We start from the raw sequence: 55,957 nt of genomic DNA, 5'->3' as shown, positions 1-55,957 counted from the left end.
TCATCACCCGAGGACGCACAGCACCGAAGTGTCGCGCGACCGAAGCCTCGATGGCAGAGGAGAAAGCCTCCAGTGACGGCGTGGAAGCCTGGTACACGGCGGGAAGCCCGCCACCCAGGTTCACCGTCGTGGTCTCGATGCCCTCGGCGCGCAGCTTGGCGGCGATCAGCGCCGCGTCCGCGATGCCGGAGTCCCAGCCCTCCACGGACAGCTGTTGCGAGCCCGCGTGGAACGCGACGCCGAGAGGAACCAGTCCCAGCTCGTGCGCCAGCCGCAAGAGATCCGTCGCCATCTCCGGATCACAGCCGAACTTGTTGCCGAACGGGTACGTGGAACCCTTGCCGTGGACAAGAATCCGCACCAGCACGGACGAACCGGGCGCGTGCTCGGCGACGAACCGCACGTCCTGCTCGCTGTCCGACACGAACATCCGCACGCCGCGCGAGAAGGCGTACGCGATGTCCGCAGCCTTCTTGATGGGGTTGCTGTAGGAGATCGCCGACGGCGCCGCGCCGCGGGCCAGGCACAGGTCGATCTCCGCGGGCGATGCCACGTCGAAGTGCGCACCCTCGTCGACCAGCGCGGCGACCACGTCGGACTCGGGGTTCGACTTGACGGCGTAGTAGATGTCGACGGACGGCATGGCGGCGTGAATCGCCTGGTAGCGCGCGCGAATCGTCTTGAGGTCGATCACCAGACACGGTGTCGACGGGTTCTCCTGGTCCAGGAAACGCCGAATACGAGCCTCTGCCTCGTTGCGCCGGTCGACGGCGAAGCTCTCGGTCATTTCCCCAGGGGTCCCCCTTCATCCGCCGCGCGTTCCGCACGCGGGCACGGCCGTCCACTCTACGGCCTCGAGACCGCAAGTGCGCAATCCCGTGGGCCGAGTGTGATTTAACCGGCAGATCGCAGCTCGATCATCGTGATGTCCGGGGGCGCGCCCACGCGCACCGGCGGACCCCAGAAACCCGCGCCACGACTGACGTACAGCCACGTGTCGTCCACCTTCGACAGCCCCGCGACGCTGGGTTGCTGCAGCGGCACGACGAAGTTGAACGGCACCATCTGTCCGCCGTGTGTATGACCGGACAACTGGAGGTCGACGCCGTGTGAAGACGCGTCGGCCACCTGCACGGGCTGGTGCGCCAGCAGGACAACGGGGTTGCTCTTGTTCCTGCCCGCGAACGCGCGGTCGAAGTCCGGCCCGTCGCCGTACGACTCGCCGGTGACGTCGTTCACGCCGACGAGCTCGATGCCGCCGGCGACGGTCAGGCCCTCGTTGCGCAACGGGTTCACGCCGAGCTTGTCCAGTTCCGCGATCCACTGCTCGTGGCCGGAGAAGTACTCGTGGTTGCCCGTCACGAAGAAGCTGCCGTTCTTGGACACCAGGTCCCGCAACGGGGACGCGGCCTCGCCCAGCTCCGCGACGGTGCCGTCCACCAGGTCGCCGACGATCGCGACGAGGTCGGCCTCCTGCTCGTTGATCATCCGCACGATCCGCTCGGTGTGCGAACGCCCCAGCAGCGGACCGAGGTGGATGTCGCTCACGACCGCGATCCGGAAGCCCGACAACGACGTCTGCAGCCTGTCGAGCGTCACGGGCACGTTCAGCAGCTTCGGGGCGCCCAGCGCCTGCGTCATGCCGTAGCCGACCACGCCGCCCGCCGCGATGCCCGAGCCGATCGCCACCGACCGCGCGATGAACAGCCGCCGCGACGGGTCGGGCACGACCTCGACCGGCTCGACGGGGCCGGGACCGGCGCCGACGGGCACCGGGGCCGCCGCCGCCCGCCGGAGCAGGATCCGGCGCGGGATCTCCGCGATGCCGAGCGCGATCGCCAGGTAGAAGAGCACGGCGAGCCACACGAACCCCGGCCAGGCGATGAACTTCGCCTGCTCCGGCGAGACGCTGCGCGAGACGACCAGGGCGCCCATCAGCACCAGGAACGCGGCGATGATCGCGAGCCCGCCGACGCGCCTGCCGAGCGTGCGCGGGCGCGTGGTGTCCACGACCAACCGCCGCCACAGGTACAGATGGCCCAACGCGACCGGGACACCGAGGAGCAAAAAGAAAATCACGACACCAGTATGCGTTTCGAAAAGGGCGTGCAACCTGTCAGGTCCCTCGCGGCGTGACTAACCCGGCACCGCAGAAGGGGGATACCTGATGAGTGATCGGGACGCCGCGTTCCAGGAGTACTTCGCGGCCCGTTCCGACGTCATGCGCGGCACGGCGTACCTGCTGTGCGGCGACTGGCATCGCGCGGAGGACCTCGTGCAGCAGGCCTTCACCAAGCTGTACCTGGCGTGGCGGAGGATCCAGCGGCACGAGTCTCTCGACGCCTACACCAGGCAGGTCCTGGTGCGGACGTTCCTGTCCGAGCGGCGGCGCGGGTGGTTCCGGTTCGAGTCGGCGAGCGACGACCTCGCCGAGCCGGTCGCCGCGCCAGGGGTCCACCCGGAGGAGCGGATGGTGCTGCTGGAGGCGCTGGCGAAGGTGCCTCCGAAGCAACGCGCGTGCCTCGTCCTGCGGTACTGGGAGGACATGTCCGTCGAGCAGACGGCCGCCGTCCTCAGGTGTTCGGAAGGAACAGTCAAGAGCCAGGCCGCGCGGGGGCTGCAGACGCTGCGCGGCCTGCTCTCACAGCAGGAGAGGGTTCGATGAACGAACACGACCTCAAGAACGCTTTTCAGGACGTGGTGGTGGCGAGCAGCCCGCCACCCCCGATGGATCCGGGCGTCGCGCTCGACAAGGCGCACCGGGCCCGGTCCAAGCGGCGGTCGTCGCTGGTCGGGGCCGCCGTCGCGGTGCTGGTGGTGGGGCTCGGCGTCGGGTCGGCCTTCGCGATGAACCCCGCCCTCGGGCGGAAGATCATGGCGGGCGCGGGTGACGTGCTGCCGTCGTCGGTGTGGGGCCCGAAGTGGCCGGTCGGCCAGACGGACCGCACCGCGACGAACGGGCCGCAGGCGGACCGGGCGACCAAGCTGCTCGGGGAGCTCGAGGGCGCGGTTCCCGCCGGCTACGACGCACCTCAGCTCCCGTACCAGGACTCCCGCTACTCGGGCCAGATGCAGCGGACCCAGGGGCAGGTGGCGTCCGACCGGGGGGAGAGCCCGGAGGTCTGGCAGTACACGGCCCAGACGCCGGTGCGCAAGAACGGCCAGGTGGGCTGGCTGCTCGCCCAGGTGTCCACGCCCGACCCGAAGTCGCCGCAAGACCCGTGCGCGCTGGCTCAGTCCTTCTGGGGCATGGGCGGGCAGTGCGAGGTTTACGACGTCGGCGGACTCCAGGTCGGTGTCGTGCAGAGCAACCCCAGCGGTCGCAACCAGTTCGACAAGTGGGCGAGCTACCGCGCCAAGGACGGTTCGACCGTGACGATCGCGCAGGACGACGCGTACGAGGGCGGTGGCTACCCGGCGCTCGACGGGCCGGTCTTCACCGAGCAGCAGTTGGCCGAGCTGGCGACGGACCCGCGGTTCCGCGTGGGCGGCTGAGCCCGGTCCCGACGACGAGGGCGGTCACGGTCGTGACCGCCCTCTCTCGGCGCTCTTCCCGGGTGTTTTGCCAGGTAGAGTGCCGCCCGCAATGCGGACTCTGCTCATCGACAACTACGACTCGTTCACGTTCAACCTCTTCCAGCACCTCGCGGAGGTGAACGGAGTCGAGCCCGTGGTCGTCCACAACGACGACCCGCGCTTCCGGCTGGCCGCGCTGCGGTCGTTCGACAACGTGGTGATCTCGCCGGGACCCGGCCGGCCCGGCAACCCCGCCGACTTCGGCGTCTGCCGCGCGGTGATCGACCACGCCGAGATCCCGTTGCTGGGGGTGTGCCTCGGCCACCAGGGGTTGTGCCTGTCGTACGGCGCCGTCGTCGGCCCCGCGCCCGTGCCGCGCCACGGGATCGTCTCCCCGGTCACCCACACGGGCGTCGACCTGTTCGCCGGGCTGCCGTCGCCGTTCGACGTCGTGCGCTACCACTCGCTGGCGGTCACCGACCTGCCGTCCTCCCTGCAAGCCGTCGCGTGGAGCGACGACTCCGTGCTGATGGGGGTGCGCGCTCTCGACCGGCCCGCGTGGGGTGTGCAGTTCCACCCCGAGTCGATCTGCACCGAGTTCGGTCGCGAGATGCTCGCGAACTTCGCCGCGCTGACCCCGACGCGGACCGCCGCCGTGCCCGAACCCGTGCTGGTTCGCCCCGAGCCTCAGAAGCGCCCTGTGCACGTGCGGGAGCTCGACCTGGCAGTCGATGCCGAGAAGGCGTTCGCGGCGCTGTACGGGGCTTCTGAGGCCGCGTTCTGGTTGGACAGCGGCTCCGGCGGGCGGTACTCGTTCCTGGGGGACGCTTCCGGGCCTCTCGCGCGCGTCGCGCAGTACTCCGTGCCCGATCAGACGCTCACGCTCGACGGCGTCAGCTCGCCGTGCGCGTCCTTCTTCTCGTGGCTGGACGAGGACATCCGGGCGTGGGGCGTGGAACAGCCCGACGTGCCGTTCGACTTCGCGCTCGGGTGGGTCGGGTATCTCGGCTACGAGCTCAAGGCCGAGTGCGGCGGCGACTTCGCCCACCGCGCGGACCAGCCCGATGCCTCGTTCGTGTTCGCCGACCGCGCGGTGATCGTCGACCACGTGGACGAACGCGTCTATTTGATGTCGTTGAGCAACGACTCGTGGTTCGACGACGTTTCCGCCGTTCTGGCCGGCCTGCGGCCATTGCCGGAACCCTCCCGGCCCGTCGCCACCGGTGTGACGTTGCGACATCCGCGCGCGCACTACCTGAAGCTGATCGGCGCGTGCCAGGAAGCGATCACGGCGGGGGAGACGTACGAGACGTGCTTGACGAACATGATGTCGTGGCGGGCCTCGATCGACCCGTGGGACACTTATCGGCTGCTTCGCGCCGCAAATCCCGTTCCGTTCGGTGCGTTGCTGCGTTTCGGTGACCTGTCCGTGCTCAGCACGTCACCCGAACGATTTATACGGGTGGGCCGAGAGGGACTCGTGGAGTCGTCGCCGATCAAGGGAACACGTCCCCGCGGCGCCGATGAGGCGGCCGACGAGATGTTGCGCACAACGTTGGCGCGTTCGGTCAAGGACCGGGCGGAGAACCTGATGATCGTGGACCTGGTCCGCAACGATCTCGGCACCTGCGCACAAGTCGGTTCAGTCGAGGTGACGCGGTTGTTCGACGTCGAGACGTATGCGACTGTGCACCAATTGGTGAGCACCGTGAGGGCACGACTTCGACCGGACAGTTCTGCCGTGCGATGTGTTCGGGCCGCGTTTCCCGGCGGATCGATGACCGGTGCGCCGAAGATCCGGACCATGCAGATCCTCGACGGGTTGGAAGCCGGTCCACGCGGGGTGTACTCGGGAGCGCTCGGTTACTTCTCGCTCAACGGAGCAGCCGACTTCAGCATCGTCATCCGAACGCTGGTCGCGAACGGTGACCAGGTCAGTTTCGGGGTCGGCGGAGCAGTCATCTCGCTCTCGGACGCCGACGAGGAATTCGAGGAGACAGCGGTCAAGGCCACTGCGGTGTCACGCCTGTTCGGAGCGGACTTTCCCGGACGTTGATCCCGCGTTCCGGGGAAGGTGTGAACGAACCGGGAAGTAGGAGAACGGAGTGGTTAACACGTCGGCCGGCGGCCCGGCCGACGTGTGGAAACCTCGCGTGTCCGCGCAGGTCAGGAGGCGTGAGCTTCCTGGAACTGCACAACCAGGTTCTGCGGAATGCGACCGCGGTCCGAGATCTGGTGCCCCTGAGCGCGAGCCCAGTCACGAATGCGCTGTGCCTCAGCCTTGTCGCTGGCCTTCACCGTGGACTTGCCGGTGCCCTTGCGCTGCTTGCGGCCACCCGCACGACGGGCCTTGGCGACGAAGTCCGCCAGCGACTCGCGAAGCCGCTCCGCATTTCCCTTCGACAGGTCGATGGCGTACTCGACACCGTCAAGTGCGAAGGTCACGGTCTCGTCGGCTTCTCCGCCGTCGAGGTCGTCGATGAGTTGGACGACGGTCTGCTGTGCCACTGTTCCTCCGTTGGGTACTCACATAGCACGCGGATCCTCGACGTAACCACGTGCTCCGACAACACCATAGTCCACACGAGGAAAAACGGCGAACCTTTCGCGGCTAAAATGTGACCCCAACCGCCCGGTCGGGTCATTTACCCGGTAAACCGCACGGGTGTTATGGGTCCAAAATGAGCCACCAGTCGTCTCACATCGGACCGTTGCTGGGCTTGCTGGACGCTTCGGCATTCCCGCTGACGGAGCAGTGTTGCGCATAACGCACCCCCATCTGTGCAGGTATCCTCGGCATACCCGCCAGGGGTAGGGAAGGTCAGGAGCCGATGCACGGGTACACCGCGGACAAGGACGCATACCTCAAGCGACTGCGCCGCATCGAGGGACAGATCCGCGGCCTCCAGCGCATGGTCGAGAACGACGAATACTGCATCGACGTCCTCACCCAGATCAGCGCCGCCACGAAGGCGCTCCAGGCGGTCTCGCTGGGCTTGCTCGACGAGCATCTCAAGCATTGTGTCGCCCAGGCCGCCGCCGAAGGAGGGTCCGTCGCCGAGGAGAAGCTCGCGGAGGCGTCCGCGGCGATCGGCAGGCTCGTCAAGTCGTAGGGGTCCCGCGAGAAACTCGCTGGAGAGATCCGCTACAGTTCAACCCGCTACGCCCCCGTAGCCCAATCGGCAGAGGCAGCGGACTCAAAATCCGTCCAGTGTGCGTTCGAGTCGCACCGGGGGCACGACACGACACGTTCTCGGGCGAGGTGTGTCTGCGGAAAGCGCAGACCTCCTCGCCCGTGGTGTTTTCTGGGGGCCGAGCCCCCAGACCCCCGCCGGGGCGCTGCGCCCCCGGACCCCCGCTTGGGCTTCGCTTCGCTCGGCCCATCCCCCTGATCCCTGCTGGGGTCGTACCTCTCCATTGGGATCTTGCTGATTCCACATTGGAATCGGGAATGTCTGTTGCTGGGCGGTGGGGGCGTGTAGGGGGTCGTTGTATTGGTGGGGGCTTCGCGCGGATCTTGGGGCTTCGGGTTGAGGGCTTTATTTGGCGTGCGGGGCTTTGGGCTGCATATGGGTGTTGTTGGTGTCCTCGTGGGTGCGGCTCGCTGGCGACTTCGTGAGCCGGACTGTGGTGAGTCGGCGAGGTTCTGCGGCGTCGGCGTTCCGGCTCGGGTTCGGCGCGGCTGTGGGCAGGTGGGGCTTCGTGTTGCCTGTCTTGCTGTTGGCTCGCACGGGTGGACGTGGCAAGATAAATTAGTAATTAACGCTGATTTGATCTTGTCGAGGTCGAGCCGTGCAGGTCATCGGGGTTGTGCCGCTGCGAGTCGAGGTGGATCACCGCCTCGGCGGGCGGTGGACGTCGCTGCGTGCCGCTGATCGCGAGTGGCTGTGGCGGCGTCCCGACCCTGCTCGTGACGCGGTGCAGCCGGGCGATCCGTTCGTGGACGCGGGCGGTCTGGAGGAGTGCGTTCCGACCGTCCGTGGGTTTCCCGATCACGGTGATGCCTGGAGCCGGCCGTGGCACGAGGGTGGCGTCGACTGCCCTGACTTCGCGCTGCGGCGTGTGATCGACACGCGGAATTGCGCTGTCGTCGTGGACTACGAACTGGCGGCTGATCCTGGTTATCGGTTCGTGTGGGCCGCACATGCCCTTCTGGACGTCAGTCCTGCCGCGCGGCTCGTCGCGCCGGAGGGGACGCCGGTGCTGATCACCGATCCGGAACCGGTGCTGCGGTCGTGGCCCGCCGGTCTGGATCTGCTCGGGCCCGACGACGGGACGGCGGTCGGCGCGGTGGTCGAGTGCGGGCGGATGCTCGTGGTGGACGGCGACCAGCAGCTCGACGTGCTGGTGGAGTGCGCCGGCCAACCCGTCTCCATCGCGGTGTGGCGCAACCTCCGCGGCTGGCCGGAGGACGAGCCGTACCGCAGCGTCGGCGTGGAACCCATGCTGGGCCGCACTTTCGACCGCGACGACCGCTCCCGTCCCGTTGCGGTCGTGCCCCCGTCAGGAACCGTTCGGTGGCGCCTCGTGCTCACCGCTCGTGCGAGAGGAACGGCATGACCGACGTGCTGATGCTGGGCGAGCATGCGGACATCGCGCGAGTTCTCCGCTGTCGCAACAGGTCTGCGAGATCGACTCAGTCCATTGAGGACGTGAGAAGCGTGTCCGGAGCGGGGGCGATCCGGCCGTTGCTCGACCACGTCGACTTGCTGATCGCCTCCGACGACAGGCAGGGCCTGCACGCCGACCTCGCCCTGCCGGACCTGGACTTGGGGAGCACCGTCCGATGACGCTGACGCAGTGGAACTTCGAGCAGCTGGAACTCGGCGAAGGCGCCCGCTGGATCGACGGCTGTCTGATCGTCGTCGACCTCCTCGCCGGCCGGGTGCTGCGGACGCGGGGTGACGTTCCCGCGCCGTTCGAGAAGATCGCCGAACTGCCGGTGCCGGTGGGCGCGGTGGCACCGGTGCGCGGGGGCGACCGGCTGATGGCGGCGTTAGGTACCGGCGCCGGATTTCTGGGTGAGGAGCAGTGCGAGACCTTCGCGGGCGAGGGCATGCGCGTGAACGACGCCGTGGCCGACCCCGCGGGCCGGTTCTGGGTCACGACCATGGCCTACGACACCGAGCCGGGTACCGGCGCCCTGCACCGGCTCGGCTCGCCCGCACCTGTCCTCACAGGACTGACGATCCCGAACGGCCCCGCCTTCACCCACGACGGCAGGCTGATGTACCTGGCCGACAGCGCGCGAGGACTGGTCCACCGCATCGAGGTGGACCGCCGCGGCGAGCTCGGCGCCCGCCGGGTCTTCGTGCACACGCCGCACCAGACCCCGGACGGCATGACCACCGACATCGCAGGCAACGTGTGGATCGCCTTCTGGGGAGCGTCGGTCGTCCGCCGCTACCGCCCGGACGGCAGGCTGGACCGAGAGATCGCACTCCCGGCCCGGCAGCCGACCAGCGTCTGCCTCGGCGGCCCCGACCTGACCCGTCTCTTCATCACCACGGCGAGGTACGGCCTGCGCCGGCCGAGCCTGCACGACGGCGCGCTGTTCGCCCTCGACGTCGGCATCCCCGGTCGCCCTGCTGACGCGTACCTGCCTGCTGTGAGCTGATCTGCCCACAGCAGAGAAAGCGGCGAACCCCGCGCGGCGACCGGCATCGTCGGTGCCATGACGAACAACGAGAAGCTCTTCAGCCCTGGGCTGCGAGAACGGTTCTTCGGTCAGCGGGTGCTGATTCTCGACGGCGGCCTCGACGACGACAACGGCACGGTGCTCGCGACCCAGATGCTGTCGCTGGCGAGCGAGGACCCGCGGCAGGACATCGCGCTCTGGATCCACTCGCCGGGCGGCTCGGTGCCGGCGATGCTCGCCATCCGCGACGTGATGCGGCTGGTGCCGTGCGACGTGGCGACGCTGGCGCTCGGGCTGGCCTGCAGCGCCGGGCAGTTCCTGCTGTCGGCCGGGACGAGGGGCAAGCGGTTCGCGTTGCCGCACGCGCGGATCCTGATGCACCAGGGGAGTGCGGGCATCGGTGGCTCGGCGGTCGAGGTCGAGGTGCAGGCCGACGACCTGCGCTACACCAGGGACACCGTGCTCGGCCTCATCTCCGAGGACACCGGTCAGCCGTTCGACCGCGTCTTCACGGACTCGTTGCACGACAGGTGGTTCACCACCGCGCAGGCGCTCGAGTACGGCTTCATCGACCACGTCGTCAGCGACCTCGGGCAGGTCGTGCCCGTGCGCACGCACCAACTCGGACTGCACTCGGGAGCTGTCGCATGAGCACCTACACGATTCCCAACGTCATCACGCGGGACGCGCGCGGCGAGCGGGTCATGGACGTCTACTCGCACCTCCTCTCCGAACGGATCGTCTACCTCGGCACCGGCATCGACTCCGGGGTCGCCAACGCGTTGATCGCCCAGCTGCTGCACCTCGAGGCGGACAACCCCGAGCTGGAGATCAACCTCTACATCAACTGCGAGGGCGGCGACCCCGCGGCGATGCTCGCGCTCTACGACACCATGCGCTACATCGAGGCGCCGGTGGCCACCACCTGCGTCGGGCAGGCCGTGGCGGCCGGAGCCGTGTTGCTGGCCGCAGGCGCCGAGGGACGCCGGGCCGTGCTGCCCCACGCCAGGGTCGTGCTGCACCAGCCCGCGGCGCAGGGCCGCGGCACGATCCCCGACCTGATCCTCGCGGCGGACGAGGTGGTCAGGGTGCGCACGCAGCTGGAGGACATCCTGTCGAGGCACACCGGCCGGGGCGCGGAGCAGCTGCGCCACGACACCGACCGGGACCGCGTGTTCGACGCGGCCGGCGCCGTCGAGTACGGGCTCGTCGACCGGGTGCTCGAACGACGGCGGTAGAGCACGGACGTCAGAGCCAAGGGCGTCCGAGCACGGAGTCAGATCGAGGCGCGTACCGCCGCGACCCCTGTCGAACGACCTCGTCAGGCCGCCATGAGCACCGGACCCGAGGGCCGGCCCGTGGGACGAGAGGTGTGGAAGTGGCCGTTCCCGCGTAAATGCATCGCGTAGCCGTGGCGGACCAGCCCCGCGATCCCGACCAGCAGGTCGGCCAGGTCGATGCCCAGGGCCCCGGCCACCGCGGCGATCATCTCGCTCGACGGCTCCTTGCGGCCGCGCTCGATCTCGGACAGGTACTGCACCGAGATGCCCGCGCGGTCGGCCACGTCGACGAGGCGCTCGCCCAGCTCCTCCCTCGTCTCGCGCAGCTTGCGGCCCAAAGCCTCACGCCACAACGGTTCGGGAGCGCGTTTGAAGTCCAGGATCTCCGCCATGGGGACCATCGTGACAGCACCCGGAGACGGCGAAAGGGGCGTTCTGCTGTCAGCAGAACGCCCCTTTCACACCAGCACGATCACACCAGCTGTTCGGTCTTCTCGGCCTTCTTGCGGCGCAACCGCAGCACGAACGCCGTCGCCAGGACCACGACGAGGACGGTGTACGCCACCGCCGCGAACGGGCTGGTGACCAGCGCGCTCAGCGAGCCCTCGCTGATCTGCAGCGTGCGCCGGACCTGCTCCTCCGCCATCGGCCCGAGGATCAGGCCGACCACCAGCGGTGCCACCGGGTACCCGTGCCGCCGCATGAAGAAGCCGACGACACCGATCACCAGCAGCACGACCAGGTCGTCCACGACGAAGTTCACCGCGTAGGTGCCCAGCGCCGCGAACAGCAGGATGCCCGCGTAGAGGTACGGCCGCGGGATCTGCAGCACCTTCACCCAGATCTTCACCAGCGGCAGGTTCAGCACGAGCAGCATCACGTTGCCGATGTACAGCGACGCGATGAGCGCCCACACCATCGCCGAGTTGTTGGTGAACAGCAACGGTCCCGGCTGGATGCCGTAGCTCTGGAACGCAGCCACGATCACCGCGGCCGTCGCCGTCGTCGGCAGGCCGAGCGTCAGCAGCGGCACCAGCACACCCGCCGCGGCCGCGTTGTTGGCCGCCTCCGGTCCCGCCACGCCCTCGATCGCGCCCTTGCCGAACTCCTCCGGCCGCTTGGAGAGCTTCTTCTCCGCCGCGTACGACAGGAACGTCGACACGTCCGCGCCACCGGCGGGCACGGTGCCGATCGGGAAGCCGATGAACGTGCCCCGCAGCCACGGCTTCCACGACCGCTTCCAGAACTCGCCCGTCATCCACTTGCCGCCCACGGGGATGACCTCGATCGGCCCGTGCCGCAGCCGCGACGCCACGTACAGCGCCTCGCCGACGGCGAACACGCCGACCGCCACCACGACCACGTCCACGCCGTCGGCCAGCGTCGGCACGCCCAGGGTGAAGCGCTGCTGACCCGACAGCGTGTCGGTGCCGATCAGCCCGATGAACAGGCCGAGCCCCAACGAGGCCAGGCCGCGCACCGGGGACGACCCGAGCAGGGCCGCCACGGTCGTGAACGCCACGACCATCAGCGCCACGTAGTCGGCAGGGCCGAGCTGCACCGCGACGTCCGCGATGGTCGGCGCGAGCACCGTGAGCAGGATCGTCGCGATCGTGCCCGCCACGAAGGACCCGATGGCGGCCGTCGCGAGGGCGGCTGCCCCGCGCCCGGCCTTGGCCATCTTGTTGCCTTCGAGGGCGGTCACGATCGACGCCGACTCACCCGGCGTGTTGAGCAGGATCGAGGTCGTCGAACCGCCGTACATCCCGCCGTAGTAGATGCCCGCGAAGATGATCAGCGCGGCCGTCGGGTCGAGCGTGTAGGTCAGCGGCAGCAGCAACGCCACCGTCATCGCCGGGCCGATGCCCGGCAGCACGCCGACCGCGGTGCCGAGCGTGACGCCCAGCAGCGCGTACAGCAGGTACTCGGGCTGCGCGGCGGTCGCGAAGCCCTCCAGGAGCGCGGTGATGCTATCCATCGAGGAGCGGCACCCCTTCGAAGATCCCGGCGGGCAGCGAGAGGCCCAGTCCGGACGCGAAAACCACCTGCACGACGAGCGCGAGCACGATCGCGACCGGCAGCGCACGCCACCAGGTCGCGCCGAGCGTCCACGCCGCGCCGAAGAACAACAACGCCGCCGCGACCGGCCAGCCGACGATGTCGATCAGCACGAGGTGTGCGACGAGAACCACCACGAGCTTGCCCACGGTCAGCCAGTCGGTGCGAACCGACTCGTCGACGTCCTCGGCGTCCTCGGCCAGGCCCAGCTTGCCCCTGGCCGTGGCGATGATCGCCGCGATGCCCGTGACCACGAGCAGGACTCCCACGGCGTAAGGAAACGCGCGTGGTCCTACGGCGTTGTCGTCGCGCGCGGCGATCGTGGTCGCGTCGACCAGGGTGAAGACCCCGATCGCCGCGACCAGACCGCCGAACGCGTACTCCTCGACTTTTTCAGCAATCACTTGACGAGCCCGATGTCCTGCAGTGCGGGCTTGACGCGGCCGATCTCCTTGAACATGAAGGTCGAGAACTCGGTGCCGGTGAGGAACGTGTCCGTCCAGCCCTTCTTCTTGAGCTCTTCCTTCCACTGGTCGCTCGCGTGCATGTCGGTGACCAGCTTGGTGAGACGGGACTTGGCCTCGGCCGAGATCGAGGCCGGCGCCACGACGCCGCGCCAGTTGATCAGCTCGACGCCGAGGTCCTTGAACGTCGGCGCGTTCACGTCGGGGTTCGGGTTCGGGCCCGAGGTGCCGAGCGCGCGCAGCTTGCCCGCCTTGATCTGCTCCTTGTACTCGCCGACGCCCGAGATGCCCGCGTCGACCTTCTTGCCGAGCAGCGCCGCCAGGGACTCGCCACCGCCGGAGTACGGCACGTAGTTGAGCTTGGCCGTGTCGATGTTCTTCGCCTTGAGCAGGAGGCCGGCGAGGATGTGGTCGGTGCCGCCGGCCGAACCGCCGGTGATCGACACCCCCTTGCCCTTCTCGTTCACGGCGTTGAGCAGGTCGTCGATCGTCTTGTGCGGCGAGTCGGCGGGAACCACGACGACCTCGTCCTCGGCGGTGAGCCGGGCGATCGGTGTCGTCTCCTCGAGGCGCGCCTTCGACGCGTTGGTCTCCACCGCGCCGACCATGACGAGGCCGGTGATCATCAGGAACGACTCGGAGCGCTCCGAGGTGAGCTTCTGCAGCCCGACCGTGCCGCCGGCGCCGCCGACGTTGCTGACCTGCACCGAGTTGGCGAGCTTGGCCCCGCTGACCGCCGCCTGCATGGCCCGTGCGGTCTGGTCCCAGCCGCCGCCGGGGTCGGCGGGCGCCATGATCTCCAGCTTGGCGATCTCGGAGTCATCACCGGCGCTCCTGGCCTTCTGGCCGCATCCCGCGAGCACCAGTCCGACAGCGGCGAGCGCCACTGCTCGTCTCCAGCCCCTACCCATCGAGGAAATCTCCTAGTTTCGTCTCGAACGTTGGGCGGGGACGCTAGGTAACCGCTGCGCCACACGTAAGTGTTCGGTCGTAAGTTCCGTATTGGTCGTTTAGGTCGTGACATGATTCACAGCCGATGCGACAGAATTCCATCCATGTTTCGTCGGTCGGTGTCGTTTGGGGCCTTGCTGCTCGCGTTGCAGGTGGTCATCGTGCTGATGACGACTTGTGCTGCCGGGCTGCTCGCGGCCAAACTCCAGAGCGACCGGATCCGGGAGTCCTACAAGGACAGGATGCTGTCGGTCGCGGAAAGCGTGGCGCAGTTACCCTCTGTGATCGACGCCTTCGGGTCGAATGACCCGACCGTGACGATCCAGCCGCTGGCGGAAGTGATCCGGAAGGCGTCCAACGTGACGTACGTGGTGGTCACCGACCGTAACGGCGTCCGCTACGCACACCCCGACCCGAACCGCATCGGCGAGCGCGTCTCGACCGACCCGAGCGTGGCGCTGTCCGGTGAGGTGTTCGTCGGCACGGAGACCGGCACGCTCGGCAAGTCGTTGCGCGCGAAGGTGCCGGTGCGCTCGCGCGACGGGCAGATCATGGGCATCGCGTCGGTCGGCATCCTGGAGAGCGAGCTGTCCGACGACCTCGCGGAGGACCTGCCGGAGCTGATCGGCTGGCTGTCGGCCGCCGCCCTGGTCGGCGTGCTCGGCGCGGCGCTGGTCACCCGCCACTTCCGGCGCCGCACGTTCCGGCTCGAACCGGCCGAGATCGCCCAGCTGCTGGAGACCAGGCACGCGATGCTGCACGGCATCCGCGAAGGCGTCGTCGCCGTGGACGACCAGGAGAAGCTCGCCCTGGTCAACGACGAGGCCAAGCGCCTGCTCGGACTGGACGAGGACCCGAGCGGACGGCCGGCGGCGGAGGTCCTCGACGACGGCCTGCTGGACCTGGCCCGCGGTGACGACGACGTCGCCGACCGGCTCGTCCTCGCGGGCGAACGGGTCCTGGTCGCGAACCGCACCACGGCCAAGACCCACGACCGCGCCGTCGGTGTCGTGCTGACGTTGCGCGACCGCACGGAGCTGCACGACGCGTTGCGCGAGCTCGACGGCCAGCGCACCGTCACGGAGGTCCTGCGGGCGCAGGCCCACGAGTTCTCGAACCACCTCCACGTCATCGGTGGCCTGCTGGACCTCGGCCGCAGCGCGGACGCCGTCGCGTACATCGAACGGGTGGGTGGCGCGGGATCGGTCACAGCCGAGATCATCGACGGCGCGAACGCGGACCCCGCGCTCGCGGCGTTGCTGCTCGCGAAGTCGTCGACCGCGCACGAACGCGGCGTGCAACTGCGCCTCGACCCGGAGAGCGCGGTGGACACCCGCGCGGGCGACGACGCGCTGACGGTGCTGGGGAATCTGGTGGACAACGCGGTGGACGCGGTCGAGACGGGCGGCACGGTGCGCGTGCTGGTGCGCTCGTCGAGCAGCGGGGTGCGCGTGGTCGTCGACGACGACGGCCCGGGAGTGGCGGAGTCGCAACGCGGCCGCATCTTCGACCTCGGCGTGAGCTCGAAGGACGCCGAGGGCGCGCACGGCAGGGGAATTGGACTCGCATTGGTGTCGAGGGTGGTGACCCGGCGCAGCGGCCGGGTGGCGATCAGCGACTCGGAGCTCGGCGGCGCGTCGTTCGACGTGTGGCTGCCGGAAACGGGGAACCGATGAGCGTGCGAACGCTCGTGGTGGACGACGACTTCGCCGTGGCCGCGATCCACCGCGGCTTCCTGGAGGCGATGCCGGAGTTCGAGGTGGTCGGCGAGGCCCACCGCGGCGGCGAGGCGTTGCGGGCCGTCGACGCGCTGCGGCCCGACCTGGTGCTGCTGGACATCCACCTGCCCGACATGTCCGGGCTCGAGGTGCTGTCGCGGTTGCGCGCCCGCGGCGGGACACCGGTCGACGTCATCGCGGTGACCGCCGCACGCGAGCGGGAGACGGTGCGGCAGGCGATGTCGCGGGGCGTGGACAACTACCTCGTGAAGCCGTTCACGCGCACGGCCTTCCTCGACCGCATGCGCGAGTACCTGGCCCAGCGCATCGAGGTGCAGCGGTTCGGCCAGGTGCTCGACCAGGACGAGGTCGACCAGCTGATGCACCACCGGCCGCGCACGGCGGCCATGCCCAAGGGCCTGTCCGCCGTGACGCTGAGGCTGGTGATCGACGCGTTGAAGGACTGCGAGAGCGACCTCTCGGCCCAGGAGGTCGGGGACAAGGCCGGGCTGTCCCGCGTGAGCGCGCGCCGGTACCTGGAGCACCTGGTGACGATCGGGAAGGCCGAGGTGCAACCGCGCTACGGCATGGCGAACCGCCCGGCGCACGGTTACCGGCTGACCTGAGCGTCCCAGTCGATGCGGTAGTTCTGGTCCTTCGTGAACGCACGGCGCCCGACCGTCTTCATCACGAGGGGCATGAGCAGTCGCGTCACGGGACCGATGCCGCGCTTGTTGTTGTTGGTTCGCGCGGCGCGCTTGGCGATCCCCTCGACGCGAGGGCGGCGCATGCGTTCGTAGGTGGCGAAAGCCGTGGGGATGTCACGGATGTCGCGCAGGCACCGCGCCAGTTGCACGGCCGACTCCGCCGCGAGCGAGGCTCCCTGACCGGAGCTGGCACTCGGCGCGTGGGCGGAGTCGCCGACCAGCACCATGCGGTCGCGGTGCCAGCGCGGGACGCTCGGCATGATCTCCAACGGACCGGCGCCGATCACCTCACGGCTGTGCGCCAGCAGCTGCTTCGCCGGCCGGTCGTCCCCGTACGCCTCGCGCAGCCGGGCGAGCCACACCTCGTTCGGCACGGCGTCGATCTCGGCCGCCGTCATCGGCTCGGGCACCGCGAGGTTGTTGAACCACGCGATCGTGCCGTCCGGCTGGGCCCAGTAGCCGAGGAACGAGCTGCCGAACACGAAGTACATCGTCTCCGGGTCGCCGTGCACGCCACTGCCCTCGGCGAACGAGCCGAACCCCAGCAGGCCCACGTACTCGGGGCCGGGAGCGGTGGGGTCGATGATCGTGCGGACCGTCGACCGGATGCCGTCGGCGCCGACGAGGAGGTCGCCGGACTCGGTGCTGCCGTCGGAGAACAGCGCCGTGACGCCGTCCTGGCGCGTCTGCACGTCCACCAGCCGCTTGCCGTGCTCGACCTTGATCCCTTGTGCCGTCGCGAGGTCCCTCAACCGGCGGTAGAGGTCGGTCCGCCACACGACCCTGCTCGGTTCGCCCTCGACGGCGCCCAGCACGTGACCCTCGCTGTCCGCCATCACCATGCGCCGGACGGGTTCCCCGAAGCCGGCGTCCAGACCGACGATCCTCAACGCCGCCAAGCCGTTCGGCGCCACGCTGAGGATCCCGCCGACGCCGTCCGCGGTCGCGTCGTACGCCTCGAACACGACCGGCTCGATGCCGGCCTTCCGCAACGCGAGCGCGGTGACCGGCCCCGCTATGCCGCCCCCGATGACCAGAGCTCTCATGTTTCCCCTCCGAAGTGTCGACGCCACGCACGCTGGTACTCGGCCTTGCCGAGCTCTCCCCTGAGCTTCTCGACCAGCCGCAGTTCGGCCTCCAGCAACGAGATCCGGTACTCCTCCTCGACGAGGAAGATCCACTCGACGCCCTCGCCGGTGGCCTTGGCGACCACCGCGCGCGTCCCGTCGAGATCTCGCGTCAACGCGTCGGCGCGTGCGCGGAGCAGGTCCACCGTCTCGACCGGGTCCAGCACCGCGATGAGCGACAGCGCCACGCCGAACTGCGGGTACTCCTGCACCGGATCGCGGACGAGCTCGCGCAGCCAGTCGTAGAGCTCGTGGCGTCCGGTCTCGGTGAGCGCGTAGATCGTGCGCTCCGGCCGCTGGGTGTCCTTGACGGTCTCCTGCTCGGCGACGAACCCGGCCTTCCGCAGCTGCTCGACGACCATGTACAGCGAACCGCGGTTGAACTTGATGTTGCGGTCCTTGCCGTTGTCCTTCAGCTGCTTGCCCAGCTCGTACGGGTGCATCGGCCGCATCACGAGATACGCCAGCACTGCCAGCGCCAGCGGGTTCGACACCTTGCGCCGCATTCGGACCTCCATTGGTTGAAGTCAACTATCCGACTCTAACTAGTCGATGTCAACTATTGCTTCGGTGTCGGGTGCGTTAACGGTCGAGGCGGCCGGCCTTTTCCGTGTTCTCATGACGGCATGTCGACCGCAGCACTGCTGAGCTTCACGCTCGTCGCGCTCCTGACCGTCATCACGCCCGGCCTGGAAACCCTGCTGGTGCTGCGGACCGCGCTGCTGGTCGGCCGCCGCGCCGCGATGGGCGTCGTGGTGGGCAGCACGCTGGGCTGCCTGGTGTGGGCCACCGCGGGACTGGCCGGCCTGACGGCGTTGCTGCAGGCCTCCGAACTGGCCTACGACATCGTGCGCTGGCTCGGTGCGGCCTACCTGGTCCACCTGGGAGCCAAGGCGTTGTGGAGCTCCCGGCGGCCGGTCGAGGCCGACGAGCCCGCGCCGGTGCCGTCGGTGCGCGCGGCCGTCCGGGTCGGGCTGCTCACGAACCTGCTCAACCCGAAGCCGGGCGTCTTCTACCTCTCGTTGCTGCCGCAGTTCCTCCCGGTCGGCCAGCCGGCGTGGGGCGGGGTGCTGGTGGCGATCCACCTCGGCATCGGCCTGCTGTGGTTCCCGGTGCTGATCACCGCGGCCGGGCGGGCGCGTGCTTTCCTGCTGCGGCAACGAACTCTGCTCGACCGGCTGACGGCCTCGTTGTTCGTCGCGCTCGGCGTGAAGCTGGCGATCGAGGCCCGTTAACGCTCGCCCGACGCGGCACGGTGCCACGCCGCGAGGGACGTCCTGGCCGGCAGACCCAGTTTCGCGCGGATGTTCACCACGTGCCGGTCCGCGGTCCTCGGCGAGATGAACAGCCGTGCGCCGATCTGCTTCGACGTGAGGCCTTCCGCGACCAGTCCGGCGATCGTGAACTCCTGCCGGGTCAGCCCGCCCGGCAGCAGGGGCTTGGCCGGGCGCCGCTCCGCGTCCGGCACGGGTTCGAGGGCGAACTCCATCGCCTGGTCCGGGCGCAGGTCGAGGCCCAGCGTCGTGATGACCGGGTAGTCGTCGGCGAGCGCGCGGCGGACGATCCGGTCCGCCCGTTCCAGCACCTTGTGGAACGGGCTCATGCTGCTGAACGAGATTCGCGAGAGCCGTTCCTGCGCCCGCAACGCGCCGAGCAGCCGTGCCGCGCGGTCGAAGGCCCCGAGCTCCGCGCACGTGCAGGCGAGCAGCCACAGGCTGTAGGCAGGGCCCCAGGCGTCGCCGATCGCGAGCTGGGTCCGCAGCGCCTCGATCGCCAGCGGGTGCACCAGGGCGGGGTCGCCGTGCAGCAGCTCGTACAGGCCCCGGTGCCACAGTCCCCAGGCGCGCGACCACGCGACACCGCTGTTCTCCGCGGTCTGCTGGAGCCCGGTCGTGGCCTTGTCCGCGGCCTCGGCGTCGAGCAGGAAGCACACCGCCATCGAGTGCATCAGCTCGGTGAAGTACGTGTCACCGGGCGGCGCGTACTGCCGGCACAGCTCGACGATGTGCGCGTATACCGGAACGCAGTCCGGCGAGCCCTCGACGAAGAAGAGATGCGTGGCCTCGACGATCAGCAGGTTCAGGTCGGTCGACGTCTGCCGCGGCAACGCGCGCGCCTCGTCCATCAACGGGATCGCCGTCGCCATGTCGCCCGACGCCTGCGCGATGTACGCGCAATGCGCCAGCAATGACGTTCGCAGCGGCACCTCGGTGATCACCTCGCGGGCCGCGGCGAGCAGGTCGCGCGCCTGGCCGAGCCTGCCCGCGGACGCCGTGAACCGGGTGCGCTGCACGTTCATCGCCATGAGCGTGCCGGTCTCGGCGAGGCCGGGGGTCTTCAGCGCGTACCCGATGGCGGCGCGGACGTTCGGCCACTCCTCCCGCAGCCGGTTTATCCACAACGACTCGTCCGGCGAGAACCACGAGCGCGTCGCCTCGTCGACGAACGCGTTGTAGTGCAGCACATGCCGCCGCAACGACTCGTCGGCACCCGTGAGCAGCCGAACACCGAACTCCGCCACCGCACTCGGCAACCGGTAGCGCCCGTCGCCGGCCCACACGATCGACTTCCGCACCAACTCCGACAACGTCCCCAGATCCGCACCCGCGACCGCCTCGGCCGCGGCCAGGTCGAAGTCCGCCGGGAACACCGACAGCGCCGCCCACACCCGCCGTTCCTCCCCGGTGCAGTGCGACGCCGACCACCCGAGAACCTGGTCCAGCGTCGCCGTTCCGAGCTCGTCGAGCACGTCGGCCGCCGACCTCTCGCCCAGCTGGGCGGCCACCAGCTCGATCGCCAGCGGCAGCCCGTCCACCGCTTCGCACAACGCCTTGACGTCCGGCAGTGTCTCCTCGGCCGGCACCGCGTTCGCCCGCTCCAGGAACAGCTCGACGGCCTCGTCCCCCAACGACGGCACCGGGACCAGGTGCTCGCCGTAGACACCGAGCCCCACCCGCGTGGTCGTGAGGATCGTGACCCCCTCGCAGTCCCGCGACAGGTGGTGCACGAAGTGGCGGACCGCCTCCAGCAGGTGCTCGCACTGGTCGAGGACGAGCAGCAGGTGCTTGTCGTACAACGACTCCACGAGCCGCCCGAACCCGTTGTCCCGCGAGTTGTCGACGATCCCCAGCTCGGCCGCCACCGTGCGGGCGAGCAACGCCGGGTCCCCGAGGTCCCCGAGCCGCACCTCCCGCACGCCGTGCTGGAACGACCCCGCCCGCGCCGCCGCCCGCCCGAGCTCGGCGGCGACCCGCGTCTTGCCCGCGCCAGCCGGACCGACGAGCGTGATCAGCCGGGCGCGGCCGAGCCGTGCGGCGGCCTCGGCGAGCACCGTCCGGTGCCCGGCGAACGTCGTGGTCTGGGCAGGCAGATCGCCCCGCGGGGTCATCGGCGCATCTTCGCCCAGACGAGCGCGGGTGGGAGCGGACGAACCACCTCTCCACCCTTTCGGACTAGGCGGCGTCCCGCCGTGGAGGTGCCGTCGCCGGTTTCCCGCACCACGACGACAACTCCCGTCCTCGGGCACACGGCCCGGTCCTGGCCCGTCTGACCCGGTCCTGGCCCGTCTGACCCGGCTCTGGCCCGCCTGCCCCAGCGCTAGCCCGTCCGGCCCGGCGCCGCCACGCGCTCGCGGGTCCGGATGATCATCTTGGTCGCCAGCCGCAGCCCCTGCCGCGCGTTGAGGTGCGGGAGGTACGCGCGGCGCACGGCGTTCGCGATGCGCGGCAAAGCCGCCGAGTCCGGGTACGCCATGAACATCGGCCGGTACTTCGGCTGGAACTTCGCCTTGAACGCGAACAGCGAGCGGAACCCGTACACCGGCTCCAGCACCTGCCCGGTCAGGTCGAGGACGCGCTGCAGCGCCCGCGGTCGTTCGCCGCGGTCCAGGCGGGCGAGCGGCGCTCCCGACAGGCTCAGGAACCTCGCGCCCTCGGCCTGGAGCTGCTGCGCCGCCGAGGCGATCAGGAACTCCATCGAGCCGCGGAACCCGTGCGTGCGCCGGCGCATGAAGTCGAGCGTCCACCCGACGACCTCGCCGTCGGCGTACACCGGCAGCCAGCTCGTGATGCCGTGCACGGTGCGGTCACCGTCCACGGCCAGCAGGCAGCGGACCCCGTCGCCGGTCAGCTCGTCCAGGCCGCCCAGCGTGAAGCCCATCTCGGGCAGGCCCTTGTCCGCCACCCACTCCGCCGAGATCGACCTGATCTGATCGGTGATCGCGAACGGCGCGTCGGCGTACGTGCACCACTCGGCGGTGATGCCGGCCTTGGCGGCCTTGTTCAACGCCGTGCGCACGTCCTGCCACTTCTTGCCGGTGAAGCTCAGCTCGTGCAGCTCGATCACGGTGTCCTCGGCGACCTGCACCGCGGACCACCCCAGGCTCTCGACCACCTCCTTCGTCTCCGTGCCCACGCTGTACAGGCACGGCGTCCACCCGTTGTGCGCGCAGAACTCCGCGAACCCGCGCACCGCCTCGACGCGCGCCGGGCCGATCGGGTCGCCGACCGTCAGCGCGATCGTCGCCACCACCCGATACGCGATCGCCGTCTCCCCGTCGGGCGTGAACCAGTACTGGTTGCCGCGCCACGTCGTCATGTACGACAACGACGAACCACCGTGACGCCGCATCAGCTCACGGGCGCGCTCCGCCTCCTTCTCACACGAGGACGGCCACGACCGCCACGACGCCATCAGCAGCCCGGCCAGCACGATCAGCCAGAACACCACGCCCGTGTACTCGAACAGCACCGCGCCGACGAACCCCTCCGCGGAGAACTGCAACGGCACCAGGCCGAGGTAGCCCGGCGGCAGGAACCGCGTCGGCAGGTCCGCGAGCAGCGCAGCGAACCCCGGCTCCGGCGCGAACTGGTCGCGGACCAGGTACCCGCCGAAGACGTACAGCGCCGACAGCAACGTCACGCTGCCCGCCGTGAACCGCCAGAACTTCCGGACGGCGTGCCGGGGCAGCCGCACCGTGAAGTGCCGGCGCGTCACCAGGAGCACGACCGTGATCGCCAACGGCACCAGCATCGGGATGCCGAAGGAGAACGCCGTCTCCCAAGCGCCCACGTCCGGGATCTGCGCGGCCTCCACGACGTACCACCCGATGAACGCGGTGCACGCCACGTTGCAGACCAGCGCCGACCGCCACGCGAACTGACGGCCGCGCCGCAGCCCCTCCGCCAGCACGAGCAGCAGCAACGCCGGCAGCAGCGACATCACGAGCGCGGGGAACCGGCCGTACGACAGCTGGATCACCATCGTCCGGCAGACGTCCACCACGTCCGCGCCGCACACCTCGTCGACGTACTCCGGCGACGGCTGGGCCACCGCCACGACGTCCGCGAACCACGCCAGCGGGCCGTTCGGGTACGGCGACATCATCGCCACGACCGGCCCCAGCGCCGACGCGGCCAGCAGCAACGCCACCAGCACGCGGGTCTCCTGCAACGACCTCGGCTTGCCGGCCGGACCGCTCTTCAGGAACAACGCCCCGATCACCAGCCCGGCCACGCCACCGGACAGTCGGAGCAGGTCTTCCAACCAACCCGAGTACAGAGTAAGGACCAGCACCGACAAGATCGTCAACAGCCGGACGCGCCGCCTCCACAGCGGCGGCATCCGGAACGTCAGCGCCAGCGCCAGGCCCACCCCGCCGATCGACGGTCCCGCGGCGACCTCGCCCACCAGCGACTCGAGCCACGACCAGTGCACGTCGCGCCCGATCAGCACGAGACCGAGCCCCAGGAACGAGCCGACCACGTGCGAGGCCAGGAAGATCGCCGCCGTCCTCGCCGCGCCGAACGCCCGTTCCGCCAGCGGGCCGAAGACGAGCAGCAGCACCGTGGTCGCCACGTAGCCCAGCAGGTCCATCGACCACAACGCCGAGCTGAGCACCGTCCACAGGGAACTGCCGGTGCCGATGCCCGTCCACGCGAGCAGCTCGTCGTTCTGGTCGCCGATCGCGCCGGTCAACGCCCCGGCCGTCCAGAAGACGATCAGGAAGACGCACGTCAGCGGTGCGCCGCGGAACAGCCGCGTGATCATCTCGCGAGTCCTGTTCTCGCCGCCAGCCACGGCAGCGAGCCGAAGAGGCCTTCTCGTGCCATGGTCCAGTCGTGACCGCTCGGCAGCTCTTTCCACCGCACGTCCATTCCAGCCTTCCTGCAGGCCTCGAACACCTCTGCGTCCGCCTTGCGGTACATCGGGTCGTCCCGGCCGGCGACGATGACGCCGGCCGTCTTCGGGAACCGCTGGCGCGCGAGGATGTCCATCGGGTTGATCCGGGTGAACGCGGACTCGTCACCGTCGAAGACGGTCTTGACCGTTTCCTGACGCGTGCTGAGCGAGGGCTCCCCTTGCGGTGCAAGAGCGATGAAGTTGCCGTACACGTCCGGCGCGCGCACGGCCAGCTGCACGGAGCACGTGGCGCCCTGTGAGAAGCCCGCGACGGTCCATGCCTCACGGCGTTCGTCGACGGTGAGCCGTTGCTTGACCCACGCGGGTACGTCGCGGGCCAGGTACGTCTCGGCCTGGCCCAGCTTCGAGTCGAGGCAGAGCGGGTTCGCCGTCGTGGAGCCGAGTTGGTCGGCGACCACGACGATCGGCGCGAGGCCGTCGTGCGTCCGCGCGTACGCGTCCAGGTTGTCGAGGATCCGGCCGCCGTCGAACCAGTCGCGCGGACTACCCGGCTGACCCGCCATCAGCACGATGACGGGCAGTCGCGGACGTGGCGTCACGTGGTAGGCGGGCGGCAGGTACACCCACGCCGGCCGTGCCTTCAACGCGCCGGGGATGTCCGCCTCGGAGACGGTGCCCTTGTCCGGGAGGTTCGCCGGCCGCGTCCAGACGTCGGCGAGCGTCTTGCCCGCGGGCACCTCGACCACGGTGCTCGGCGGGGGAGCGGCTTCGTTCAGGGCGACCCGGTCGTTCCGGAAGATGTCCAGCACCGAGCGCGTGTTCGGGTATTGCCCGAAGTGCGCGTTCGTGGCGACCGCGGCGCTGGTCAGCACGCCGAGGGCCAGGAGTACGCCGAACGTCCGGCCGTACCACCGCCCGGACCGCAGCCGCGCCACCGCCAGTGCCACGGCGACCAGTGCCGCGCCCAGCCACACCATCAGGACCACGGGCAGCGGTTCCGGCCACGGTTTCCACAGGTGGTTGATGACGAGCGTCAGACCGGTCACGAAGAGTGCGCACGACAGCACGACGACCGGCAGCACGCGGACCAGCCAAGTCCGGTCCTTCCTGATCGCGAGGTACGTCAGGGCGAGCGCGGCCGCGGCCGTGGAGACCTGGGGGATCGGCCCATTTATCAGGGACAGGTCCAACGGGCTGAGCATGCCGCCAATGCTTCAGGAAGTCTTCAGGTCCCACATCGGAGGTTCGTCTCGGTTCACCGGCCGGAACATCAGCCTTAAGAATGACAACCCATCATTCGGGTGATGCGTCGCGCCACGCGTTGGTGAGCACCCGCAGCGCGTCGGGGTGCTCGGCGATCTCCGCGGCGCGGGACAAATCGGACTCCGCCATGCCGAGTTCGCGCAACGAGGTCGCTACGCCGAAACGTGTGGCCGTGTCGTGAATGCGCCTGGTCAGGTCCGTCGGCGCTGTGTGTGAGAGCAGCGCCGTGTGTGTGGCGGCGTGCGGCAACCCGAATGTTCCGCCCAAAACGTGCGCGAGTTTGTGATGCAGTCCCATTGAGACGGACGCGAGGCACGTTCCCGCGAGCCATGCCGACGACAGCAACTCGGTCCGGGCATCCACAGTGGACGGATTTCCGCTCAAAGCGCGCAAAACGCCCTCGATTGCCCTGGCCGCGATGGCGTCGATCAACGGGTTCTCGTTGCCCCTCGCCGCGACGGCGTGCGCGAGAGCGTTGAACGCGCTTGTCACCGTGACGTCGAGCGGCAGGTCCAGCGTGAGGTCCACGTCGTAGATCACCGTGTTCGGCTGGATCGCCGGGTCTCGGCGCGTCTTCTTGAGGCCCGACGCCGTCTCCCCGAGGACGGGCGTGACCTCGGAACCCGCGTAGGTGGTCGGGATGATGATCTGCGGCACGCCCGCGCGCACCGCCAGCGCCTTGGACAGCCCGGTGCTCGACCCGCCACCAACCGAGACCACGCAGTTCGCGCCGTGTTCACGCAACGACGCGAGCGCGCGCTCCGTGACCTCGACAGGCGTGTGCATGGCCGCGCCGGTGAACCGGGCCGCGAGCAGTGGGCCGAGCGCTGCGGCCACCTTGTCGCCGCCGTGCCGGGCGACCAGCAGGACTCGCGTGGCGCCGAGCCGCTCGGCCTCGTCGCGCACGGTGCCGGAGGTGCCGCGGCCGAAGACGACGCGGGTGCGGCCGGGTTCGAAGGTGAAGCTCACGAAGGTCGAATATTCGCGACGAGGCGTAGCGGCGCAACCGCGGAGGATCAAGCCTTTCGGCTCTGACGGGTGACTTCGTCACTCCTTAGCGTGAAAACTCATGAAGCGTGTTCGTGTTGTAGTGGCGTTGGCAGGGGCCCTGACCCTGACGCCACTCCCTGCCACAGCGGCGACACCGGCGTTCACCCTCTCCGGCGGCGTGTCCGCGCCCATCCACTCGATGGCCGACGCGGTCCGCGAGACCGTCTACGTCGACTCCGGGCTCGACCTCGACGGCGACGGCACCCGCGACCGGGTGGCCGCCGACGTCATCAGGCCGTCCACGACCGGGCGCGTGCCCGTGATCATGGAGGCCAGCCCCTACTACCAGAGCACGGGACGCGGCAACGAAAGCGAGGTCAAGACCTACGACTCCGCCGGTGTGCCGGTGAAGTTCCCGCTGTTCTACGACAACTACTTCGTGCCGCGCGGCTACGCGGTCGTGCTGGTCGACTTCCTCGGCACGAACCGGTCGCGCGGCTGCGTGGACGTCGGCGGCCAGTCCGAGATCGCGTCCGGCACCGCCGTGATCGACTGGCTCAACGGCCGGCGCACCGGCTACACGACCCTGACCGGCACCGCGACCAAGTCGGCGTCGTGGTCGACCGGCGCCGTCGGCATGATCGGCAAGTCGTGGGACGGCTCGGTCGCGAACGGCGTGGCGGCCACCGGGATCGACGGGCTGAAGACGATCGTGCCGATCGCGGGCATCAGCTCCTGGTACGACTGGTTCCGCTCGGACGGCGTCGCGTACAACAGCTACAGCTCACCGACCGGGCTGGGCACGCAGTTCGAGAACTCCAACGCACGCTCACGGTGCGGTGCCGTGCGCACGCAGATGACGAACGGCTCTCCGGCCAACGGCGACTACACGGCGATGTGGCAGGCGCGTGACTTCGTGCTCAACGCCTCGCGCGTGAAGGCGTCGGTCTTCGCCATCCACGGGCAGAACGACCTCAACGTGAAGACGCTGCAGTACGGCCAGTTCTGGGACGCGCTGCCGGCGTCGGTGCCGAAGAAGCTGTGGTTCTCGCAGACCGCGCACGTCGACCCGTTCGACTTCCGGCGCGGTGAGTGGGTCTCCACGCTGCACCGGTGGTTCGACCGCTGGCTGCTGAACGTGCAGAACGGCATCGAGAACGAGGCGCAGATCTCCGCGGAACGCGCACCGAACCAGTGGGAGGACGACCAGACGTGGCCGCCCGCCGGCACCGTGAGCACCGTGCTGCGCCCTTCTTCTTCGGGACTCGGCACGGCGACCGGAACGGGCACGGCGGCGTTCACGGACAACGGCAGTGCCACGCCGTCCTCCTGGCTGTCCGGCTCCAACACCGGCCGGGTGGTCTACTCGACGGCAGCGCTCGCGTCGGACCTGCGCGTCGCAGGCACCTCGTCTATCACGGTCGGTGTGTCGTCGTCGACGTCCACCGCACACCTGACGGCCTACCTCATCGACTACGGCCCGGCACAGGTGCGAACGGGCGAGGGCATCCGAACCCTGACCACGGAGTCGTGCTGGGGAGAGAACCGCACGGGCGACGACGCCTGCTACCGCGACACGGAAGCAACGTCGGGCAGCGTGGACGCGCAGATCATCGCGCGTGGCTGGGCGGACCTCGCGAACTACGAGTCACGGTCCGTCACGCGCACGATCACGCCGGGGACCAAGTACAACCTCACGTTCCGACTGTCCACAACGGACCACGTGGTCCCGGCGGGCCACCGGCTGGGTCTGCTGATCGGTGGCACCGACTCGAGCGTCATCGTGCGGCCGAGCCAGCTGCCCAGGCTGACCGTCGACCTGGCGAGCACGTCGGTGCGGATCCCGCTGAAGGGCGCGGTGCCCTCCGCGTCGTCCGCTCCGCTGGTCGCCACCAGTGTTTCCGCTGGTACGAAGGGCGAGTTGGGCTAGTTTCCCGGACTGTCGGTGCTGCTCGCTAGCATCGGCGCCATGGGTTCAACGGACGGTGTCGACCTCGGGGACGCGCTGCAGGTCCTGCAGCGCGTCTTCGGCTACCCCGAGTTCCGCGGCGACCAGGCCGACATCGTCGAGCACGTGATCTCGGGCGGCGACGCGCTCGTGCTCATGCCGACCGGTGGCGGCAAGTCCCTGTGCTACCAGGTCCCCGCCCTGGTGCGCCCCGGCACGGGCGTGGTGGTCTCGCCGCTCATCGCGCTGATGCAGGACCAGGTGGACGCGTTGCGCGCCCTCGGCGTGCGCGCGGGCTTCCTGAACTCCTCGCTGTCCTGGGACGAGAAGAGGATGGTCGAGGCCGAGTTCGTCAACGGCCAGCTCGACCTGCTCTACCTGGCGCCGGAGCGGCTCACGTCCGAGGCGACGCTGAAGCTGCTGGACCAGGGCGAGATCGCGCTCTTCGCGATCGACGAGGCGCACTGCGTCTCCCAGTGGGGCCACGACTTCCGGCCCGACTACCTCTCGCTGACGCAGCTGCACGAGCGCTGGCCGAAGGTGCCGCGCATCGCGCTCACGGCCACCGCGACGGAGGCGACCCGCCAGGAGATCCTGACGCGGCTCGACCTGTCCGACGGCCGCCAGTTCGTCTCGAGCTTCGACCGCCCGAACATCCAGTACCGGATCGTTCCCAAGAAGGAGCCCAAGAAGCAGCTCCTCGACCTGCTGCGCGGCGAGCACAGCGGCGACGCGGGCATCGTCTACTGCCTGTCCCGCGCCTCCGTGGAGAAGACCGCGGAGTTCCTGGTGGCCAACGGCATCGCGGCGCTGCCGTACCACGCGGGCCTGGACGCGTCGGTCCGCCAGCGCAACCAGGCCCGGTTCCTGCGGGAGGACGGCCTGGTCATGGTCGCCACGATCGCGTTCGGCATGGGCATCGACAAGCCGGACGTCCGCTTCGTGGCCCACCTCGACCTGCCGAAGTCCGTCGAGGGCTACTACCAGGAGACGGGCCGCGCGGGCCGCGACGGCCAGCCGTCCACCGCCTGGCTCGCGTACGGCCTGTCCGACGTGGTGCAGCAGCGCAAGATGATCGAGTCGTCGGAGGGCGACCTGGCCTTCCGCCGCCGCTCGCAGATGCACCTCGACGCGATGCTGGCGCTCTGCGAGACCATCACGTGCCGCCGCACCAGGCTGCTCGACTACTTCGGCCAGACCGGTGTCCCGTGCGGCAACTGCGACACGTGCCTGACGCCGCCCGAGTCGTGGGACGGCACGGTCGCCGCCCAGAAGCTCCTCTCGACGGTCTGGCGCCTGCGCAAGGAGCGCAACCAGAAGTTCGGCGCGGGCCAGGCCATCGATATCCTGCTGGGCCGCAAGACCGCCAAGGTGATCCAGTTCGACCACGACCAGCTCAGCACGTTCGGCCTCGGCGAGGACCTGAACGAGGGCGAGTGGCGGGGCGTCGTCCGCCAGCTGCTGGCCCAGGGCCTGCTGGCCGTGGAGGGCGAGTACTCGACGCTCGTCCTCACCGAGGCGAGCTCCGAGGTGCTGGGCCGCAAGCGCGAGGTGAAGATGCGCAAGGACCCGGCCCCGGTCCGTTCGAGCACCCGCACGGCCACGGCGGCCGCCGCCAAGCAGAAGGTCGACCTGCCCTCGGAAGCGACCCCGCTCTTCGAGTCGCTGCGCGAGTGGCGCGCCCAGCAGGCACGCGAACAGGGCGTCCCGGCCTACGTGATCTTCCACGACGCCACGCTGAAGTCCATCGCCGCCTCACGCCCCGGCTCGCTGTCGGCGCTGGGCGCGGTGAGCGGCGTGGGCCAGGCGAAGCTCACGAAGTACGGCGAGCAGATCCTCGAGGTGGTGGCCGACGGACCGGCCCCGGCCGCCGCGTCTCCGTCAGCCGCACCGGCTGCCGCGCCGAAACCCCAGCAGCAGAAGACCACGAGCACGGGTGGTGCGGCGTGGGGGTCGAGCGGCGACGCGGACGAGTGGCCGGAACCGGAGGAGCCCGACGAGCCGATGGACTGGTGACCGGCGCCTGATCCAGCCGGTCCCGCCTGCGGGACCGCCCGGGGCGGCTGTCTTCGCGGACGCCGTCAGGTCACCTTCTCGATCTGCGCCCGCTTGACCACGTTCTTCCCGGACTCGCCGACGAGCTCGAACGCCGCGCTGTTCAACACGACGCACGCCGGCCCGACCCCGACGATCCGCACGGTCGTCTGGCGGCCGTTGTCGAGGTTGGTCACCCGGACCGAGGTCCCGACGGGCAGCTGCGACGAGAAGGCGCCGGGCGCTCCGCCCACCGCGGACAGTCCGACCGTCGCCCCGTCGCAGACGACCTGGCCGACGACTCCCGAGGGCCGCACGCGCGAAGTGGCCGATCGGACGGGCGTGGGCGCCGGTGCGTTGCCGACGATCTCCACCCGGACTCGGCGCAGGGCGGCGTCCGGTTCGGCCGAGCGGAGCGCGTCGAAGGCCGCGGAGTTCAGCACGGCGCACCCGGCGGCGGTTCCGGTGACGGGAACGGTGATCGCGCGCCCGTTCGCGAGGTTCGTGATGCGCAAGGAGGTTCCGACCGGGAACTGGTCCGACGCCACGCCGGCCGGTCCGGTCGAGGCGACCGCGCTCAGCGGCCGTCCCGCGCAGACCTCCTTGCCCGCGGGGCCCGACTGCGACGCGGGTGCGTCCGCCCCCGCCACGGCGAAGGCCGCACCCCCGATGGCGACGACGACCGAGAACACCCCGGCGCTCGCGAGCCAGCCCTTCGACCAGCGCATGTGCTCCACCCGACCTCTCTGCCAGGCCGTACGGCCCGCGGGTCGGGAAGGTTCACCGGCGCGTGGCCCGGACCAGCGCCGTCGGGTCGCAAGCCGCGAGGTGGTCGCGCAGCGCCACGTGGGCGAAGCGGTAGTCGCCGTCGACGCGGGTGAGCAGCAGGCGGTCCTGGGCGAGGTGCAGCAAAGCCTTGCGGCGGAACGACAACTCGCCCAGCGACAGGGGACGCGTGACGCCTTCGGCGGCGACTTCGGCGAGCGCGTCGAACGGCCAGACGTAGTCGCGGGAGGCCGTCGGCGTCACCAGCAACCCCAGCGCCACCCCCAGCGCGGTGCCCCACGAGCCCATCGTGCCGAGCCCGCCCACCAGCCCGGCCAAGCCGAGAACCGGGACAGCGGGCTGCACCCACCACGGCCGGCCGAGCCTCATGCGCTTCTGTTGCGCCGGACGCACCGTGCGCCACACACGTCCCACGGCAGCGGCGAAGATGCCGCCCGCCACGCCTGCGGAGAACCCCATCCCCATCCCCGCCAGCACGACGTACGGACCGGTCCAGATCATGGAGACACCCGGCGCGGCCGCGATCAGCACGGACCACGGAATCGGTGCGTCGCCCGGAACGAAGCCCAACGCCAAGAAGAACGACGCCACCACCACGAACACGTACGCCACGGAGTACGGCCACGGTGTCCCGATGTCGCCGAGCCACAGACCGGCCAGCCCGATCGCGAACCCGGCGACCACGCCGGCGATGAACGCCATCGCGGCGGTGATGATCCCGTGCGCGCGACCGGGCGGGTGGAAGACGTTCGGCAGCTTGTTCACCAACACCAGCAGCGCCGAGGCGGCGACCACGAACACCAGCGCGGCCCACAGGCCGAGGCGGACCCCGGTCAGGAACGAAACCGCGCACACACCACCGGCGTAGGCGGCAGGCACCGCACGGACGAACAGCAACCACAGCGGTCTCGTCGGCAGCAACGGCAGCCACTCCCGGCGGTGCGGCATGTGCACCGGCGCGCCGAGGTCGGGTCTGTCCAACCGGGCGAGGAACTTCAACGCCCGGATCGTGGGGCCCGCACCCCGTTGGCCGGAAAGCCGTTCCACGACGAAGGAGCCCACGAAGTCGGTGCCGATGGTGTCGACCTGCTTGTCGAGGTGCGTCAGCGCCAGCAGGTTCAACGCCAGCGGGGAGTCCAGCCGGTCCCAGATCTCCGGCGTCAGCGCCGATTCCAGGCTGTCGAGGCGAGGACTGACCGAGGCGATGTACTCGAGCACCTGACCGCGCGACAGCGGCTCGACGTGCACCGTCGGCAGGTTCTCGATGGGACCTGTCGAGCACACGACCGACGCGAACGGCGCGAGCTCGGACTCGCAGAGCGCGCGGTCGACCCGCGGCACCTCGTCGAGGCCGTCGATGAGCACGGCAACACGTTCGCGGCGCAGCCAGATCGTGCCGGCCGACCGGCTGATGCCATAGCGGCGGTTCATCTCGCGCAGCAGCCACGCGGTGAACTCGGTGGGCTTCCGGGTGCCGTAGGCGCGCCACGTCGCCAAGTCCACGATGACGGGGATCGGTGCTTCCGGGTCGTTGCGCGCCCGTTCGACCAGCACCAGGCACAGTTCGCGCAGCAACGTCGACCGGCCGCTGCCGACCGGGCCCGCCAGGACCATGGTGTGGCCGAGCCGGTCGTAGATGGCTTCCACGTTCGAGTAGGAGAACGTCTCGCCGTCGACGCGGACGGCGAGCTTCGGCTGCCGCAGCACGCCGAGCTTGATCTGGGTCTGCGCGGCCAGTGAGGAGGCGAGCAACGCCTTCACGCGCGTCTCGACCCGGTCGAGCGCGGCGGCGCGGTTGCTGGTCTCGTGGCCGCGGACCCGCTCCCAGAACGCGAGACCCACCGCGACGAGCACCAGCACGCCGACCGCGGGCCACAGCCACTGGCCGAACTCGCCGAAGAACTCGGGCACGGTCCCGCCGGTGCTGACGCTGATCGCCGCCGGAAGCAGCAGAACGACGATGACCAGGCACAACGCCGCCAGTGCGGTCAGCCGTGCCGCTCTCGTCACCCCGCTCGGATCCACCTTCACCTCCGCGATCCCGGCGAACGACGGTAACCGTGTCGCCGGGATCGCGGAAGCGAATCACGAACGTGCGTGCACCTGCCGGTGCGGATAGTCCGATCAGGCGTAACTCACAGGCGAACCACCCGCCTGCACACCATCACGGACCCACGCTGGGTGTGCGTCAGGCGATCACTGCTGCTGGCCGCCGAAGTTGCGGAGGCCTTCCTTGAGCTTGTCCTCGCCCTGGTCGATGTGCTCGGTGTGCTTGCCGCCGGTCTTCTCGTCGGCGAACTGGCCCGCGCGCTCGACACCCTGGTCGACCTGGTCGCCGTGCTCGCCGATCAGGTCCTTGGCCTTGTTCTTCAACTCGTCGAATCCCATGACTGCATTACCTCCCTATGCAGTTCGGATACCCCGTCTTGGATCCGGTACACGTCGCTGGATCGAGTGAAGTGCCGCTGTGGCAACCGCGGCTGAGTGATCCGTTAAGGCTTGCCGGGTCACCGCGGCCTCGGCTAGGAAGCGCGCATGAGGCGAATCGCAGCTGGTCTGGCAGTGGCGGCACTGGCCGTTGGGTTCATCACCACGGGCACCGCGTCCGCTGAGGAGCAGTCGGCCCGTCCCGACTGCGGGTTCACGGCGACGCCCGAGGAGCCCGCCGCCCGGCCCGTGTCCATCCCGCACGACCCGTGGTTCACCAAGGGCAAGGTCCTGGTGAAGGTGAAGACCAACCAGGGCGACCTGCCACTGGTGCTCGACCGCACCAAGGCGCCGTGCACCGCTCACAGCTTCATCCACCTGGCGCACCGCGGCTTCTACAACCAGACCGACTGCCACCGCCTCACCGCCTACCCGACGCTGAAGGTCCTGCAGTGCGGCGACCCGTCCAGCACCGGTGAGGGCGGCCCCGGCTACAGGTACAAGGATGAACTGCCCACCGACCTGCAGCCCGCCCCGAACGACCCGACCGGCCAGCGCCGCATCTACCCGCGCGGCACCCTCGCGATGGCCAACGCCGGACCGGACACGAACGGCTCGCAGTTCTTCCTCGTGCAGTCGGACTCGACCCTGCGCCCGAACTACACGGTGTTCGGCCAGATCCTGCCCGAGGGCCTGAGGACCCTGGACAAGATCGCGGCCGGCGGCATCGCGGGGGAGGACCCGCAGGACGGCCGCCCGAACATCACCTCCGAGCTGAAGTGGGTGCTCCCGCTCGGGATCTAGTGCGCGGCCCAGCCCGCCAGCGCACCGTAGAACGCGTCGGAGAGCCGCCGGACCACCTGCTCGTCGGGGAGTCCGGCGGTCTTCGTCAGGTCCATGATCTCGCGCGGGTCGAACAGCGAGCTGTGCAGGAACCGGGCCACGTTCAGCAGGGTGTCCGGCAGCGCCAGGTCGGTCAGCACCCCGATCAGGGCGCGGTCCCACGCGTCGCACGACAGGGCGGTCATGGGGTCGGCGGCCTGCAGGCGCTCCAGGAACCCGCGCTGCGACCAGAACCGCACTATCACCGGGCCGTGGACGTTCTGCAGTTTCACCCAGCGCAGGGCCTGGTGCTCGAACAGTTCCTTGCCGCCCTTGCGGGATCGTTCACCGTGCTCGACCAACGACGCGATGACGTCCTCGTGGTAAGCCGTCACAAGCGCTTCCACGGACGGGAAGTGCCGATACGCCGTCGCCTGCGAAAGCGCCGCCTTGCGCGCGATGGACTGCATCGTCGCCGTTGCTGGTTCAGCCCGCAGGACGTGCGTCGCGGCATCCAGCAATCGCTTGCGGTTGCGGCGCGCGTCACTGCGGCTGCTTGTCTCCTCCGGCAGAACGTCCTCCCACCCGCGAACCCCCATTGTGAGGTGCAGGATAAGACGAAAGTTCAGCGAAACGCGGCGATTCCGGTCAACGCGTGGCCGATGGATAGCAAATGGATGTCGGAAGTACCCTCGTACGTCAGCACGGATTCCAGGTTGTTCGCGTGACGCAGCGGTGAGTACTCCGAAGAGATGCCGTTCGCACCGAGGATCGTGCGGCTTTCCCGTGCGATCGCGATGGCCGCTTCGACGTTGTTGTACTTGCCGACGCTGATCTGCTCCGGCGTCACCGTGCCGGCCTCCTTGAGTCTCGCGAGGTGCAACGCCAGCAGCATGGCGGTGTTCACCTGCACCGACATGCTCGCGAGCTTGCGCTGCGTCAGCTGGAAGGCGGCGATCGGCTTGTCGAACTGGACGCGCGTGCCCGCGTAGTCGAGTGCGGCCCGCAGCGAATCCCGTGCCGCGCCGACCGCACCGAAGACGATCCCGAACCGCGCCTCGTTGAGGCAGGAAAGGGGAGCGCGCAACGAAGTCGCGAGCGGCAGCCGCGCGCTTTCCGGCACCCGAACACCCTCCAGGATCAACTCGGATGTGACGGATGCTCGCATTGACAGCTTGTTCTTGATGTCCCGCGTCGAAAATCCCGGCGTGCCGCGGGGAACGAGGAATCCCCGAATTCCCTCCTCGGTTCGGGCCCACACGGTCGCCACGTCCGCCAGACCACCGTTGGTGATCCACATCTTCGACCCGTCGAGCACCCAGTCCGCGCCGTCGCGCACGGCACGCGTGCGCATGCCCGACGGGTTGGAGCCGAAGTCCGGTTCGGTCAGCCCGAAGCACCCGATCGCCTCACCCGCGGCCAGGCGCGGCAGCCACTCCTGCTTCTGCTCCTCCGACCCGTACTTCCAGATCGAGTACATCGACAGCGACCCCTGCACCGACACGAAGCTGCGGATGCCGCTGTCCACGGCCTCCAGCTCCAGGCAGGCGAGGCCGTAGGCCAGTGCCGACGTGCCCGCGCAGCCGTACCCCTCGAGGTGCATGCCCAGCACCCCGAGCTTGCCGAGCTCCCGGGCGAGCTCCCGCGGCAGCACGCCCTCCTCGAACCAGGACGCGATGTGCGGCCGGACGTGGTCGGTCAGGAACGCCGCGACCGTGGCCTGGATGTCGCGCTCCTCCTCGCCGAGCAACGACGGGATGTCCAGCAACTGCAACGGGTCCTGCACGTCACTGCTCCAGCTTCGGCGGGCGCAGCCGGTAGGTGACCGGCGTGCGCGACAGGCGGATGGGGTTCGCGACGAGCGTCATGTCGCCGATCGTCGCGGTCGGGCCGAGGTCCAGCGACTCGGCCAGCGCGAACGCGTGCGCGACGTCGTTCACCGGACCGCACGGCACGCCGAGCGGTGTCAGGGTCTCGAACCAGTGCCGCGCCGGCCGCTCCCGCAGCCGGGCCGAGAGGATCTCGAACAGCTCGTCGACGTGCTCGACCCGGTCGGGGTTCGTGACGAACCGCGGGTCCGTGGCCGCCTCCGGCACGTCCAGCACCGAGCACAGCCGCCGGAACTGCCGGTCGTTGCCCACGGCGAGCACGATCGGCTGGTCGGCCGTCGGGAACACCTCATACGGCGCGATCGACGGATGCCGGTTGCCCATCGGTTTCGGCACCGCTCCCGCGAGCGTGAAGCCCGCGCTCTGGTTCACCATGCTGGACAGCAGCACCGTCAGCAGGTCCAGCTCGACCAGCTGCCCCAGCCCGGTCGCCTCCCGGTGCCGCAACGCGGCCAGGATGCCGACGCACGCGTGCAACCCGGTGAGGACGTCCACCAGCGCCACCCCGGTCTTCACCGGCTCGTACGGACCGGGCCCGGTCACGCTCATCAACCCGCCCACGGCCTGCACGACCAGGTCGTAGCCGGGCAGGTCCGCGCCCTTGCCGGACCCGAAGCCCGAGATCGAGCAGTAGACGAGGTCGTCACGCCCCAGCGACTCGTAGTCCAGCCCGAACTTCTTCATGGTGCCGGGCTTGAAGTTCTCGACCACGACGTCCGCCCGCGCGATGAGCTCGCGCGCCTGCTCCCGGCCCGCCTCGGTCGACAGGTCGATCTGCACGGACGTCTTGTTCCTGTTCACCGACAGGAAGTACGTCGCCTCGTCCTCGTAGTGCGGCGGTCCCCACGTGCGGGTCTCGTCGCCCCTGCCGGGCTGCTCGACCTTGACGACCTCGGCGCCGAGGTCTCCCAGCACCATCGTGGCGTACGGCGCCGCCAGCACGCGGCCGAAGTCCGCGATCACCACGCCTTCGAGTGAGCTCATGCGGGTCGCCTCCACGGCGTCGTCGGCGCGGGCACGCGTTCTCGGTTCTGCCGAACGGTTGTCACGGGTGTTGTGGCGTCACGGTTCTCCACTTCGGCGAGTCTCGTCGTTGTTCCTGTCACTGCCGTCGGCAGCGCGGCTCGAGGGCTCACGCGACCCGGCCCCGCAGCTTCATCGCGGCCAGCACGCGTTCCTGTGCCAGCTCGCGCGCGGCCACATGTGTCGTCGTGCCACGGGTTCTCGCCTCGGCGACGACGTGTGCCGCGTTCGCCCTCAGCTTGGTGGACACGGCGTCGAGCACCGTCGCGGGGTTCACCGGGAACGCCGAGTACCGCGCGTCCATCCCGAACGCCGCCGCGATCACGCCGCCGGCGTTCGCGATGAAGTCCGGCACCACGGTGATCCCGCGTCTGGCGAGAACCTCCTGCGCCGCAACGGAAGTCGGGAGGTTGGCGCCCTCGACCACCAGCGTGGTCGCGAGCTCGCCCGCGAGATCCGCGTCGATCACGTCCTGCAGCGCCGCCGGCACCAGCACGTCGCACGGGGTCCGGAGCTCGGCCCCGAGCTCGCGGACGTCGCCGTACTCCTTCACCGCGAGGTCACCGAACCGGCCTCGCAGCGCCAGCAGCCGTGCGACGTCGAGGCCGTCGGAGTCCACCAACGCCCCGTGCACCGAAGAGACCGCGACGACCACGGCGCCGAGCTCGGCGAACCGCTTCGCCGCCGCGGCACCGACCGCGCCGAAACCCTGGACGGCGACGCGTTTTCCGCGCAGCTCCACCAGCTCGTCCGCCACCTCGGCCACGCCGAACCCGGTGACGCCCAGCTCGTCGTACGGGAGACCGCCGAGTTGAGCCGGTGCGCCCATCATGGCGCCGCGGTCCGACAGTTCGTCCTGGACGATCGCGGCGTCCCGTTCGGTGAGGCCCATGTCGAGGCCCAGCACGTACTCGCGCGGCACCTCGTTGGACAGCTTGCGCGCGAACGCCCGCAGCGCGGACTCCTTGTCGGGAGAGGCAGGATCGAACACGATGCCCGCCTTGGCGCCGCCGAAGAACAGGTCGACCCCCGCCCACTTCCACGTCATCACGCGCGCGAGGCGGGCTATCTCGGCGACCGTCACGTGCGGGCTCATCCGCGTGCCGCCCTTGCCCATGCCGCGCGCCGTGTTGTCGATGACGAGCACGCCTTTCATGCCCGTGCGCCGGTCGGACACGCAGACGACCTTCTCCGGGCCCCACTCGTCCATGAGCTGAAGAACGTCCATCACTGTCCTCACACGCAGTTGAGCTCGGGCCGCGCCTTGTCGGCGGCGAAACGGGAAGCGTCCAGCCCGGACACGTCGACGAAGGGCTCCCGGCCGAGCACGAGGTCGCGCACGACCTCGCCCACCGCGGGTCCCTGCAGGAAGCCGTGCCCGGAGAAACCGGTGGCGTAGAAGAACCTGCCGGCCGAACCGATCAGCGCGTTGTGGTCCGGCGTCACCTCGTACAGCCCGGCCCACCCGTTGCGCACGCCCACGTCGAGCAGTCTCGGCGCCCGCCTGCCGATCGCCTCGGTGAGCCGCGGCAGCCACGCGTCGGACATGTCCAGCTTGAAGCCCGGCGTCTCGTCCGGGTCCGACATGCCGAAGAGCAGGCCGGGGCCCTCGCGGTGGAAGTAGAAGGTGCTGCCGAAGTCGATGGTGAACGGTGTCACCCGATCGTGTAGCTCCGGCAGCGGCTCGGTGAACATGACCTGCCGCCGCAGAGGGGAAACCGGCAGGTCAACGCCCACCATCTCGCCGATCTCCCGCGACCAGGCGCCCGCCGCGCAGACCACGTTCCGCGCCGAGACGGCTCCCCGGTCGGTTTCGACGCGAAAACTGTCGGACCCCGTCCCTACGATCGATCTCACGGTGGTTCTGGTGCAGAAGCGGGCACCGGATCGGCGGGCCGCGGTGGCGTAACCGAGGACGACGGACTCAGGCGTGCAGTGCCCGTCGTCCGGGGAGAAGGCCGCCGCGAGCAGTCCGTCCGCTTCCACCAACGGCGACAGCCGCAGGGCTTCCTCGACAGTCAGCATCCGACTTCGCACGCCGAGGGAGTTCTGGAGGTCGACGTTGCGCTCGAACGCCGTGACGTGGTCATCGGAGGAAAGGAGGAACAGATAACCGACCTGGTGCAGATCGATCTCCTGCCCGGGCCGCTGTGGGAAGCGCTGAAACGCTTCGAGTGATCGAGCTCCGAGCTTGATGTTCAGCTCGTCGGAGAACTGGGCGCGCACTCCACCCGCCGCTTTGCAGGTGGAGCCGGAGCCCAGATCGTCCTTCTCGACGACCAACACATCCCGGACGCCTGCCTCGGCGAGGTGAAAAGCGATGGACGTGCCCATCACCCCGCCGCCGATGACGACGACTTCGGCCTGACCGGGTAGCTCAGGCCAGCCGGAAGTCAAGGTTCGCCTCGATCGCGAGAGTGTCCATCTGCGCTTTCTGCAGCTTCCCGGAGTGGTCCCAGTTCATGGACTGCCAGCGGGTGAACTGGTCGAGCACCCACACGCCCGACTGCCGGGAGCCGTTGCCGCTCTTGCCGTTCCCGCCGAACGGCAGGTGCGCTTCGGCCCCGGACGTCGAGTTGTTGACGCTCACCATCCCGGCGGAGATGCCGGCGCGGAACCGGAAGGCCTTGTGCGGGTCCCTGGTGTAGATCGAGCACGACAGGCCGTAGCCCGGCTTGTTGCCCAGCTCGATCGCCTCGTCCAGGTCCGAGTAGCTCATGACGCCGACGATCGGGCCGAACGTCTCCTGCAGGAACAGCTCGTCGTCGGCACGCACACCGGAAACGATTGCGGGGTGGTAGAAGAAGCCGTTCTCACCGGCGAAACCGCGGCGCGGGCTGGCATCCGTGATGCGGCCGGTCGGGCCGTGCACCGTGTGGTGCTCGCCGATCCAGCCGAGGTACTTCTCGTACGCCAGCGCGAACTTCTCGTCCAGCAGCGGCCCGTAGAGGACGTCGCCGGTCGGGTCGCCCACCGCGGCGGCGGACACGGCCTCGACGAACCGGGTCAGAAACTCGTCGTGCACGGACTCGTGCACGATCGCCGTGCCGAGCGAGGTGCAGCGCTGGCCCGCGGAGCCGAAGCCGGCGAACAGCGCGCCCTGCACCGCCAGGTCCAGGTCCGCGTCCTCGGTGACGACCATCGGGTTCTTGCCGCCGAGCTCCAGGCACGGCGTCTGGAGGTGGCGTCCGCACAGTTCGCCGATCCGCACGCCGACCTCGCTGGACCCGGTGAAGCCGACCTTGTCCACGAGTCCGTGCACGAGCGACTGCTCCAGGCCGTCGAACGTCTCCGAGCCCTCGGCGAAGACGATCTCGAACACGCCCTCGGGGATGCCCGCCGCCTGGAACACGTCGTAGAAGGCCTGGGCCGACGCGGCGGAGTACTCGGCGGGTTTCCACACGACCGAGTTGCCGCACAGCAGTGCCGGGACGATGTACCAGGACGGCACGGCGACCGGGAAGTTGCCGGCGGTGATGACGGCGGCGGTGCCGACGGGGTTGCGGAAGGTGAAGAGCTGTTTGTCGGGCATCTCCGACGGGACCGTCTGCCCGTAGAGGCGCCTGCCCTCGCCGACGAAGAAGTCGCAGGTGTCGACGATCTCCTGCACCTCGCCGCGCGCCTCGGCGATCGGCTTGCCGATCTCGCGGGTCACGAGCTGGGCGAGGGGCTCCGAGTTCGCCTCGACGAGCCTGCCGATGTTGCCGATGACCTGTCCTCGCACGGGGGCGGGCACGCGTGCCCACGCGCGTTGTGCCGCCTTCGCCCGTCGTGCTGCCTCGACGAAGGTGCGGCTGGTCCCGAGCTCGATCTCGGCGACCACGTCGGAGGTGTTCGCCGGGTTCGTGGAGACGTAGGGCATCCATCCACCCTGGTGCGTGCCCGGTGGATCCGCCAGAGGTCGCAGACTGAAACCTCGCGAGGTCGAGCATAAGCTGGGCTGGTGCTCAACCCGGTGCATCTCCGCACGCTCGTCGAGGTCGTGAGGACGGGGTCGTTCGCCGAGGCGGCGCGCCGCCTCGGCTACACGTCGTCGGCCGTGTCGCAGCAGATCTCGGCGTTCGAGCGCGCCGTCGGCGTGCCGCTCTTCGAGCGCGAGGCGCACTCGATCAGACCGGCCAGTGCGGCGCTGATGATCGCCGACCGCGGCGGTGAGCTGCTCGCGGCGCTCGACGGGTTCGAGCACGAGGTGAAGGCGATGGTGCAGGGGCTGCGCGGGCGCCTGCGGATCGGGACGTTCCCGACCGCGAGCGCGCGGGTGGTGCCGAAGGCGCTGGCGCGGCTGTCGGCGGACCTACCGGACGCCGAGATCCGGCTGGACGAGGCCGAGCCGGACGATGTGCTGCCCCTGGTGCTGGCCGGTGAGCTCGACCTGGCGCTGGTGTACGCCTACGACCTCGTGCCGCGCACGTGGCCGGAGGAGCTCACGGTCGTGCCGTTGCTGGACGAGGCGCTCCTCGTGATGGTTCCCGCCGGGCACGCGGCGGCGAAGAACAACGTCAAACTCGAAGATCTGAAAGACGAGCGGTGGATCGCTTCCCGTGACGGCACTTCGGGAGCGACCTGTCTCACGCGGTTGTGCGCGGCGGCGGGTTTCGCGCCGAGAATTGCTTTCCGAAGCAACGACTACGAGGTTGTGCAATCGCTCGTGGCGGCGGGTGTCGGTGTTGCGCTGGTACCCGCGCTCGGATACCGGGCGTTGCCTGGTGCTCACGCAATGCCGTTGCGGCACAAGCCTTTGCGTCGGCACGTGCACGTTGTCCACCGCACCGCGAATACGAACCCGCTTTTGCGGGATGCGGTAAACGCTCTCCGGGAAGTGTGCGAAAACGCCGTGGGCGATCACATAACTCCGCCATGATGGAGGAATGGGGGAACTCAGCAGCGATGGGGCGCTGGCTGGGACGGGGGACTGGGGTTCACCGGACCAGCGTGCCCACATCAGGAAATTGATCGAGAGCACCGAGCCGGGGGCCGAGGAGATCATCCTCGGGTCGCTCGACGACGCGGGGCCCGTGCGTCCGCTCCTGTGCCGGGTGCTGGCGGAGCGCGATCCCGACCGCGATCCGCGGTTCGCGTTGCGGCACTTCTACGCCGAGACCGACGGTCCGGTCCGCCGGTGGCTCGGCCAGGAGGTGTACCGCAGTCCGTGGGTGTGGCTGTACGGCATCACCAGGCTGCGTCGCGCGAAGCCGGTCGAGCGGATCACGCCGGACGCGACGCACTGGCTGGCGACCCGCCGGCAGATAGCGGTGACGGCGTTGGGCGACACCGCGGATCCGGCTGCCCTGCCGCCGGTCGTCGGCCGGCTGCGCGACTCGAAGTGGTGGGTTCGCAGCGAGGCGGCGGCCGCGGTCCGGCGGCTGGCGTGGTCGGGTGTGCCCGTCGGGAGCGCGTCCGAGGCGTTGCTCCGGTGCCTGCAGCACGATCGGCAGGAGGTGATCGAGCAGGCTGCCGCCGCGCTGGCGTTCCCGTCGCTGCGGGAGCGGCTGGTGTGGTCGCGCGCCACGCTCATGCCGCTGGCGGGTGCTGTCGTCGACAACGCCCTCGACGGGGTGGTCGCGCCGCTCACGCCGTTGTGGCCCGGCGAGATGTGAGTCGCGGCTATTCGCCGGTCCGGCCGTCCGCCAGCTCGCGGAGCAGGTCCAGGTGGCCCACGTGCCGGGCCGTCTCCTGGGCCACGTGCGCCAGGATCCAGCGCACTGTCCGCTCGCCGTCCGCCGCGGTGTCGTCGGGTCCGCGCTGCCGCAGTGCCTCCGCGGTGGCCCACTCCTCTCGGTAGGCCTGGATCAGCGACTCCGGGGTGTCGTTGTCGGCGAGGTCCCACGACGGGTCCGGGTCGCCCTTCCACAGCGACGGCAGGTCCAGTCCCGCGCCCGCGATGCAGAGCCAGTACCGCTCCACCGCGACGAGGTGCTTGAGGACGCCGAGGGCCGTCAGCCGCGGGGAGGTGGCGATGGGCGCGGCCGCCGCCTGGTCGCGGGTCAGGCCGTCGACCTTCAGCACGGCGGTCTTGCGCAGGAAGTCCAGGAACTGCCAGGCGAGATCGACTTCGTCCGCGTGCTTCGCGGGCCATGTTCGGGTCACGGCGTGAGTTTGTCAGCCCTCAGTAGTAGCGGCGCAGTGTCGGCCAGATTTCGTTCCAGGGCTTATCGGGTGCCGTGCACGTCCATATCGGTGTGCCGTCTTCTTCGTTCTCAACGACATTGGTGTGCAGTGCGACGCGTTCGCAGTCGTTGAACGGTGGGGTGTCGAAACCGACGAGGATCACCTTCTCGTTCGCGCTGTCGGGCGGTGGTCCCCAGTCGTAGAAGGACATGTGGCCGGAGTACACGGGGATCCGCGTGTAGGTCTGGATCGCGCCGGCCTGTCCGTAGTTGCGGGTGATGACGACCGGGCGGCCTTCCTGGGCCCAGGCTTTGGCGACGGTGTCGGTGAGCTCGCGCCAGCCGACCTGCTCGCCCTGCTCGGGGTTGATGGCGATGATCGGCCCGATGGCGCTCGGCGGCAGGACCGGCAGCGACCCGATCACGGCGGGGACGACGCTCAGCGCGACGAGAACCCCGCCGAGAGCCTTGCGGCGGAGGAGCCATTCCTGGGTCTGGCGGGCCGCTGCGGCGACCAGGACGAGGAGGAGCGGCACGGCGTAGTAGGGCTTGCCGCCGGTGACCAGGCACAGCGCGCAGAGGACGGGATAGGCGAGGGCGAGTGAGCGGAGCGCCCTGTCGCGCCAGAGGTTCCGGAAGCCGAGGACCCAGACCGGGACCAGGAGTGGTGAGAGCATCACCAGCTGCATGGGCAGGAACAGGATGCGGTTCTCGGTGCCGTCGTCCTCGCTGATGCCGCGCGCGACGGTGAGCAGCGGGAAGTCATGCGCCGCCTGCCACACCAGCACGGGTGCGGCGATCACCAGGCTCAGTGCCGCGCCGGCGGGGAGCCACCAGGTGCGCAGGACGTCCCGCGGGCCGACGGCGACCAGTGCGATCGCCAACGCCGCCAGCAGCAGGAGCAGCAGCCATTTGTTGGCCAGGCCGATGCCCGTGGTCGCGCCGAGGGCGAGCCACCAGCGTCCGTCGCGGGTCTTCAGCAGCCTGACCGCGAAGTAGCCGATGAGCACCCAGACCAGCAGGTCTACCGAGGCCGTGGACAGCATGTGGGCCACGGCGAGAACGAAGGTCGACGTCGCCGACGCGGCGGCGGCGAACACCTCGCCGCCGCCCAGCTCTCGGGCGATGAGGGCGACCACGACCGTCGTCGCCAGGGCGAGGAGCGTTGCCACGACGCGGAGACCGACGGGCGTCTCGCCGAAGAGCTCCACCGCGGCGCGGGCGAGCAGGGGCGTGATGGGCGGCTGGTCGACGTAGCCCCAGGCGGGGTGCTTGCCCGCCGCGATGAAGTAGAGCTCGTCGCGGTGGAAGCCGTACCGGCCCGACAGCGCGGTCAGCACCACCGCCTGCACGGCGAGCACGATCGCCGGCCCACGTCTCATGGGCGGACGGTACCGAGCGGATGCCTGATCAGGTGGCGTTTCGGCGGTACCAGCGGGGCGAGGTGCTGATCGGCGGGCCGAGTTTCGCCTCGATGACCACCATGGCCGGTCCGGTGGTGCTCGCCAGCGCGTCCGCGAGTCCGCCGAAGCCCCTCAGGGTGACCGCGGGGATGCCGAAGCTCTCCGCGAGCTTCGCGAAGTCGGGGCGGGTCAGGTCCACGCCGGTGATCGCGTGCCCGGCCACGCGCTGGTCGTAGCGGAGCATTCCGTAGCCGCCGTCGTCGACGAGGACGATCGTCAACGGCAGGTTTTCCTGCCTGAGCGTCGCGAGGTCTCCGCACGCGAACAGGAAGCCGCCGTCGCCGACCACCGCGATCGTCGGGCGGTGGACGGCCGCGCCGATCGCCGCGGGGAAGCCGAAGCCGAGCGTGCCCCAGCCGACCGGGTAGGCGAGGCCGCGTTCCCTGGTGACGTGGTGGAAGCCGCCGATCCAGTAGCCGGGGATGCACATGTCGGCGACGAGAGTGGCGTCGGTGTCCGCGAGCGCGTCCAGCAACGTCACGGCTTCGGGTGAGTCCGCCTCCGCGAACGCCCGCACCTCGGCGTTGACTGCGGCGATGTCGACGACGGCTTCTTTCTCGTCCACCAGCGCCGCCAGCGCCGCGGTGACCACGGCGGCGTCGCCTTCGACCGTGACGTCCGCGGGGTAGTTCTTAATGGCGTCGGCCGCGTCGATGTTGACCGCCAGCAACGCGGGTGGCTTGGGCTGCAACCAGTTCTGCGTCATCATGCCGTCGAAGTCCGTGCCGATCGCGATCACGAGGTCGGCCTCGTCCCACAGCCTTCCCACCGGCGGCGCGTGCACCGGACCCCTCACGACACAACGGCTGTCCGTCAGACCACGTGCGCCGTACGTCGTGACGATCGGTGCTCCCAACCGCTCCGCCAGCTCCGCGACCGCCGCACCGGCTCCCGATCGTGCCGCGCCTCCACCCGCCCAGATCAGCGGTCGCGTCGCCTGGTTGATCAACGTCGTGGCGTCGGTCAGATCGGGAACGAGGTGAGGCCGTTCGGCCTCGTCCGGCACGTGCCGCGGAACTTCGGCGGAGAGGAAGTCCGTTGGTACGCCGAGGTAAACGGGTCCGTGCGGGCTGCGGAGGGCCTGGCGCACGGCCTTGTCGGCGCAAGCGCCCAGCTCGTGCGCGGCGGGCACGTCGAACGACGCCTTGGTGACCGGCTCGAACATCGCCTTCTGGTCCCGCGTCTCGTGGAGCACGCCACGGTGGACGCCTGGCCGCCGGAGCGTCGACGGGATGTCCGTGGCGATCACGAGCACCGGGCTGCCGGACGCCCACGCCTCACCGGTGGCGCCGAGCGTGTTCGCCGCACCCGGTCCGGTGGTCACCACGGCCACGCCGAGCTTGCCCGTCGACCGTGCGTAGCCGTCCGCCGCGTAGACCGCCGTCTGCTCGTGGCGCACGCCGATCATGCGGATGCCGGGTTGCGTGCGCAGCGCCTCCCAGACGGCGAGGTTGTGGACACCGGGCAGGCCGAAGACGACCTCGACGTCGTGCGCGGCCAGCACTTCCAGCAAGCTCTCGGCACCGTTGGGCATGCGGCTGACGCTAAGGGCTGCTTTGTGCCACGACAACGGATGCGCAGCAGGTCTGTGGCTGAGCGTCAGTCCGGCTGCGACCTCCTCCGAACGGGCTCGGGGAGTGGTCGTTCGCGCCACGATGTCCGGCAGGCGCATTACCCGGGGGTGGGAGATGCCGTACTTCGGCGGGCTGTTCGGAGTGCTGGTGCTGGGCCTGGTGATCTTCGCCGTGGTGGACGTGACCACGACCGACGACGGGTCCGTTCGAAACCTGCCGAAGTTGTTGTTGCTTCTGCTGGTCCTGCTGTTCTCGGTCGTCCTGCTCGCCGGGTGCGGCGCCGATGCGCGGAAGGCACCCGGACCCTCGCCGTCCACTTCGGACGGGCCCGCCGACTTCCAGGCGCGCTGGTGGACCTGGGCCTCGCAGCCCGCGGCCACCAACCCCGTGACCGACACCTCCGGGCGCTTCTGCGGGCGTGACCAGCCCGTCGACGTGTGGTTCCTCGCCGGCTCGCTCACCGACGTGCCGGTCAGGAGGCTGTGCCGGGTGCCCGCCGACAAGCCGTTGCTCGTCCCCGTGGCGAACCTCGCCGGTCAGGTCGCGGACTGCGAGGCGTTCATGAAGAGCGCACGGGGCGAGGTGCTGCTGAACGGCTCCGCGCAACCGCTCACGACGGTGCCCGCGACGCCGTTCACCTACGAGGCCCGCGCGGGCAACCCGTTCGGCAGCCGGACCGGCAGGATCGACTCGGTCGGCTGCGGCCTCTGGGCGTGGGTCGGCCCGCCCGCCTCCGGCGAGCACGAGCTGGTGGTCCGCGGCTCGGGAGGGAGCAGACAGGTCGACGTCACCTACGAGCTGATCGTGGGCGCCGACTGAGAAAACCGCGTGCGCCGGTCCGGTACCGTGGTCAGTGGCGTCCGAGCAGACGTGAGGCTGGAGCCGCTCCCCGGCAGTGGGCGGCACTCTCCGCCGCGGTGTTCAGCAACTCCTGCTCGCCGAAGTGAACCGACCACGTAGACGCGTGCACCTGCGTCCTTGTCGTGCCGAGCCGGGCGGCGGAAACGAGGACTGCTGTCATGGCACGTCTGTCCACCACGGACCAGCTCGCCGATCTCCGGCGCACCTACACGGGCGAGAACCTGTCGCAGGCGGTTCCGGCCGTCCGCGGCTCCGCGGCGCTGCCCGACGCGGCCACCGAGGCCCAGCGGCAGCTCGAGGCCAAGGTGCTCGTCGCCGCGTGCACCGCGGCGAGCGTGCTCCAGCTGATGCCGCCCGCGAGCATCGTCCGGCCCACCCACGTGGTCCGGACGGTCGAACCGGGGGAACCCCTCAAGCTGCGCCTGAGCGACCGGGCGCTGGGGCCGCTGCTGTTCGAGCTGCTGCCGCGCACCGAGGACGGGTTCGGCATGGGCGTCGCGGGACTGCGGCACCAGCAGTACCGGCGGTCGTCCGAACTGACCACCGGCGACGCGGCCGTCGTGCTCGTCGGAGTGGACGAGAGGGCGTGGGACCTCGGCATGCGGTACGTGCGCTGGATGTACGGGTTCCGGGGTCTCGAGCACGCCGACGGCGGCGGAAAAGACGAAGAAATTAACGAAGCGGCCACTGGGAGCGCTCTCCTGCGCCGGGTACACCTGTGGCATGAAGCGAGCTGGTTGCGGGCGCTGCCGCTGGGCGGGGCCTGGTTCGTCGAGTGGGCCGGCGGTCCCGCCGAGGCGGAGATCCGCGACCGGCTCGGGCATCCGGGGTTCGGCACGTCCGGGACGGTGGAGCTCCGCCGCCTCGACGCGCCCGCCGAGGACGTCGAGGAGGGGCTGCGGACCTATCCGTGGCCGGAGGAGTTCGTGTCTGCCGTCACGGCTGCCGAGCCTGATCAGGGGCCTGACCGCCGGTAGACTGCCCTTTCGCCCGCAGGAACGATCGTCAGGAGGACCCCGGTGACCCAGCAGGCTGCCGAGGCCCAGTCCGAAGCCACGCGCAAGGCCCCCCGCGTGCTCGTCGCCGAGGACGAGGCGCTCATCCGCCTCGACCTCGTGGAGATGCTCCGCGAGGAGGGCTACGACGTGGCGGGTGAGGCCGCAGATGGTGAAGAGGCCATCAAGCTCGCGTCCGAGCTCAACCCCGACCTGGTGATCCTGGACGTCAAGATGCCCAAGGTCGACGGGATCGAGGCGGCGCAGCACATCGCGGGCAACCGGATCGCGCCGGTCGTGATCCTCACCGCGTTCAGCCAGCGCGACCTGGTCGAACGCGCCCGCGACGCCGGTGCGATGGCCTACCTGGTCAAGCCGTTTGCCAAGCGGGACCTCGTGCCCGCGATCGAGCTGGCGATCAGCCGGTTCACCGAACTGGCGGCGCTGGAGCAGGAGGTCGCCGGGCTGACCGAGCGCCTCGAGACCCGCAAGGTCGTGGAACGGGCCAAGGGCGTGCTCATGACCAAGCAGGGACTGAGCGAGCCGGAGGCGTTCCGGTGGGTGCAGCGCACCGCCATGGACCGCCGCACGACGATGAAGGCCGTCGCCGAGGCCGTCATCGAGAACTTCGGCTGAGCTCGAGCCACACGGAGTCCGTCTGCCGCCCCGGATCCTCGGGGCGCAGGCGGACTTCGACGTTGTGGCTGCCCTTGAGCGAGATCGTGAGCTCGTGCCGGCCGCCGACACCGCCGGGCATCGGCAGCGTCGCGGCGTGACCGCTGTCCACGTACACCTCAAAGCCCGCCAGCGGCGCCACTGAGCGTGCGGCAGCGGCGTCCAGGGTGATCACCAGCGTCGCCTCGTTCGGGGTCACACGGATGAGCTCAGCGGTCATCACCGGCAAAACGGGCGGTGGCTCGGCCGGAGCGGTTGCCATCGTCACCGGCGACGGGCCCGGCACCTCCAGGTAGCTCTCCAGCACCTGCGCCTGCGACGCGCCGGGCATCCGCAGCACGAACGGCGTCAGTGCGTCCGGTCCGTCGGCGGTGAGGAGCTCGGCAGGGACGTCGCCGGTGACGGTCAGCTCGCTGCCCTGCGCCGCGGACCACCCGCTCACCACCGGCCGCAACGGCACCCGCGCCGGACCGAGCTGCGCGACCAGGCCGTTCAGGTCACCGCCGTCGCCGATGTGCACCGTTGCCCGCAGTCGCGCCGATGGGGCCCCACGCAACGGTGCGCGCGCTGTGCCGATGCCGGGAGCCTGTTCGTCGGGCCCCAGCACCCGCAACGTCCCCGCGACGATCTGGGTCTCGACCACCTCGTCGACCTGCTGGAGCGGCCCGGTGACGCCGACCGCGTCGACCTCGACCCTGCTGGGATACCCCGGCGGCGGGGTCATGCCGATCACCACGCTCGCCTCGCGCCACGACGGCACGACCGGTGAGGTGGCGATCTGCGCGCCGTCCTGCAGCACGCGCACACCGGCACGGGTCAGCACCACCTCGAACCGGTGCAGGACGCCCGCCCCGCGCGTGCCGGGCGCCACGGAGTCGTCCACCACCACCCGCACCGCATCGGCGGGAGGGACCGGTCCGGTGCGGTCCGGCGTTCCGGGGACGAGGTCGAGCACGAGCGCGCCGTGCGGTCCGGCGGCGTCCGTCACGACCGCCACCCGGCCCAGTTCGTCCGGCTCGCCCAGCCCGTTCGACTGGCTGAGCCGCAGGAGCCTCCGTGCGCGCAGCACCGCCGTATCGCTGCCGCACGGCATGTCGAGCACGAGCCTGCCCCCGGAACCCGAGTACGGGTTCACGCACCCCCGCCGCGCGCTCAGGTGGTAGCGGCGCTCCAGGTGCGTGTCGTCGAAGTCGTCCAGGCCTCCACCGGCGAACGACTGTCGCCATGAGTCGTCGGCGGGCCGCTCCTGTGCACGAACGGGTGATGACCGCCGGCCGAAGGCGTCGACCGCGCGGACCTCGGGCTTCCCCGAACCCGTGGTCTCAGGCGTGGCGACCAGCCTGCCGTCGACCTCGTAGCCGGACACGCCGGGGACGGGTGTCCAGTGGACCCTCCCGCCACTGCTCCAGACGGAGGACGGTGGTTCGGGTTCAACCGGTTGAGACGGCAATGTGATGAAATCTGCGGAGAACCGGGTCAGTCGAACGGCCTCTGAGCTGGGCTTTTGTGGCGTGTCGTCGGTCTGTCGGAGCACCAGCACGGCCGTGACGAGCACGGCGGCGGCACACACGAGTGCGATCAACCGACGACGCGGAGTCATACGCCCACGTTATGGCAGCCGTCCAAAGAGTGAACGGAGGTTACGGTATGTGACATTCCTTAAACAAAACATAACGCCGAGTTGCGTTATGGTCACGAGCCCATTGGCTTTGATGACTGCGGTCACAGTCATCGCCTAGGTTCCGGCCATCCCTCAGGAGAGGGTGATGGAGCGGTGCGCGGAGAACTCGCGTAGCCGGGAGCAGGGATAGAGGAGGGACATCACGTGCGTAAGCACTCTGTGAAGTCCGCAGCGATTGTCGGCGCAGCGCTGCTTGTTCTTGCAGCCTGTGGCTCGAACAAGGATGAAGCCGGCGGCAACAACGGGGGCAGCTGCGACACGTCGAAGGGCACTCTGACCGTCGGTGTTGTCGCTCCGCTGTCTGGCAACCTGTCCGCTCTCGGCCTCGGCATCAAGCAGTCCGCCGAGCTCGCCGTGGACGAGGCGAACAAGAAGTGCACGGTCAAGGGCTACAAGCTGACCGTGTCCGGCCAGGACGACGAGGCCAACCCCGCCAAGGGTGCCCAGGCCGCCACGAAGCTGTCGACCGACCCGAACGTCATCGGTGTCGTCGGCACGCTGAACTCGTCGGTCGCCCAGACCGTGCAGCCGATCCTGCGGGACAAGAAGATCCCCCAGATCTCGCCGGCCAACACGAACCCGTCGCTCACCAGGGGCAACGACTTCCTGACGGCCCCGAAGCGCCAGTTCGACAACTACTTCCGCGTCTGCACCACCGACGACCTGCAGGGCCCGTACGCGGCCAACTACCTCGTCGAGAAGGCCGGCAAGAAGAAGATCGCCATCATCACCGACGGCAAGACCTACGGTGAGGGCCTCGCGGCCGAGCTGTCGAAGCAGGTCGCCAAGAAGGGCGGCACGATCGTCGGCTCCGAGAAGGTCGGCGAGAAGGACACCGACTTCTCCGGTGTCATCTCCAAGATCAAGGCGCTCGCGCCGGAGGCCGTCTACTACGGCGGTGAGTACCCGGTCGCCGGTCCGCTCTCGAAGCAGATGGCGTCCGCCGGTCTCAACGTCCCGCTGATGGGCGGCGACGGCATCTTCGACGGCAAGTACATCGAGCTCGGCGGCAAGGAGGGCGACCTCGCCACCTCCGTCGGTGCCCCGACCGAGTCCCTGGCCACGGCCAAGGCCTTCGTCGACGCGTACAAGGCGAAGTTCGGCAAGGACGACTACGCCGCCTACGGTGCGTTCTCCTACGACGCCGCGAACGCCCTCATCGGCGCTCTGGCCAAGACCGTCGACGGCGCTGCCTGGGACGAGTCGAAGCGCGACGCGATGCTGACGAACGTCGGTTCCTACAGCGGCTCCGGCGCCACCGGTGAGGTCAAGTTCGACCAGTACGGCGACAGCACGAACAAGGTGCTGACGGTCTACTCGGTCACCTCTGGCAAGTGGAAGGACGTTCAGACCGGCGAGTTCACCGGCTGATCGACTACCTAGTCACTGATTGAGCCACGGCGGGGGCGGGCGTTGTTTGCTCGCCCCCGCCGTCTACGGAGGTAGTCGTGTCAGTCCTGCTCCAACAGCTGGCCAACGGGGTCGTGCAGGGCGCGTTGATCGCCCTGATCGCCCTCGGGTACACGATGGTGTACGGCATCATCCAGCTGATCAACTTCGCCCACGGCGAGGTGTTCATGGTGGCCTCGTACGGAGGCCTCGCCACGTTCACGCTTCTTCCGGAAGACCTCCAGAAGTCGCCTGCCGTGGCACTGCCGCTCATGTTCGTCGGCGGCATCGTGGTGGCGGTCCTCGTCGCCGTGATCATGGAACGGTTCGCCTACCGGCCGCTGCGCAACGCGCCCCGGCTGGCCCCGCTGATCACAGCGCTGGGCGTGTCCGTGTTCCTGCAGGAGGCCGTGCGCGTCTTCTACCCGAACGCCAAGTCCAACCTGCCGTACCCGAAGGTCTTCCCCGAAGGCAACCTCGAGCTCGGCCCGATCAGCCTGTCCTGGACCGGCGTCATGCTCGTCGTGCTCTCGGTGGGCCTCGCGGTCGTCCTGCAGACCTACATCAACCGCTCGCGCATGGGCCGCGCGATGCGGGCGACCGCGCAGGACCCCGACACCGCGCGGCTGATGGGTGTGAACCCCAACCGCGTGATCGTGCTGACGTTCGTCTTCGGCGCGGTGCTCGCGGGCGTCGCGGGCATCATGTACGGCGGTTACCTGAACAACATCAACATCGACATGGGCTTCCAGACCGGCATCTTCGCCTTCACGGCGGCCGTTCTGGGCGGTGTCGGCAGCATCCGGGGCGCGGTCATCGGCGCCTTCATCATCGGCCTGATCAAGACCCTGGCCGGCCAGTACATGCCGGGTGGCACCCAGTACGACTACGTGTGGATCTTCGTCGTGCTGATCCTCGTGCTCGTCTTCCGCCCGCAGGGTCTGTTCGGCGAGCCGGAAAGGGTGCGCGCATGAGCACGGTTGACACCACTGGAAAGCGCTCGCCGCTCGCGTCCCTCGGCAAGCCGTTCGCGGCTGCCGGCGGTGTGCTCGGCATCGTCGCGGCGTTGCTGCCGTGGGTCACGTTCGCCCTCAACGACGGCAACTGGCCCGACAAGTCCACGCTGCAGTTCTTCGACGCGCCGTTCGCGGTCACGGGCTTCCGCTGGCACGTCCTCGTGCTCGGTGTCCTGGTCCTGGTCGCGGCGTTCGCGCCGACCCCGTCCAAGGGCCGGGTCGTCCGTGCGCTCGGGTGGGGCCTCACGGCCGTGTCGTTCATCAACGCGGCCTACATCACGGTCAAGGGTGGCGGCCTCGGCGCCATCACCGCACTGGACGGTGCGACGGCGTTCGGCGGCGTCGTGGGCATCGTGGCCGGCGTGCTGACGATCCTGGCCGGGTACGGCATCGGCATCGAGCCGGTGGGCGAGTGGAAGTTCAAGGTCCCGACCCCGGTCGCGTACCTGGTGCTGCTGGTGTCGTTCGGTGCGGTGCTCTACGCCGTCGCCGCGATGCTGACCACCGGTGGCGTCGGCAGCTCGAACCCGTACGCGGGCGCGATCTTCCTGTCGTTCCTCGGGTTCGCCGGCGGTCTGCTCGGCGCGCTGAGCGGCGTCGGGTTCGTGCGCTGGATCTCGGTCCTGTCCGAGCAGCACCGCGTGTTCAGCGTGATCGTGCTGGCGGCGTGCGCGCTGCTGCTGCCGTTCACCGACGCGGGCAACGAGTACTGGATGACGGTCGCGGCGAACATCGGCATCTACGCCGCCACCGCGATCGGCCTGAACATCGTCGTCGGCCTCGCGGGTCTGCTCGACCTCGGGTACGTCGCGTTCATGGGCATCGGCGCCCTGGTCGCGGCGAACTTCTCCGGTGCGGCCACTGCCCACTTCGGCATCGACCTGCCGTTCCCGATCGCCGCGGTCATCGCGGCCGTCGTGGCCGGCATCTTCGGCGCCATCGTCGGTTCGCCGACGCTGCGGGTCCGCGGTGACTACCTGGCGATCGTGACCCTGGCGTTCGGTGAGATCTTCACCCGCTCCGCGCAGAACGACATCGGCGGCATCACCAACGGCTCCAACGCCATCCCGGGCATCCCGCCGCTGTCGCTGTTCGGCACGGAGTTCAACAAGTCGATCACGCTCGGCGCCGTGAAGCTCCCCGCGGGTGTCCTCTACTACGTCCTGATCGTGCTGCTCGTGGCGGCGACGATGGCGGTGTTCGCGAACCTCAAGTTCAGCCGCATCGGCCGTGCGTGGATCGCGATCCGCGAGGACGAGGACGCCGCCCGCGCGATGGGCATCCGCACCGGCAAGATGAAGATCCTCGCGTTCCTCATCGGTGCAACGCTCGCGGGTCTCGCGGGCGCGGTGTTCGCGCACAAGAACGGCACCGTGTCGTACGAGTCGTTCAAGTTCCTCGAGTCGGTCACGCTGCTCGCGGCGGTCATCCTCGGCGGCATGGGGTCCATCCCCGGCGCCGTGCTCGGTGCCGCGCTGCTGTTCGTGCTGCCCGAGAAGCTGCGGGACTTCGAGGACTACCGCCTGATGATCTTCGGCCTCGCGCTGATCCTGATCATGCGGTTCCGGCCGGTCGGCCTGATCCCCGATGCGCACAGGCGCGCTGAGATGGTCGAACGCGCCGACGAGAACGCCGATGAGGCGCATTTGGAGGCGAAGAAGGCATGAGCACGCCGGTTTTGGAGGCGCGCGACGTCTCGATGGTCTTCGGTGGCCTCAAGGCGTTGAAGGGCGTCACGCTGACGCTCGACGAAGGCAAGATCGTCGGCCTGATCGGCCCGAACGGCGCGGGGAAGACCACGTTCTTCAACTGCCTGACGGGTCTGTACACGCCGACCACGGGCCAGGTGCTGCTCAAGGGCAACGTCCTGCCCGGCGACCCGGCGAAGGTGACGGACGCGGGCGTGGCCCGCACGTTCCAGAACATCCGCCTGTTCCCCAGCATGACCGTGCTGGAGAACGTCATGGTCGGCCGGCACGTCCGGATGAAGCAGGGCCCGCTGGCCTCGCTGTTCCACGGCCCGGCCTACCACCGCGGTGAGAAGGCGGCGCGCGAGCGGTCGCGGGAGCTGCTCGCGTTCGTCGGGCTGAACAACCTCGACGACGAGCTCTCGCGCAACCTCCCGTACGGCGACCAGCGCCGTCTGGAGATCGCGCGCGCGTTGGCGACGGACCCGGCGGTGTTGCTGCTGGACGAGCCCACGGCGGGCATGAACCCGCAGGAGACGGAAGCGACGCAGCAGCTGATCTTCCGCATCCGCGAGACGGGTGTGTCCGTCGTCGTCATCGAGCACGACATCAAGTTCATCTTCGGCCTGTGCGACTCGGTCTCCGTTCTCGTGCAGGGTGAGCTGCTCGTCGAGGGCAGCCCCGAGGTCGTGCGGGCGGACCCGCGGGTGGTCGAGGCCTACCTCGGCAAGCCGCCGGAGGAAGTCCAGTCCGACGTCGAGGCCGCGAAGGGAGAGCAGGCATGAGCCCGCTGCTCGAAGTCCGCCACCTCTCGGTCGCCTACGGCGCGATCGAGGCCGTCCGCGACATCTCGTTCACGGTCGAGGCCGGCCAGATCGTGTCGTTGATCGGCTCGAACGGTGCGGGCAAGACCACGACCCTGCGGACCATCTCCGGTCTGCTGCGGCCGGCGTCGGGCGAGATCCTGTTCCAGGGCAAGCCGATCCACAACGACCAGGCGCACGCGATCCTCGGCGAGGGCATCGCCCACTGCCCCGAGGGCCGCCGGCTCTTCCCGCGGATGACCGTGGAGGAGAACCTGCAGCTCGGCGCCTACGTCCGCAAGGACGACGGCGTGCAGGCCGACATCGACCGCGTCTACGAGCTGTTCCCCGTCCTGGGCGAGCGGCGCCACAACAAGGCCGGGCTCTTCTCCGGTGGTGAGCAGCAGATGCTGGCCATCGGTCGCGCGATGATGTCCAAGCCCCGCCTGCTGATGCTCGACGAGCCCTCGATGGGTCTCTCGCCGATCATGACGCAGCGGATCTTCGACACCATCAAGGAGCTGCAGTCGCTCGGAACCACCATTCTGCTGGTGGAGCAGAACGCGCTGGCTGCGCTGGCGTTGTCGGACCACGGGTACGTGATCGACCTCGGGAAGACCACTTTGGACGGTCCTGGGCATTCGCTCCTGGCCGACCAGCGGGTGCGCGACGCGTACCTGGGTGAGGCTCACTGAGGGTGTGGTTGTCGGGGAGCGGGGCGGAGGGTTTCTTCCGTCCCGCTTTCTGTTTTGTGGGCTGTCGGTGTGTTGCTCCGGTTGCGTTCCCCTGTTGCCTTCACCCGTTGGGTTCCCCTGTTGCGTGCGGGGAGCTTGCGTTGCGTGCTTCCCCTCAGGGGCTCTGCCCCCGAACCCCCGGCAATCTGATCGGGGGCTACCGCGCCCTCGGCGGGTTGATGGCACGCC

General features: G+C 69.5%; 51 protein-coding genes and 1 tRNA gene (1 of these 52 cut by a window edge). 26 read left to right on the top strand and 26 right to left on the bottom strand.

The window, feature by feature from the left end; translation table 11 throughout:
* Together ACFWV3_RS41650 and ACFWV3_RS41645 are read right to left on the bottom strand one after the other, a co-directional pair.
* A protein-coding gene (locus ACFWV3_RS41650; RefSeq protein WP_382419480.1) for a type III PLP-dependent enzyme crosses the window boundary here: on the bottom strand, positions 1-787 show its 5' portion. Its footprint begins 380 nt before the window's first position; only the first 787 of its 1,167 coding nucleotides appear in the window; it begins with the start codon at positions 785-787; its stop codon lies off the left edge, out of view.
* Positions 788-894: 107 nt separating this feature from the next.
* On the bottom strand, positions 895-2,079 hold the full coding sequence (locus tag ACFWV3_RS41645) for a metallophosphoesterase (protein WP_382419479.1): 1,185 nt from the start codon (positions 2,077-2,079) through the stop codon (positions 895-897).
* 88 nt (positions 2,080-2,167) lie between these two features.
* Between ACFWV3_RS41645 and ACFWV3_RS41640 the strand changes: the two genes are divergently transcribed.
* The 3 genes from ACFWV3_RS41640 (at position 2,168) to pabB (ending at position 5,572) form a co-directional block, all read left to right on the top strand.
* Entirely contained in the window at positions 2,168-2,665 is a 498-nt protein-coding gene (locus tag ACFWV3_RS41640; protein ID WP_382419478.1) for a SigE family RNA polymerase sigma factor, read from the top strand.
* Positions 2,662-3,495, top strand: a complete 834-nt coding sequence (locus ACFWV3_RS41635; RefSeq protein ID WP_382419477.1) for a hypothetical protein — start codon at positions 2,662-2,664, stop codon at positions 3,493-3,495. The genes ACFWV3_RS41640 and ACFWV3_RS41635 overlap by 4 nt, the downstream gene beginning before the upstream one ends.
* Positions 3,496-3,586: 91 nt before the next feature.
* Positions 3,587-5,572 carry an aminodeoxychorismate synthase component I gene (gene pabB, locus ACFWV3_RS41630; protein ID WP_382419476.1) on the top strand — a complete coding sequence of 662 codons (1,986 nt, stop codon included), beginning with the start codon at positions 3,587-3,589 and terminating at the stop codon, positions 5,570-5,572.
* A 110-nt stretch (positions 5,573-5,682) separates the two neighbouring features.
* On the opposite strand, the gene ACFWV3_RS41625 is transcribed toward pabB, so the two are convergent.
* Positions 5,683-6,024: an Lsr2 family protein gene (locus ACFWV3_RS41625; protein ID WP_030466676.1), complete on the bottom strand. Its 342-nt coding sequence runs from the start codon at positions 6,022-6,024 to the stop codon at positions 5,683-5,685.
* 323 nt (positions 6,025-6,347) lie between these two features.
* Between ACFWV3_RS41625 and ACFWV3_RS41620 the strand changes: the two genes are divergently transcribed.
* The 7 genes from ACFWV3_RS41620 (at position 6,348) to ACFWV3_RS41590 (ending at position 10,392) form a co-directional block, all read left to right on the top strand.
* Positions 6,348-6,629 (top strand): metal-sensitive transcriptional regulator, encoded by a 282-nt coding sequence (locus tag ACFWV3_RS41620; protein WP_382419475.1) that lies wholly within the window; start codon positions 6,348-6,350, stop codon positions 6,627-6,629.
* A gap of 51 nt (positions 6,630-6,680) precedes the next feature.
* Positions 6,681-6,754: transfer RNA gene (locus ACFWV3_RS41615), tRNA-Leu, on the top strand.
* Positions 6,755-7,308: 554 nt separating this feature from the next.
* On the top strand, positions 7,309-8,076 hold the full coding sequence (locus tag ACFWV3_RS41610) for a hypothetical protein (protein ID WP_382419474.1): 768 nt from the start codon (positions 7,309-7,311) through the stop codon (positions 8,074-8,076).
* Positions 8,073-8,306 (top strand): hypothetical protein, encoded by a 234-nt coding sequence (locus tag ACFWV3_RS41605; RefSeq protein WP_382419473.1) that lies wholly within the window; start codon positions 8,073-8,075, stop codon positions 8,304-8,306. Before ACFWV3_RS41610 ends, ACFWV3_RS41605 begins: the two co-directional genes overlap by 4 nt.
* A complete protein-coding gene (locus ACFWV3_RS41600) occupies positions 8,303-9,133 on the top strand; it encodes an SMP-30/gluconolactonase/LRE family protein (protein WP_382419472.1) in 831 nt (276 codons plus the stop codon). The genes ACFWV3_RS41605 and ACFWV3_RS41600 overlap by 4 nt, the downstream gene beginning before the upstream one ends.
* Before the next feature lie 57 nt (positions 9,134-9,190).
* On the top strand, positions 9,191-9,805 hold the full coding sequence (locus tag ACFWV3_RS41595; protein WP_382419471.1) for a ClpP family protease: 615 nt from the start codon (positions 9,191-9,193) through the stop codon (positions 9,803-9,805).
* Positions 9,802-10,392 (top strand): ClpP family protease, encoded by a 591-nt coding sequence (locus tag ACFWV3_RS41590; protein ID WP_382419470.1) that lies wholly within the window; start codon positions 9,802-9,804, stop codon positions 10,390-10,392. Before ACFWV3_RS41595 ends, ACFWV3_RS41590 begins: the two co-directional genes overlap by 4 nt.
* A gap of 83 nt (positions 10,393-10,475) precedes the next feature.
* Here the strand turns inward: ACFWV3_RS41590 and ACFWV3_RS41585 are convergent, their stop codons facing one another.
* The 4 genes from ACFWV3_RS41585 to ACFWV3_RS41570 all read right to left on the bottom strand — a co-directional run bounded on the left by ACFWV3_RS41585 (position 10,476) and on the right by ACFWV3_RS41570 (position 13,843).
* Positions 10,476-10,826 (bottom strand): helix-turn-helix domain-containing protein, encoded by a 351-nt coding sequence (locus ACFWV3_RS41585; protein ID WP_382419469.1) that lies wholly within the window; start codon positions 10,824-10,826, stop codon positions 10,476-10,478.
* Positions 10,827-10,906: 80 nt separating this feature from the next.
* Positions 10,907-12,412, bottom strand: coding sequence for a tripartite tricarboxylate transporter permease (locus ACFWV3_RS41580; protein ID WP_382419468.1), 1,506 nt, complete (start codon positions 12,410-12,412; stop codon positions 10,907-10,909).
* Positions 12,405-12,896, bottom strand: coding sequence for a tripartite tricarboxylate transporter TctB family protein (locus ACFWV3_RS41575; protein WP_382419467.1), 492 nt, complete (start codon positions 12,894-12,896; stop codon positions 12,405-12,407). The genes ACFWV3_RS41580 and ACFWV3_RS41575 overlap by 8 nt, the downstream gene beginning before the upstream one ends.
* Positions 12,893-13,843, bottom strand: a complete 951-nt coding sequence (locus ACFWV3_RS41570; RefSeq protein ID WP_382419466.1) for a Bug family tripartite tricarboxylate transporter substrate binding protein — start codon at positions 13,841-13,843, stop codon at positions 12,893-12,895. Before ACFWV3_RS41570 ends, ACFWV3_RS41575 begins: the two co-directional genes overlap by 4 nt.
* 183 nt (positions 13,844-14,026) lie before the next feature.
* Between ACFWV3_RS41570 and ACFWV3_RS41565 the strand changes: the two genes are divergently transcribed.
* Together ACFWV3_RS41565 and ACFWV3_RS41560 are read left to right on the top strand one after the other, a co-directional pair.
* Positions 14,027-15,583, top strand: a complete 1,557-nt coding sequence (locus ACFWV3_RS41565) for an ATP-binding protein (RefSeq protein WP_382419465.1) — start codon at positions 14,027-14,029, stop codon at positions 15,581-15,583.
* Entirely contained in the window at positions 15,580-16,251 is a 672-nt protein-coding gene (locus tag ACFWV3_RS41560) for a response regulator (protein ID WP_382419464.1), read from the top strand. The genes ACFWV3_RS41565 and ACFWV3_RS41560 overlap by 4 nt, the downstream gene beginning before the upstream one ends.
* Here ACFWV3_RS41560 and ACFWV3_RS41555 read toward each other — a convergent pair.
* Both ACFWV3_RS41555 and ACFWV3_RS41550 read right to left on the bottom strand, forming a co-directional pair.
* Positions 16,236-17,378, bottom strand: coding sequence for an FAD-dependent oxidoreductase (locus ACFWV3_RS41555; protein ID WP_382419463.1), 1,143 nt, complete (start codon positions 17,376-17,378; stop codon positions 16,236-16,238). The genes ACFWV3_RS41560 and ACFWV3_RS41555 overlap by 16 nt on opposite strands.
* A complete protein-coding gene (locus tag ACFWV3_RS41550) occupies positions 17,375-17,965 on the bottom strand; it encodes a PadR family transcriptional regulator (RefSeq protein ID WP_382419461.1) in 591 nt (196 codons plus the stop codon). The genes ACFWV3_RS41555 and ACFWV3_RS41550 overlap by 4 nt, the downstream gene beginning before the upstream one ends.
* 120 nt (positions 17,966-18,085) lie before the next feature.
* Between ACFWV3_RS41550 and ACFWV3_RS41545 the strand changes: the two genes are divergently transcribed.
* Positions 18,086-18,694 (top strand): LysE family translocator, encoded by a 609-nt coding sequence (locus ACFWV3_RS41545; RefSeq protein ID WP_382419460.1) that lies wholly within the window; start codon positions 18,086-18,088, stop codon positions 18,692-18,694.
* Here the strand turns inward: ACFWV3_RS41545 and ACFWV3_RS41540 are convergent.
* From ACFWV3_RS41540 to ACFWV3_RS41525, 4 genes are all read right to left on the bottom strand, one after another.
* The gene (locus tag ACFWV3_RS41540; RefSeq protein WP_382419459.1) at positions 18,691-20,847 is read right to left on the bottom strand and encodes an ATP-binding protein; all 2,157 of its coding nucleotides are present in this window, start codon (positions 20,845-20,847) and stop codon (positions 18,691-18,693) included. The two genes, ACFWV3_RS41545 and ACFWV3_RS41540, sit on opposite strands and share 4 nt — an antisense overlap.
* Before the next feature lie 209 nt (positions 20,848-21,056).
* Positions 21,057-23,507, bottom strand: a complete 2,451-nt coding sequence (locus ACFWV3_RS41535; protein WP_382419458.1) for a rhomboid family intramembrane serine protease — start codon at positions 23,505-23,507, stop codon at positions 21,057-21,059.
* Positions 23,504-24,802: an alpha/beta hydrolase gene (locus tag ACFWV3_RS41530; RefSeq protein ID WP_382419457.1), complete on the bottom strand. Its 1,299-nt coding sequence runs from the start codon at positions 24,800-24,802 to the stop codon at positions 23,504-23,506. The genes ACFWV3_RS41535 and ACFWV3_RS41530 overlap by 4 nt, the downstream gene beginning before the upstream one ends.
* 91 nt (positions 24,803-24,893) lie before the next feature.
* A complete protein-coding gene (locus ACFWV3_RS41525) occupies positions 24,894-25,832 on the bottom strand; it encodes a maleylacetate reductase (RefSeq protein WP_382419456.1) in 939 nt (312 codons plus the stop codon).
* Positions 25,833-25,932: 100 nt separating this feature from the next.
* Between ACFWV3_RS41525 and ACFWV3_RS41520 the strand changes: the two genes are divergently transcribed.
* Positions 25,933-27,783 carry a Xaa-Pro dipeptidyl-peptidase gene (locus ACFWV3_RS41520; protein ID WP_382419454.1) on the top strand — a complete coding sequence of 617 codons (1,851 nt, stop codon included), beginning with the start codon at positions 25,933-25,935 and terminating at the stop codon, positions 27,781-27,783.
* Between the two features lie 39 nt (positions 27,784-27,822).
* Positions 27,823-29,817, top strand: a complete 1,995-nt coding sequence (recQ, locus tag ACFWV3_RS41515; protein ID WP_382419453.1) for a DNA helicase RecQ — start codon at positions 27,823-27,825, stop codon at positions 29,815-29,817.
* A 65-nt stretch (positions 29,818-29,882) separates the two neighbouring features.
* Here the strand turns inward: recQ and ACFWV3_RS41510 are convergent, their stop codons facing one another.
* The 3 genes from ACFWV3_RS41510 to ACFWV3_RS41500 form a co-directional block, all read right to left on the bottom strand.
* The gene (locus ACFWV3_RS41510; RefSeq protein WP_382419452.1) at positions 29,883-30,563 is read right to left on the bottom strand and encodes a hypothetical protein; all 681 of its coding nucleotides are present in this window, start codon (positions 30,561-30,563) and stop codon (positions 29,883-29,885) included.
* Between the two features lie 52 nt (positions 30,564-30,615).
* The gene (locus ACFWV3_RS41505) at positions 30,616-32,652 is read right to left on the bottom strand and encodes a hypothetical protein (RefSeq protein WP_382419451.1); all 2,037 of its coding nucleotides are present in this window, start codon (positions 32,650-32,652) and stop codon (positions 30,616-30,618) included.
* 165 nt (positions 32,653-32,817) lie between these two features.
* Positions 32,818-33,009, bottom strand: coding sequence for an antitoxin (locus ACFWV3_RS41500; RefSeq protein ID WP_382419450.1), 192 nt, complete (start codon positions 33,007-33,009; stop codon positions 32,818-32,820).
* Between the two features lie 147 nt (positions 33,010-33,156).
* Between ACFWV3_RS41500 and ACFWV3_RS41495 the strand changes: the two genes are divergently transcribed.
* Complete coding sequence (locus ACFWV3_RS41495; protein ID WP_382419448.1) at positions 33,157-33,852, top strand: peptidylprolyl isomerase; 696 nt, start codon at positions 33,157-33,159, stop codon at positions 33,850-33,852.
* Here ACFWV3_RS41495 and ACFWV3_RS41490 read toward each other — a convergent pair.
* The 6 genes from ACFWV3_RS41490 to ACFWV3_RS41465 form a co-directional block, all read right to left on the bottom strand.
* On the bottom strand, positions 33,849-34,469 hold the full coding sequence (locus ACFWV3_RS41490; RefSeq protein WP_382419446.1) for a TetR/AcrR family transcriptional regulator: 621 nt from the start codon (positions 34,467-34,469) through the stop codon (positions 33,849-33,851). The genes ACFWV3_RS41495 and ACFWV3_RS41490 overlap by 4 nt on opposite strands.
* A 26-nt stretch (positions 34,470-34,495) precedes the next feature.
* Positions 34,496-35,656, bottom strand: a complete 1,161-nt coding sequence (locus tag ACFWV3_RS41485) for an acyl-CoA dehydrogenase family protein (RefSeq protein ID WP_382419445.1) — start codon at positions 35,654-35,656, stop codon at positions 34,496-34,498.
* A gap of 1 nt (position 35,657) precedes the next feature.
* The gene (locus ACFWV3_RS41480) at positions 35,658-36,743 is read right to left on the bottom strand and encodes a CaiB/BaiF CoA transferase family protein (RefSeq protein WP_382419444.1); all 1,086 of its coding nucleotides are present in this window, start codon (positions 36,741-36,743) and stop codon (positions 35,658-35,660) included.
* A gap of 148 nt (positions 36,744-36,891) precedes the next feature.
* Positions 36,892-38,010 carry a Glu/Leu/Phe/Val dehydrogenase gene (locus ACFWV3_RS41475; protein ID WP_382419443.1) on the bottom strand — a complete coding sequence of 373 codons (1,119 nt, stop codon included), beginning with the start codon at positions 38,008-38,010 and terminating at the stop codon, positions 36,892-36,894.
* An 8-nt stretch (positions 38,011-38,018) separates the two neighbouring features.
* Complete coding sequence (locus tag ACFWV3_RS41470; RefSeq protein WP_382419487.1) at positions 38,019-39,116, bottom strand: NAD(P)/FAD-dependent oxidoreductase; 1,098 nt, start codon at positions 39,114-39,116, stop codon at positions 38,019-38,021.
* Positions 39,117-39,159: 43 nt separating this feature from the next.
* Positions 39,160-40,644 carry an aldehyde dehydrogenase family protein gene (locus tag ACFWV3_RS41465; protein WP_382419442.1) on the bottom strand — a complete coding sequence of 495 codons (1,485 nt, stop codon included), beginning with the start codon at positions 40,642-40,644 and terminating at the stop codon, positions 39,160-39,162.
* Between the two features lie 81 nt (positions 40,645-40,725).
* Here ACFWV3_RS41465 and ACFWV3_RS41460 point away from each other — a divergent pair, with 81 nt between their 5' ends.
* Together ACFWV3_RS41460 and ACFWV3_RS41455 are read left to right on the top strand one after the other, a co-directional pair.
* The gene (locus ACFWV3_RS41460) at positions 40,726-41,643 is read left to right on the top strand and encodes a LysR family transcriptional regulator (protein ID WP_382419441.1); all 918 of its coding nucleotides are present in this window, start codon (positions 40,726-40,728) and stop codon (positions 41,641-41,643) included.
* 88 nt (positions 41,644-41,731) lie between these two features.
* A complete protein-coding gene (locus ACFWV3_RS41455) occupies positions 41,732-42,379 on the top strand; it encodes a HEAT repeat domain-containing protein (RefSeq protein WP_382419440.1) in 648 nt (215 codons plus the stop codon).
* 7 nt (positions 42,380-42,386) lie between these two features.
* Here the strand turns inward: ACFWV3_RS41455 and ACFWV3_RS41450 are convergent, their stop codons facing one another.
* From ACFWV3_RS41450 to ACFWV3_RS41440, 3 genes are read right to left on the bottom strand one after another with little or no spacing between them, the layout of a single operon-like run.
* Positions 42,387-42,869 carry a DUF664 domain-containing protein gene (locus ACFWV3_RS41450; RefSeq protein WP_382419439.1) on the bottom strand — a complete coding sequence of 161 codons (483 nt, stop codon included), beginning with the start codon at positions 42,867-42,869 and terminating at the stop codon, positions 42,387-42,389.
* A gap of 19 nt (positions 42,870-42,888) precedes the next feature.
* On the bottom strand, positions 42,889-44,271 hold the full coding sequence (locus ACFWV3_RS41445; protein WP_382419438.1) for an ArnT family glycosyltransferase: 1,383 nt from the start codon (positions 44,269-44,271) through the stop codon (positions 42,889-42,891).
* Positions 44,272-44,299: 28 nt separating this feature from the next.
* Positions 44,300-45,886: a thiamine pyrophosphate-binding protein gene (locus tag ACFWV3_RS41440; protein WP_382419437.1), complete on the bottom strand. Its 1,587-nt coding sequence runs from the start codon at positions 45,884-45,886 to the stop codon at positions 44,300-44,302.
* 154 nt (positions 45,887-46,040) lie between these two features.
* On the opposite strand from ACFWV3_RS41440, the gene ACFWV3_RS41435 reads away from it, so the two are divergent.
* The 3 genes from ACFWV3_RS41435 (at position 46,041) to ACFWV3_RS41425 (ending at position 48,418) form a co-directional block, all read left to right on the top strand.
* Positions 46,041-46,745: a hypothetical protein gene (locus tag ACFWV3_RS41435; protein ID WP_382419436.1), complete on the top strand. Its 705-nt coding sequence runs from the start codon at positions 46,041-46,043 to the stop codon at positions 46,743-46,745.
* 200 nt (positions 46,746-46,945) lie between these two features.
* Positions 46,946-47,764 carry a hypothetical protein gene (locus ACFWV3_RS41430; protein WP_382419435.1) on the top strand — a complete coding sequence of 273 codons (819 nt, stop codon included), beginning with the start codon at positions 46,946-46,948 and terminating at the stop codon, positions 47,762-47,764.
* 42 nt (positions 47,765-47,806) lie between these two features.
* Positions 47,807-48,418: an ANTAR domain-containing response regulator gene (locus ACFWV3_RS41425; protein WP_382419434.1), complete on the top strand. Its 612-nt coding sequence runs from the start codon at positions 47,807-47,809 to the stop codon at positions 48,416-48,418.
* On the opposite strand, the gene ACFWV3_RS41420 is transcribed toward ACFWV3_RS41425, so the two are convergent.
* Complete coding sequence (locus ACFWV3_RS41420) at positions 48,399-49,823, bottom strand: hypothetical protein (RefSeq protein ID WP_382419433.1); 1,425 nt, start codon at positions 49,821-49,823, stop codon at positions 48,399-48,401. The two genes, ACFWV3_RS41425 and ACFWV3_RS41420, sit on opposite strands and share 20 nt — an antisense overlap.
* Before the next feature lie 459 nt (positions 49,824-50,282).
* Here ACFWV3_RS41420 and ACFWV3_RS41415 point away from each other — a divergent pair, with 459 nt between their 5' ends.
* From ACFWV3_RS41415 to ACFWV3_RS41395, 5 genes are all read left to right on the top strand, one after another.
* Positions 50,283-51,509, top strand: a complete 1,227-nt coding sequence (locus ACFWV3_RS41415; RefSeq protein WP_382419432.1) for a branched-chain amino acid ABC transporter substrate-binding protein — start codon at positions 50,283-50,285, stop codon at positions 51,507-51,509.
* A 77-nt stretch (positions 51,510-51,586) separates the two neighbouring features.
* A complete protein-coding gene (locus tag ACFWV3_RS41410; RefSeq protein ID WP_382419431.1) occupies positions 51,587-52,501 on the top strand; it encodes a branched-chain amino acid ABC transporter permease in 915 nt (304 codons plus the stop codon).
* Positions 52,498-54,210 carry a branched-chain amino acid ABC transporter permease gene (locus tag ACFWV3_RS41405; protein ID WP_382419430.1) on the top strand — a complete coding sequence of 571 codons (1,713 nt, stop codon included), beginning with the start codon at positions 52,498-52,500 and terminating at the stop codon, positions 54,208-54,210. Before ACFWV3_RS41410 ends, ACFWV3_RS41405 begins: the two co-directional genes overlap by 4 nt.
* Complete coding sequence (locus tag ACFWV3_RS41400) at positions 54,207-55,016, top strand: ABC transporter ATP-binding protein (RefSeq protein WP_382419429.1); 810 nt, start codon at positions 54,207-54,209, stop codon at positions 55,014-55,016. The genes ACFWV3_RS41405 and ACFWV3_RS41400 overlap by 4 nt, the downstream gene beginning before the upstream one ends.
* Positions 55,013-55,729: an ABC transporter ATP-binding protein gene (locus tag ACFWV3_RS41395; RefSeq protein ID WP_382419428.1), complete on the top strand. Its 717-nt coding sequence runs from the start codon at positions 55,013-55,015 to the stop codon at positions 55,727-55,729. Before ACFWV3_RS41400 ends, ACFWV3_RS41395 begins: the two co-directional genes overlap by 4 nt.
* Positions 55,730-55,957: the final 228 nt, after the last annotated feature.

The sequence above is a fragment of the Lentzea sp. NPDC059081 genome (assembly GCF_042738015.1).
Classification (GTDB): domain Bacteria; phylum Actinomycetota; class Actinomycetes; order Mycobacteriales; family Pseudonocardiaceae; genus Lentzea.
This window is presented reverse-complemented; position numbering and strand designations above follow the sequence as displayed.

Excerpts from the sequence above, each read along its gene's own strand:
- ACFWV3_RS41640 (WP_382419478.1), top strand. The coding sequence starts at position 2,168 with ATGAGTGATCGGGACGCCGCGTTCCAGGAGTACTTCGCGGCCCGTTCC.
- ACFWV3_RS41635 (WP_382419477.1), top strand. The coding sequence starts at position 2,662 with ATGAACGAACACGACCTCAAGAACGCTTTTCAGGACGTGGTGGTGGCG.
- pabB (WP_382419476.1), top strand. The coding sequence starts at position 3,587 with ATGCGGACTCTGCTCATCGACAACTACGACTCGTTCACGTTCAACCTC.
- ACFWV3_RS41620 (WP_382419475.1), top strand. The coding sequence starts at position 6,348 with ATGCACGGGTACACCGCGGACAAGGACGCATACCTCAAGCGACTGCGC.
- ACFWV3_RS41605 (WP_382419473.1), top strand. The coding sequence starts at position 8,073 with ATGACCGACGTGCTGATGCTGGGCGAGCATGCGGACATCGCGCGAGTT.
- ACFWV3_RS41600 (WP_382419472.1), top strand. The coding sequence starts at position 8,303 with ATGACGCTGACGCAGTGGAACTTCGAGCAGCTGGAACTCGGCGAAGGC.
- ACFWV3_RS41595 (WP_382419471.1), top strand. The coding sequence starts at position 9,191 with ATGACGAACAACGAGAAGCTCTTCAGCCCTGGGCTGCGAGAACGGTTC.
- ACFWV3_RS41590 (WP_382419470.1), top strand. The coding sequence starts at position 9,802 with ATGAGCACCTACACGATTCCCAACGTCATCACGCGGGACGCGCGCGGC.
- ACFWV3_RS41585 (WP_382419469.1), bottom strand. The coding sequence starts at position 10,826 with ATGGCGGAGATCCTGGACTTCAAACGCGCTCCCGAACCGTTGTGGCGT.
- ACFWV3_RS41580 (WP_382419468.1), bottom strand. The coding sequence starts at position 12,412 with ATGGATAGCATCACCGCGCTCCTGGAGGGCTTCGCGACCGCCGCGCAG.
- ACFWV3_RS41560 (WP_382419464.1), top strand. The coding sequence starts at position 15,580 with ATGAGCGTGCGAACGCTCGTGGTGGACGACGACTTCGCCGTGGCCGCG.
- ACFWV3_RS41555 (WP_382419463.1), bottom strand. The coding sequence starts at position 17,378 with ATGAGAGCTCTGGTCATCGGGGGCGGCATAGCGGGGCCGGTCACCGCG.
- ACFWV3_RS41550 (WP_382419461.1), bottom strand. The coding sequence starts at position 17,965 with ATGCGGCGCAAGGTGTCGAACCCGCTGGCGCTGGCAGTGCTGGCGTAT.
- ACFWV3_RS41545 (WP_382419460.1), top strand. The coding sequence starts at position 18,086 with ATGTCGACCGCAGCACTGCTGAGCTTCACGCTCGTCGCGCTCCTGACC.
- ACFWV3_RS41540 (WP_382419459.1), bottom strand. The coding sequence starts at position 20,847 with ATGACCCCGCGGGGCGATCTGCCTGCCCAGACCACGACGTTCGCCGGG.
- ACFWV3_RS41535 (WP_382419458.1), bottom strand. The coding sequence starts at position 23,507 with ATGATCACGCGGCTGTTCCGCGGCGCACCGCTGACGTGCGTCTTCCTG.
- ACFWV3_RS41530 (WP_382419457.1), bottom strand. The coding sequence starts at position 24,802 with ATGCTCAGCCCGTTGGACCTGTCCCTGATAAATGGGCCGATCCCCCAG.
- ACFWV3_RS41520 (WP_382419454.1), top strand. The coding sequence starts at position 25,933 with ATGAAGCGTGTTCGTGTTGTAGTGGCGTTGGCAGGGGCCCTGACCCTG.
- recQ (WP_382419453.1), top strand. The coding sequence starts at position 27,823 with ATGGGTTCAACGGACGGTGTCGACCTCGGGGACGCGCTGCAGGTCCTG.
- ACFWV3_RS41510 (WP_382419452.1), bottom strand. The coding sequence starts at position 30,563 with ATGCGCTGGTCGAAGGGCTGGCTCGCGAGCGCCGGGGTGTTCTCGGTC.
- ACFWV3_RS41500 (WP_382419450.1), bottom strand. The coding sequence starts at position 33,009 with ATGGGATTCGACGAGTTGAAGAACAAGGCCAAGGACCTGATCGGCGAG.
- ACFWV3_RS41495 (WP_382419448.1), top strand. The coding sequence starts at position 33,157 with ATGAGGCGAATCGCAGCTGGTCTGGCAGTGGCGGCACTGGCCGTTGGG.
- ACFWV3_RS41490 (WP_382419446.1), bottom strand. The coding sequence starts at position 34,469 with ATGGGGGTTCGCGGGTGGGAGGACGTTCTGCCGGAGGAGACAAGCAGC.
- ACFWV3_RS41480 (WP_382419444.1), bottom strand. The coding sequence starts at position 36,743 with ATGAGCTCACTCGAAGGCGTGGTGATCGCGGACTTCGGCCGCGTGCTG.
- ACFWV3_RS41475 (WP_382419443.1), bottom strand. The coding sequence starts at position 38,010 with ATGGACGTTCTTCAGCTCATGGACGAGTGGGGCCCGGAGAAGGTCGTC.
- ACFWV3_RS41470 (WP_382419487.1), bottom strand. The coding sequence starts at position 39,116 with ATGGGCACGTCCATCGCTTTTCACCTCGCCGAGGCAGGCGTCCGGGAT.
- ACFWV3_RS41465 (WP_382419442.1), bottom strand. The coding sequence starts at position 40,644 with ATGCCCTACGTCTCCACGAACCCGGCGAACACCTCCGACGTGGTCGCC.
- ACFWV3_RS41445 (WP_382419438.1), bottom strand. The coding sequence starts at position 44,271 with ATGAGACGTGGGCCGGCGATCGTGCTCGCCGTGCAGGCGGTGGTGCTG.
- ACFWV3_RS41440 (WP_382419437.1), bottom strand. The coding sequence starts at position 45,886 with ATGCCCAACGGTGCCGAGAGCTTGCTGGAAGTGCTGGCCGCGCACGAC.
- ACFWV3_RS41435 (WP_382419436.1), top strand. The coding sequence starts at position 46,041 with ATGCCGTACTTCGGCGGGCTGTTCGGAGTGCTGGTGCTGGGCCTGGTG.
- ACFWV3_RS41430 (WP_382419435.1), top strand. The coding sequence starts at position 46,946 with ATGGCACGTCTGTCCACCACGGACCAGCTCGCCGATCTCCGGCGCACC.
- ACFWV3_RS41405 (WP_382419430.1), top strand. The coding sequence starts at position 52,498 with ATGAGCACGGTTGACACCACTGGAAAGCGCTCGCCGCTCGCGTCCCTC.
- ACFWV3_RS41400 (WP_382419429.1), top strand. The coding sequence starts at position 54,207 with ATGAGCACGCCGGTTTTGGAGGCGCGCGACGTCTCGATGGTCTTCGGT.
- ACFWV3_RS41395 (WP_382419428.1), top strand. The coding sequence starts at position 55,013 with ATGAGCCCGCTGCTCGAAGTCCGCCACCTCTCGGTCGCCTACGGCGCG.